The following is a 51608-nucleotide window of genomic DNA, read 5'->3' as shown; positions in this document are numbered from 1 at the left end:
TGCGCCACCGTGTCCAGGGCGGACTCGACGACGCCCTCGATCTGCGGCCGGAGCTCCCGCGCCCGCCTGGTCGTGAACGAGCCGGCCGCAGTGGTCGGACTCGACGTCAGACCTCCTCGGTGCCACCGCTCTCCTCGTCGTCTGCCTTCTCTTCCTTCGCGGCCGCGGGCGTCGCCCCCGGCTGCGGCTCCGCCACGGCCACCCGCGCGGGACGGATGGTGCGCTCCCCGATGCGGTACCCCGGCTGCAGGATCGCCACGCAGGTCGTCTCGGTGACGTCCGGCGCGTACGAGTGCATCAGGGCCTCGTGGATCGTCGGGTCGAAGGGCTCGCCCTCCTTGCCGAACTGCTGGAGGCCCAGCTTGGCGGCCACCGTCTCCAGCGACTCGCCGACCGACTTGAAGCCGCCGACGAGCTCGCCGTGCTCCCGCGCCCGGCCGAGGTCGTCGAGCACCGGCAGCAGGTCGGTCAGGAGTCCCGCGACAGCGAGCTCCTTGACGGTGACCCTGTCCCGCTCCACCCGGCGGCGGTAGTTCTGGTACTCGGCCTGGAGCCGCTGGAGGTCGGCCGTGCGCTCGCTGAGCGCCGTACGGACCTGGTCCAGCTGAGCCGTCAGAGCCGCTGTCTGCTGTACGTCCCCGGCCGGGGCCGCCGCCTCCTCCTCGGAGGCGGCGTCCTTCGGCTCGACTTCGTCGGAGTTGGCGCCGGAGGGGACGTCAGGCTTCTCGTCGAAGCCCGGAGTCTCCTCGGTCACGCCGCACCGCCCTTGGTGTCCTTCTCGTCGTCGACGATCTCGGCGTCGACGACGTCGTCGTCGGCCTTGGCACCGGCGTCACCCGGGGCGTCGGCACCCGGCGTCGCACCGTCGGCCTGGGCGTTGGCGTACATCGCCTGGCCCAGCTTCTGGGAGACGGCCGCGACCTTCTCGGTGGCGGTGCGGATCTCGGCGGTGTCCTCGCCCTTGAGCTTCTCCTTCAGCTCGGTGAGCGCGGTCTCCACCTCCGTCTTCACGTCGCCGGGGACCTTGTCCTCGTTGTCCTTGAGGAACTTCTCCGTCTGGTAGACGAGCTGCTCGCCCTGGTTGCGCGACTCGGCGGCCTCGCGGCGGCGGTGGTCCTCGTCCGCGTACTGCTCGGCCTCTTCACGCATCCGGTTGACCTCGTCCTTCGGCAGCGAGGAGCCACCGGTGACGGTCATCTTCTGCTCCTTGCCGGTGCCGAGGTCCTTGGCGGCGACGTGCATGATGCCGTTGGCGTCGATGTCGAAGGCGACCTCGATCTGCGGCACGCCGCGCGGGGCCGGCGGCAGACCGGTGAGCTCGAACATCCCGAGCTTCTTGTTGTACGCCGCGATCTCGCGCTCGCCCTGGTAGACCTGGATCTGCACGGACGGCTGGTTGTCCTCGGCCGTCGTGAAGATCTCGGAACGCTTGGTCGGGATCGTGGTGTTGCGCTCGATGAGCTTGGTCATGATCCCTCCCTTGGTCTCGATACCGAGGGACAGCGGGGTCACGTCGAGAAGCAGGACGTCCTTGACCTCGCCCTTGAGGACACCGGCCTGGAGCGAGGCGCCGATGGCGACGACCTCGTCCGGGTTCACACCCTTGTTGGCGTCCTGGCCGCCCGTGAGCTCCTTGACGAGCTCGGCGACGGCCGGCATACGGGTCGAGCCACCCACGAGAACGACGTGGTCGATCTCGGAGAGCTGGATGCCCGCGTCCTTGACGACGTTGTGGAACGGCGTCTTGCACCGCTCCAGCAGGTCGGCGGTCAGCTGCTGGAACTGGGAGCGCGTGAGCTTCTCGTCCAGGTGCAGCGGGCCCTCGGCCGACGCCGTGATGTACGGGAGGTTGATCGTGGTCTCGGTCGAGGACGAGAGCTCGATCTTCGCCTTCTCCGCGGCCTCGCGCAGACGCTGCAGAGCCATCTTGTCCTTGGACAGGTCCACGCCGTGCCCGTTGGCGAACTGCTTCACCAGGTAGTCGACGACGCGCTGGTCCCAGTCGTCACCACCGAGGTGGTTGTCGCCGTTGGTGGCCTTCACCTCGACGACGCCGTCACCGATCTCCAGGAGCGACACGTCGAAGGTGCCGCCGCCGAGGTCGAAGACGAGGATCGTCTGGTCGTCCTTGTCGAGCCCGTACGCCAGCGCGGCGGCCGTCGGCTCGTTGACGATGCGCAGGACGTTGAGGCCCGCGATCTCACCGGCCTCCTTCGTCGCCTGACGCTCGGAGTCGTTGAAGTACGCCGGAACGGTGATCACCGCGTCGGCGACCTTCTCGCCCAGGTAGGCCTCGGCGTCGCGCTTCAGCTTCTGCAGGATGAAGGCGCTCATCTGCTGCGGGTTGAAGTTCTTGCCGTCGAGCTCGATCTTCCAGTCGGTGCCCATGTGGCGCTTGACCGAACGGATCGTCCTGTCGACGTTCGTCACTGCCTGGCGCTTGGCGACCTCGCCGACGAGCACCTCGCCGTTCTTGGCGAAGGCGACGACGGACGGCGTGGTCCTGGCGCCTTCGGCGTTGGTGATGACGGTGGGCTCGCCGCCTTCGAGAACGCTGACGACGGAGTTAGTCGTGCCCAGGTCGATGCCGACCGCACGTGCCATTTCGATTCCTCCAACTGACTACTTGAGTGGATCTGACTCAAGGATGCATGACACCGGCCCCGGAGTCAAAGGACCTGAGCCACATCGACTCAACTAAGGTGCTCACACCTACCCCCACCTGGTCTTTTATATGACTCCTACGCGAATGAAGCAGCGCCGTCCGGGCACAGCACCCGCGACACCCCGCACTCCTGTCACGCCATACACCCCCGACCCACCATCGCACCGTGGGATCGTTCTGTCACAAAATGCGGCGAGACGGTCATAAACGGCACGTCACGGATTCCGGGCAGGTGCGATGCAGAACGCGAGGCGGACCGCGGTACGCGGGACGAGGCATCCCGCGGCGGCGCGAGCGGCCGGGCGCGCCGCCGACCTGATCTCGGCGCGCCTGGCCGCCATGACGGTCAAACGGAGCCTGGACCTGGCGCTCGGATCGGTTCTGCTGATCCTGGCCGCACCCCTGCTCACCCTCGCCGCACTCGCCCTCGCGCTCCGGGCGGGCCGCCGCCCCGGAGGGGTGCTGAGCCGGGAGATCCGGACGGGTCTCGGCGGCCGCACCTTCGAACTGCGCTCGCTGCGCACCCGGCGGCTCCGGCTCGACCTGCTGTCCCGGCTGCCCCACGTCGTGCGCGGGGAGCTCTCGCTGGTCGGCCCGGCCCCGCTGGCGCCCGACGATCCGGAGGTCTCCGGGCCCGCCGCCGGCCGCTGGCGGCGGGAGCTCCGCCCGGGCCTGACCGGCCTGGCCCAGGTGCGCGCCCGCTCCGGAATGCCGTGGGACGAACCCGCCCTGCTCGACGCGCACTACGCGGAGCATCATGGAACGGGTCTCGACCTGGCGATCCTGGCGCGGTCCGCACAGATCCAGCTGCGCACGGCGGCGCGTACCCTCGTCCGCCCGGGAAAGGCTCACCTGGGCGACACAGATCACCGCCTGCCCGGCTACAGCGTGGCGGAATAAGTGGATAGTGTCAGCACAGACTGATTAAGTTACTGCTTAGTAGTTCCTTGTACGAGCTGGATCCCACCCTCGCAGGCCCGAGGAGCCCCCAAATGCAACTCGCCGCGATCATCGTGTCGCTGGTGCTGACGGTCGTCGGCGTTGCGCTCATCGCCCGAGCCGTCGCGCAGATCTACCGGTTCGTCCGTATCGGACAGCCGGTACCGGCAGGCAGCCGCACCGACGACCCCAAACAGCGCACGATCACCCTGGCCAAGGAGTTCCTCGGCCACACCCGGATGAACCGGTGGGGAATCGTCGGCTTCGCCCACTGGTTCGTCGCGATCGGCTTCCTGACGCTGCCGCCGACGCTGCTCCAGGCGTACGGACAGCTCTTCCAGGCCGACTGGGTGCTGCCGATCGTCGGCGGCTGGCTGCCGTTCGAGATGTACATCGAGTTCATCGGCATCATGACCGTGCTCGGTATCGTCACCCTGATGGCCATCCGGCTGCTGAACCTGCCCTCGCGGGCCGGCCGCAAGTCGCGCTTCACAGGCTCGATCGCCTGGCAGGCGTACTTCGTCGAGTACATCATCCTGGTCATCGGCCTGGCGATCCTGGTTCTGCGCGGTCTCGAGGGCGCGATCCACCACGTGGACGGCTACGAGGCCTCGTACTTCGTCTCGTACCCCCTGGTGCTCGCCTTCAAGGGACTCGCCCTCGGCTCGCTCCAGAACCTCATCTACTTCACCGCGATGATCAAGATCGGCACCTCGCTGATCTGGATGATCACGGTGTCGCTCAACACCAACATGGGTGTCGCCTGGCACCGTTTCCTCGGCTTCCCGAACATCTGGTTCAAGCGGAACGCCGACGGCGAGGTCGCGCTCGGTGCGCTCCAGCCCATGACCTCGGGCGGCAAGGAGATCGACTTCGAGGACCCGGGCGAGGACGACGTCTTCGGTGTGTCCCAGGTCGAGCAGTTCTCCTGGAAGGGCATCCTCGACTTCTCCACCTGTACCGAGTGCGGTCGCTGCCAGTCGCAGTGCCCGGCGTGGAACACGGGCAAGCCGCTCTCCCCGAAGCTCCTGATCATGTCCCTGCGCGAGCACGCGCACGCCAAGGCCCCGTATCTGCTGGCGGGCGGCGGCAAGGACATGGAGGGCAACGAGCGGGCCACCGAGGAGCAGCTCAAGGACGTTCCCGCGGCCGCCCTCGCGGAGGCCGAGCGCCCCCTCATCGGCACCGCCGAGGAGAACGGCGTCATCGACCCGGACGTGCTGTGGTCCTGCACCACCTGCGGTGCGTGCGTGGAGCAGTGCCCGGTCGACATCGAGCACATCGACCACATCGTCGACATGCGCCGCTACCAGGTGATGATCGAGTCCGCGTTCCCGTCCGAGGCGGGCACGATGCTCAAGAACCTGGAGAAGAAGGGCAACCCCTGGGGGCTCGCCAAGAAGCAGCGCGTCGAGTGGACCAAGGAGGTCGACTTCGAGGTCCCGATCGTCGGCAAGGACGTCGAGGACCTCAGCGAGATCGACTACCTGTACTGGGTCGGCTGCGCCGGCGCCCTCGAGGACCGGGCCAAGAAGACGACGAAGGCCTTCGCGGAGCTCCTCCACATCGCGGGCGTCAAGTTCGCGATCATGGGCGGCGACGAGAAGTGCACCGGTGACTCGGCCCGCCGCCTCGGCAACGAGCCGCTGTTCCAGCAGCTCGGCCAGGAGAACGTCGCGATGCTGAACATGGCGTTCGGCGAGGACGAGGACGAGCCCGGGACGAAGAAGCCGAAGTCGACGAAGAAGATCGTCGCGACCTGCCCCCACTGCTTCAACACGATCGCGAACGAGTACCCGCAGCTCGGCGGCGAGTACGAGGTCATCCACCACACGCAGCTGCTCCAGCACCTGGTGGACGAGGGCAAGCTGATCCCGGTGACGCCGGTCGAGGGTCTGATCACGTACCACGACCCCTGCTACCTGGGCCGTCACAACAAGATCTACACGCCCCCGCGCGAGATCATCGCGAAGGTCCCGGGCCTGCGGAACGAGGAGATGCACCGCCACAAGGAGCGCGGCTTCTGCTGCGGCGCCGGTGGTGCCCGGATGTGGATGGAGGAGCGGATCGGCAAGCGCATCAACAACGAGCGCGTCGACGAAGCCCTCTCCCTCAACCCGGACATCGTCTCCACCGCCTGCCCGTTCTGCCTCGTCATGCTGACCGACTCGGTCAACGGCAAGAAGAACGACGGGCAGGCCAAGGAGTCGATCCAGGTGGTCGACGTCTCGCAGCTGCTCCTGGAGTCCGTCAAGACCCCCGCCGACCCCGCGGACGACGCGGAGACGGCGGGCCGGCCCGAACCCGAGCCCGTGAAGTAACACGCGCTCCCTCAGACGGAAGCGGCCGGACCTGCCTCGGGGGCAGGACCGGCCGCTTCCGTCCGTCCGGGACCCGCGGCGGGCGCGGGCGCGGTACGACGGCGGGGCGCGCCGAGGGGCCGGCAGGTGCGGCGGCCCCCGGCCGGGCCCCGCAGACCCCTCGGGGTTTTCCCCTGGTGGATGTCACAGCTAGGCCGCAAAGGCGCCCGTGTTCCCCGGCCCTCACACCGCACCCACACGGACCAGGTACGTTCGACGCGTGGCTGGATTCAGGATCGGACGCGGCCGGGACAACCGCACACCGCAGCAACACCCGCAGCAACAGCAGCCGTACGGCACGCAGGCACCACCGCCGCCGTACGGCCAGCCGTCGTGGCCGCCCTCGGGTGGCGGCGGCGCGCCGTACGGAGGCCCCCAGGGCGCCCCGTACGGCAGCGGGCAGGGCGGCGGCAACGGACAGGGACCCGGCGGACACGGAGGCGGGCACGGCGAGCCGGAGTACTTCGGCGACCCGTACCACCGGCCCCCGCAACAGGACCCCTATGCCAACGCCCCGGGGCACACCCAGGCGTTCAGCATCGACGAGACCCCGTACGGCGACGGGAGCTACCAGGCCGGCCAGGCACCCGCCGAGCCCTCCGGCCCGCGGCTGCCCTGGAAGCAGCTGCTGAGCGGCGTCGTGCTGCGCCCCGGGCCGACGTTCTGGCAGATGCGTGACCACCCCGTCTGGGGTACCGCGCTCGTCGTCACGTTCGTCTACGGGCTGCTCGCGCTCTTCGGCTTCGACCAGGCCCGCGACGAGGCGATCCACGCGGAGGTCTCCACGGCCGCTCCGTACGTGATCATGACGGGCATCGGCTTCGTCATCGGCGGGCTGGTCCTCGGCGCGGTCACCCATACCCTGGCCCGCCAGCTCGGCGGCACGGGCTCCTGGCAGCCGACCGTGGGCCTGTCCATGCTGATCATGTCGATCACGGATGCGCCCCGTCTGATCTTCGCGCTGTTCCTCGGCGGCGAGAACTCCCTGGTGCAGATCCTCGGCTGGATCACCTGGCTGGCCGCAGGAGCGCTGTTCACGTCCATGGTGAGCAAGTCGCACGACCTGCCGTGGCCGAAGGCGCTGGGCGCCTCAGCGATCCAGCTGATCGCACTGCTCTCGATCATCAAGCTCGGCACGATCTGACCGACCGGACACCAGGAAGGGCCCGGCGCCTCACGGCACCGAGCCCTTTCTTCCGTCTTCGTCGGGGCCAGGGACGGGCCCTACGAGTCGAGAACCTGCCCCGTACGCCGCACGACGGGCTTCTCGACGCTCCACGGGAAGTTGATCCACCGATCGGTCTTCTTCCACACGTACTCGCATTTCACGAGCGACTGCGGCTTCTCGTAGACGACCGCGCTGCGCACCTCGGCGACATGATCGATGCAGAAGTCCCGCACCAGCTTCAGCGTCTTGCCCGTGTCCGCCACGTCGTCGGCGATGAGGACCCTCTTCCGCGTGAAGTCGATCGCGTTCGGCACCGGCGCCAGCATGACGGGCATGTCCAGGGTGGTCCCGACCCCGGTGTAGAACTCGACGTTCACGAGGTGGATGTTCTTGCAGTCCAGCGCGTACGCCAGACCGCCTGCGACGAAGACCCCGCCCCGCGCGATGCTCAGCACGACATCGGGCTCGTACCCGTCGTCGGCGACCGCCTGGGCCAGCTCCCGCACGGCGAGCCCGAAGCCCTCGTACGTCAGGTTCTCCCGCGCCTCACCGGCCATGCCGCATCACACCTGGGTCCGGTGGAAGTTCATGTACGAACGCGAGGCGGTCGGCCCCCGCTGCCCCTGGTACCGCGACCCGTACCGCTCGGAGCCGTAGGGGAACTCCGACGGCGAGGTCAGCCGGAACATGCACAGCTGACCGATCTTCATGCCCGGCCAGAGCTTTATCGGCAGCGTCGCCAGATTCGACAGCTCCAGCGTCACGTGGCCCGAGAACCCGGGGTCGATGAAGCCGGCCGTCGAATGCGTCACCAGCCCGAGCCGCCCCAGCGAGCTCTTCCCCTCCAGCCGCGAGGCGAGGTCGTCGGGGAGCGTGATGACCTCGTACGTCGACGCCAGCACGAACTCACCGGGGTGGAGGATGAACGCCTCGTCGCCCTCGGGTTCGACCGTGCGCGTCAGGTCCACCTGCTCGACCGCGGGATCGATGTGCGGATAGCGGTGGTTCTCGAACACCCGGAAGTAGCGGTCGAGCCGCACGTCGATGCTCGAGGGCTGCACCATCGAAGCGTCGAAGGGGTCAATGCGAACCCGCCCGGCGTCGATCTCGGCCCGGAGGTCCTTATCTGAGAGAAGCACGCACCGAGGATACGCAGAACGCGCGAGCCCGCCCCCACCGGACCGCCCCGCGCGCCTGCCCCTGCCACCTGCTACCGCCGCTCGCTCCCTACCGGAACGGCCTGCCGCAACCGGGCACAGCGCGGACAGCGCAGGAGCCGCCCGGGACCGATCCGGTCGGACCCGAGCTGCTGCATCGGGAACGACGAGGTAGCAAAAACGTGCCCTTCGGCACAGCGGACGACGGTGCGCTCCATCGACTCCATCAAGTCCCTTCCCCAACCAAGCCTTGGACGAGACCGCCACATTAGGGGATGAACAGGACGCCGATCCACGCGGCACTCCGCCCACCCACGCTACGCCCCCAACTCCCCGTCCCCGCACCCGCGTCCATGCCGTCGAACACCACAGGGACCCCGCGGCGAACGCACCGGGGGCCTGCCATGGGGTAGAGTGTGCGGCGATGCACTGCCGATCATCGGCACGCCTCGCGGGTGTAGTTTAATGGTAGAACATGAGCTTCCCAAGCTCAGAGCGCGAGTTCGATTCTCGTCACCCGCTCCATGAAGAAGCCCCAGGCCGGCGGCCGGGGGCTTTCTTGCTGTTCAGACCGGCCTGACCATCCCGTATCACCTCCGCACCTTGCCCCTCTTCCCGCTGTTCAGCGCACTTCCACCCGGCCATCACACCCCGAGCCTGGCTTCAAACAACATCCACAAGGCGAGGCCTGTCCGGCGCGTCGGCATGCGTTGACTGCCGGAGGTGCGCGGACGCAGCCCCGTCACGCACACCTCCCGGCACCCGGCGCCCGCTACTGACGCCGATCACCCCCGGGCGCCGTCGAGTTGGCGTGCCATAACACGGGCCCGCTGCATGCAAGCCGGCCTTGATCTTCTCCCAGTCTCACGGGACGTCGGCAACAACTACGAGAGAGCCTTGCATTTGCGCAACTTTCATTGAGGAAAGTAACCTGCCCTGCAGAGGATGAACGATCGGCGAGGTGGAACCTGTGAACGGATTCGTTGGGCGTCGTACGGAGCTCGGCCTTCTTGATGACCTACTGACCCCTGTACGGACCGGCGGACGCAGCGGGCGGCCCGGGCGCGCCGTACTGATCCGAGGGCGCCGACGCGTCGGCAAGTCCCGGCTCGTGGAGGAGTTCCTGGAACGCTCCGGGCTTCCTCATGTCTTCTTCACCGCAGTAGGCGGCTCGAAGGCCGAGGACCTGGCAGGCTTCGCCGCCGAGCTCGCCGTCTCTCCACTCCCCGACGCCGGCCGCGTCGCGGACTTCGCCACCCCGCAGACCTGGGACGCGGCTTTGAGCCTGCTCGCCAGTGTCCTGCCTCAGGACACGCCCAGCGTGGTCGTGCTCGACGAGATGCCCTACCTCGTACGCGAGGACCCCACTTTCGAGGGCGCGCTGCAGAAGGCATTCGACCGGACGTTGTCCAAGCTCCCCGTACTGCTCGTCCTCATCGGCTCGGACATCGCGATGATGGAGCAGCTGAACACCTACGGTCGCCCCTTCTACCAGCGTGGCACCGAGATGGTCGTACCTCCGCTCAATCCGACCGAGGTCGCCGCCATGCTCGACCTCCCGCCGGCTGAGGCGTTCGACGCCTTCCTGGTCTCTGGCGGCCTCCCGCTCGTCCTTGAGGAATGGCCTCCGGGTGCCACCCTCTGGGACTACCTGGAGCAGGCGCTGGCCCGTCCGACGTCCGCCCTCCTCGTCAGCGGCGAGCGCACTCTGGCCGCCGAGTTCCCCACAGAGGCACAGGCCCGCACCGTGCTGAGTGCCATCGGACACGGGGAACGCACCTTCACCCTGATCGGCCGGGCAGCCGGCGGCCTCAATCCAGGCTCTCTGAAACGTTCCCTGGAGCTCCTCACCAGCCGACGCATGGTGGCGGCCGACCTTCCGCTGTCCACCAGGCCGAGCCGCGAGAGCCGCTACCACGTCGCCGATCCATACCTGCGCTTCTGGCTCTCTTTCCTCGGGCCCGGCATCCCCATGATCGAGCGCGGGCGTGGAGACCGGGTACTCGAATCGATCCGCACCAGTTGGACGTCCTGGCGGGGCCGCGCCGTCGAACCTGTGATCCGCGAGGCCCTGTGGCGCCTGACCGACGACCGGCTGCCCGAGGCCACCAACGTGATCGGCGGCTACTGGACCCGCACCAACGACCCTGAAATCGACCTCGTCGGCGCCGACCGATCTCCTATCGCCAAGAAGATCACCTTCGTCGGATCCATCAAGTGGCTGGAGAACAAACCCTTCGACAACCGCGATCTCGCCCGACTCGTCACCCACCGCTCACAACTGCCCGGCACCGACGACTCCACCCCCCTGCTCGCCGTCACCCGTAGCGGAAGCAGCGCCAACGGCATCCTCAGCCTCACCCCCGACGACCTCATCACCGCTTGGGCGTGACACACCAAGGGCCGTTTCCCCACAGTGACCGCGTTCGTGCCCCATCCGTGCCCTTCGGAGCGGACAACAGCGGTCAAGCACGGCGCCCAGAGACCACACCAACCTCGCCCGACCCGGTCAAACATGCAGGTCAGAGCCGCTTTGGTTGACCAAGAACCGTTGATTCCCAAGCTCAGAGCGCGAGTCCGATTCTCGTCACCCGCTCCACGACTAAGTGGTCGGCGCTTGAGATCCTTCGGGGGTTGCCTGCACTGTTGTGGTGTAGGGGTCAGTTCAGATTCCCACCGGCGTCAACCTGATGGCGAGCTATCTGGCCGCGTCCCCGGCACCTTCCGTGACTACTGGATCGCGACCATGCCAGCGACCTGTCTCCGACGAGGCGGTGACCGCCAGCATCCGCGGAGGTGGCCTGGCTGGGCCCGTGGCAACGCGTGTACCGGGCCGCGGAGCTTCTTTGAGCGGGGCGTCGCCTGTCACCGCAGTTGGTCGAATGCCTGGTCGGCGTCGGCTACGGCCTCGGGGTGGACGTCGTGGGCGGTTCGACCGTCGGCGATCTTCTGCCAGTTGGTCCGGGCGAGCACCCGTCGGACCGCGAGTACCTGGGCGGCTCGCAGGCGTGCTTGGATGCCTTCGCCGAGGGCGTCCGCCAGTGCCTCCTCGTCCTCGAGTTGGTACCGGGTGAGCCGTCCCGCCAGGCTCGGTGTGGTGAACACCAGCTGATGGAACGCCACCACCTCGGGATGATCGTTGAGGCCGGTGACGGGGTCGTACCGGTCGAGGCCGGCCCGGAAGTGCCGGTGCAGCGCCGTCACCGGCTTGAGGCCGGACCTGCGGGCACGTACGACACGGGCCGCCTCGCCCAGGTGGTCCGCGAACCGGTGCAGCACCAGGTCTTCCTTGGTGGGGAAGTACCGGAAGAGGGTCGGCTTGGAGATGTCGGCCGCTGCGGCGATGTCGTTGACTGAGACGCGGTCGAAGCCGTACTCCAGGAACAGTGAGACGGCCGCGTCGCCGATGGCCTCGCGCGTCCGCGCCTTCTTGCGGGCCCGCAGTCCCGTCGGCTCGCTCATCTGACCACCATAACATTCGTGACTGAGTTGCTTTTTTAACCGAGTAACATTTTCATGGCGGCATGAATCAGCCAGACATCCCTCCCGTGCTCGTCACCGGGGCGACGGGCCGAGTCGGCGGCGTCGTCATCGACCAGCTTCTCGACGCCGGCGTGCCGGTCCGCGCCCTCACGCATCGCTCCGAGGCGGCGGCGACGCTGCCGGCGAAGGTCGAGGTCTTCACAGGCGACCTCACCGTGCCCGAATCGCTCGACCCGGCATTGAGTGGCGCCGGTGCGGTCTTCTTCGTCTGGACCGCCCCGCCTCAGACCGCCGCGGCTGTCGTCGAGCGGATGGCAGCCCACGTGCAGCGGGTCGTCTTCCTCTCCTCCCCGCACCAGACACCGCACCCCTTCTTCCAGCAGCCCAATCCCATGGCAGCGATGCACGCCGACATCGAGCGGCTCATCGCGGCCACCGGACTCGAGTCGACGATCATCCGGCCGGGGATGCTCGCGTCGAACTCGCTGGCCTGGTGGGCGCCCGCGATCCGGGCCGGCGAGGCCGTCCGGTGGCCTTACGGCGCTGCCGAGACGGCACCGGTCGACGACCGCGACGTTGCAGCTGTCGCGGCGCGGACGCTCTATCAGGACGGAAACGTCGGAGGCGACTACGTCCTTACCGGTCCCGAGTCGCTGACCCAAGCCGCGCAGGTGAGCGTCATCGGTGACGCCCTGGGGCGCCGCATCGCATTCGAGGAGATGACGCCGGACGAGTTCCGGAGCCTGTCGGAGGGCGCGGCGCCCAGTTCGGTCGTTGGCATGCTGCTCGCCGCGTGGAGCGCGGCGGTCGGACAGCCCGCGTACGTCACCACTGCGGTTGCCGACATCCTCGGAACGGCGCCGCGAACGTTTCGCCAGTGGGCCGCCGACCACGCCACCGCGTTCACGGAGAGTTCGGACGGTTCGTAACCTCACGTCAGGCTGCGGTCCCTTGGATCCGCTCTCCCGATCGGTCTGCCCACTATGCCCGTTGCCCTCGCTCGCCCGATCACCTTGACCAACGCCGAACGCGAGCGGTTGAAGAAGTCGGCCTACGGCCACAAGACCCCCTATCAGACCCGGCAGCGGGCCGCGATCGTGCTGCACGCGGCACGGGGGCGCGCCAACGCGCGCATCGCCCGGGAGACCGGCCTGCACCTGGACACCGTGCGGACCTGGCGGGGCCGGTTCGCCGACGGCGGGCTGCCGGCCCTGGTCGACCGCAAGCGCTCCGGGCACCCGGCCCGTTTCACTCCAGTGCAGGTCGCCGAGGCCAAGGCGCTGGCCTGCCAGTTACCCGCCGAGACCGGCGTGCCGCTGTCGCGCTGGTCCTGCCCGGAGTTGGCCGCCGAGCTGACCGCGCGCGGGATCACCGATACCGTCTCCGCGTCCACGGTGCGCCGCTGGTTGCGCGAGGACGCGCTCAAGCCCTGGCAGTACCGGTCCTGGATCTTCATCCGCGACCTGGACTTCCGCGTCAAGGCCCAGCGTGTCCTGGACCTGTACGCAACGAGTACGGCGCATCGCCGAGGAGATCCGCCCCGGCTCCACAGTCGTCGACGGTGCCGTTTTCGGTCAGCCGCCAGGCGAGGGGCGTGCGACACGGCTTCCCGAAGCGCGGTCGTTCTCTCGGTCTGCCCACCACAGGCGGCGGAGGACATTGCGACGGCGGTGGCTGCACACGGCTTCGCGGGGGTGTACGTCGATGTCAACGCCATCAGCCCTACAGCGCTTCCGCGAGCGAGTCGCACGTGGTGGCACCGGCTTCTCTCCCGCGGAGCCAAGTGTTCTCACTGCGGCCCTTGGTCACCGACAGTGCCTCATGGCCGCCGGCGACGATCTCGGCGGTGATCGCCGCGCCCGTGGTTCCAGGGTGGAGGACGGTCACGGTGATCACTGGCTGCCTCCGGCGGTATGCGACGTGGGGTGTTCCTCATCCCCGTGATCCGCTGTCGCTCGCACGGGCCTGGCTGTGGGACGGGAACCGTGCAAAGGCCCTCACCGAGCTGGAGACGGCTGAGCGGATCGCGCCGCAGCTCGTAAGCCCCCGACCGCTTCTTGCCCGTCCTCGACGCGGCCTTCACTCACCTCCGCACCTGGGAACGGATGCTCTACCTCCACAGCGCCCCCACGTCCTTCCCACCGCGCGTGCCGCAGGGGCTGACCGTCAGGCGTCTCAGCGCGGTCGACGCACCGGCATTGGCGGCGATGGACCCGGCCATGGCTTGGATCCACGGCAGTTGGGGCGGGCCCAGTGCTCTCGCCGCCTCCGGACTTGGCTGGGCCGCGTTCCGCAAGGAGCAGGTGCTTGCCCTCGCCTGCACCCGCTTCCTCGGCAGCCGCTACGAGGACCTGGCCTGCGCCACCGCGCCGGGCGAGCGCCGCCGACACCTCGCACTGGCCTGCGTCACCGGCCTGACCGCCGACGTCACTGCCCGAGGCCACCGAGCCACCTGGACCTGCTCCCGCGACAACCGCCCGAGCCGCCTCCTCGCCTGGACCGCCGGCTTCCGGCTGGCCAGGGAGCACGTCCACCACGTCACGGGACCTGCCGCCGTCAGCAACCCGTCAGGATTCAGGGCGGCAGCGTAGGACTCGCGTTGTTCACGAGCACGTCCAGGTGCGGGTGCTCCGTCAGGACCCGGACGGCGAGCTGCTCGACCTCCTCCAGGCGGGAGAAGTCGGCCCCGACGGCGCACAGGCTGTCGGCGGGCGCGTCGGAGAGCGTGGCGAGCCGGTCCACGGCGGCGTGCGCCTCCTCGGCGGTACGGCCGTGCACGAGGACCATTGCGCCGCGTTCGGCAAGCAGCCGGGCGGTCTGGTAACCGATGCCGGACGTCGCTCCGGTGACAAGCACGGTGCGACCGGACAGGGTGACGACGTTGCGCTGGACGAGGCGGTCCATACCGGCGATGCCGATGGCGGAGAGGAGCGCGCCGATCGTCGTCGGGATGAGGGTGACCAGCAGGGCGACGAGGACGGTGGTGGACTGGGCCGCGCCCGCGTACCCGGCCATGGGCTGGAGTGCGAGCACGACCAGGAGGAAGACGATCGTCAGCGCCGAGAGGAGGATGTTGAGGGCGATCTCGTTCGGCGTCTTCTGCCGCTCGGCGCCCTCGATGAGGGCGATCATCCGGTCCATGAAGGACTCCGGGCCGGATGGGAGGTCGTCCGCGCCCTCGCGGCCCGGGACGGTCAGGCCATTGACGTCCACGGCACTGAGCGGCCGAGAGGGAACCTACGGGCTTCCGTGCGCGCGGTCCGCGTTGCGCGTACGGCTTTGACGGTGCTCTGACGGATCATGCCGAAACGCGTCAAAGTGGCGTCAGAATCGCTCCCGCCGACGGAAGAAGGACGTCAACGCTCCCCCGGAGAGGGTGGCCCGCGTGTTTTCCTGAGCCGGTCGAATTCGGGCGGGGCAGCCCGCAGCACAAGGGAGTTGATCGCTATGAGCGAGGAGAACTGGGTCGGACTCGTGGTGGCCTTGTCACTGGTCGGCTACCTGGTGGCGGTCGTGATGCGTCCGGGGAAGTTCTGAGCACCTCTCGGAGAGGTACCTCGTGCCGTCCGCTGCCTGGTCAGGAGTGTCCGGGTAGGGTGACCGCCGCCGGTTCGTTGACGGGTTCGATACGCCCCCGGCTGTGAAGCGGTGAGGCGAGGGAGGCCGACTGGTGGCTGGGCAGCTGACGAGGGTGCGGCGGTCGCTGTTCGCCGTGCACCCGGCCCGGACCCTGGCCATGGCCTTCGGCGCGGTGATCCTGCTGGGCGCGTTCCTGCTCATGCTGCCGGTTTCCTCGGAGGAGGGCGGGGCGACAGGGTTCGTGACCGCCCTGTTCACCTCCACTTCCGCGGTATGCGTGACCGGCCTGGTCGTGGTCGACACCGGGACGTACTGGAGCGGGTTCGGCGAGGGCGTGATCCTCGCGCTGATCCAGGTCGGCGGCTTCGGCATCATGACGATGGCCTCACTCCTCGCGCTGCTCGTCTCGGGCAAGCTGCGGCTGCGCATGCAGCTGACCGCAGCGGCGGAGACGAAGAGTTTCGGCATCGGCGACGTGCGCCGTGTCCTGATCGGCGTCGCCGGGACCACGCTGGCGGTGGAGCTCGCGGTGGGGGGCTGGCTCGCGCTGCGCTTCCGGTTCGGTTACGACCGGCCCATTGCCGAGTCGGCCTACTCCGGGCTCTTCCACGCGGTCTCGGCGTTCAACAACGCGGGCTTCGGGCTCCACGTCGACAGCCTCACCCCGTACGCGCAGGACCCCTGGGTGACACTGCCCGTCGCCCTGGCGGTCATTCTGGGCGGGCTCGGCTTCCCGGTCCTCCTTGAGCTGCTGCGACACCGGACGCGCAGAAGGCTCACCGGGCGCCGCACATGGACGCTGCACACCCGCATGACCCTGCTGACCACCCTCGTCCTGCTGATGGCCGGCACGATGCTCACCTGCCTCCTGGAATGGACCAACCCCGGTACTTTGGGGCGCTTCGACTGGGACGAGAAGGTCCTCAACGGCTTCTTCCACTCCGCGATGAGCCGCACCGCCGGGTTCAATGCCGTCGACATCGGTGCCATGCATGCCTCCACCCTGCTGATGACCTGCACGCTGATGTTCATCGGCGGCGGCAGCGCGGGCACGGCAGGCGGCATCAAGGTCACCACGTTCGCGGTCCTGGCCGCCGCCATCTGGGCGGAAGTGCGGGGCGAGCCGAACTCCACCGTCATGGGCCGGCGTCTGGCCCCCCACGTGCTGCGCCAGGCCCTGACCGTCGCCCTGCTGGCCGTCGGGCTGGTGATCACGGCCACGCTCGTCCTGCTGAACGTGTCCCCGGCCCCCATGGAAGCCGTCCTGTTCGAGGCGGTGTCCGCGTTCGGCACCGTCGGACTGTCCACCGGCATCACGGCCGACTTCCCGGACAGCGGACAGCTCGTGCTCATCCTGCTCATGTTCGTCGGGCGACTCGGCCCGGTCACTCTGGTCTCCGCGCTCGCCCTGCGCGAGCGGACCCGCCGCTACCAGCTACCCGAGGAGCGACCCGTCATTGGGTAACTACCTGCACAACCTGCGTCGACGCCGCCGCAAGCGGCTCGCCCAGCAGTACCCCGAGATGAGCGACCAGCGGGTCGCGGTCATCGGCCTGGGCCGGTTCGGCAGTTCCCTGGCCCTGGAGCTGACCCGGCGTGGCTGGGACGTGCTCGGGATCGACACCGACCCGCAGCTCGTCCAGCGACACAGCGACACCCTCACGCACTCCGCGGTCGCCGACTGCACGGACCCCGAGGTCCTGCGCCAGCTAGGCGTCCACGAGTTCACCAGCGCGGTGGTCGGCATCGGCACGGACATGGAGGCCAGCATCCTGATCGCCTCCAACCTTCTGGAGGAGAACGTCCCCAACATCTGGGCGAAGGCGATCAGTCGCCAGCACGGTCAGATCCTGGAGCGGCTCGGGGTCCACCACGTCGTGCTGCCGGAGCACGAGATGGGCGAGCGGGTGGCCCACCTCGTGACGGGCCGGATGCTCGACTTCATCGAGTTCGACGACGACTACGCCCTGGTGAAGACCGTCGCGCCCGACAGCATCACGGGCGTCCCGCTGGGCAAAAGCGGAGTGCGATCCAGGCACGGGGTCACGATCGTCGGCATCAAGCGCCCGGGCGAGGGCTTCACCCACGCGACCGCCGAGACCATGATCGCGAAGGGAGACATCATCATCGTCACCGGCAAGATCCAGGCGGTGGAGGCGTTCGCCGAAATAAGCTGACGCCGGGCCGGCAGGGCCCGGCCTGCGGCCACGGCTCAGGTGGTCGCCGCGGCCGGTAGCTCGGGCCGGACCGGCTGGTGGGACGGTGTCGTAGGCAGTGCGATCACCATGGTCAGCCCGCCGCCCGGGGTGTCCTCGGCGGTGACGGTGCCGCCCATGGCCTCGACGAACCCGCGGGCGACCGCGAGTCCGAGCCCGACACCGGCGCCGCGCGGAGCGTCGCCGTGCCTCTGGAAGGGCTCGAAGACGGCGTCCTTGGCCTCGTCGGGGATACCGGGCCCGCGGTCGACGACGCGCAGCTCCACACGGTCGCCGATCGCGCTGGCGGCCACCAGGACCGGTGTGCCGGCGGGGGTGTACTTGACGGCGTTCTCGACAATGTTGGCCACGGCCCGCTCCAGCAGACCCCGGTCCACCGTGACCATGGGCAGGGTCTCCGGGATGTCCAGGACGACGCTGTCCTCGGGTACGCCGCCCAGCGCCATCGGCACGACCTCGTCGACGTCGGTCTCGCGGAACACCGGCATGACGGTCCCTGTCTGCAGCCGGGACATGTCGAGCAGGTTCCCGACCAAGTGATCGAGGCGGTCGGTGCCCTCCTCTATGCCGGCGAGCAGCTCGGCGCGGTCGTCCTCCGACCATTCGACGTCGTCGGCGCGCAGGGAGGTGACAGCGGCCTTGATGGCGGCCAGCGGGGTGCGCAGGTCGTGGCTGACCGCGGCGAGCAGGGCCGTACGGATCTTGTTGCCCTCGGCGAGCTTGCGGGCCCCGGCCGCCTCGCCGACCAGGCGCTGACGGTCCAGGACGACGGCGGCCTGGGAGGCGAAGGCTCCCAGAACACGCCGGTCCTCCGCGGGCAGGACCCGGCCGGTCAGGGCCAGGGCCAGGTGGTCGCCGACGGGCATGTCGACGTCCGCGTCCTCGGGGCGGACGACCGGCTGGGCCTGGCCGACACTGCCCACGCAGGTCCACGGGTCGACGTCGCTGGTCCGCTCCAACAGGGCGACGGACTCCATGGCGAAGGTCTCCCGCACCCGGTCGAGCAGCGCCTCCAGGCTGGTGTCGCCGCGCAGCACACTGCCCGCGAGCAGGGACAGGGTCTCGGACTCCGCCCGCAGCCGGGCGGCCTGCTGGGTGCGGCGCGCAGCGAGGCCGACGACCGACGCCACGGAAGCCGCAACGGCGAAGAAGACGAAGAAGGCGAAGATGTTCTCGGGGTCGGCGATGGTCCACGTGTGGACGGGGGGCGTGAAATACCAGTTCAGGAGCAATGAGCCGACAGTGGCCGAGGCGAGTGCCGGCCACATCCCGCCAAGCAGCGCCGCCCCCACGGTCACGGCCATGAAGAGCTGCATCTCGTTGGCCAGCCCCGTCCCGCCGCCCATCGTCGTCAGCACCAGGGTGAGCAGGAGCGGCCCGGCCACACCGACCAGCCAGCCCGCCACGAGACGCGGACCCCCGAGGCGGCTGCGCTGCCGCTTGGGCAGCCCTCGACCCCGCCCGACCGCGTCGTGCGTGACGATGTGGACGTCCAGGTCGGGACCCGACTCGCGGGCCACGGTGGCGCTGACCCCGGGCCCGAACACGTACTGCCAGGAACGGCGCCGGCTCGCGCCAAGGACGATCTGGGTGGCGTTCACGCCGCGCGAGAACGCGAGCAGCGCGGAGGGGATGTTCTCGCCGATGACGTGGTGGAACGTTCCGCCGAGGTCCTCGACGAGGGTCCGCTGGACGGCCAGCTCCTTGGGTGAGGCGGAGGCGAGGCCGTCGCTGCGGGAGATGTAGACCGCGAGGACCTCGCCGCCTGCGCCCTTCTCGGCGAGCCGGGCAGCCCGCCGGATGAGGGTCCGTCCCTCGGGGCCGCCGGTCAGGCCGACGACGATCCGCTCCCTCGACCCCCAGATCGCGGAGACCTCGTGGTCCGAGCGGTACTGGTTGAGGTACTCGTCGACCCGGTCGGCCACCCACAGCAGGGCCAGCTCGCGCAGGGCGGTGAGGTTGCCGGGCCGGAAGTAGTTGGACAGGGCGGCGTCGATCTTGTCCGGATTGTAGATGTTCCCGTGGGCCATCCGCCGCCGCAGCGCCTCCGGCGACATGTCGACCAGCTCTATCTGGTCGGCGTGGCGGACGACCTCGTCGGGGACGGTCTCCTTCTGCCGTACACCGGTTATGGACTCCACGACATCTCCCAGCGACTCCAGGTGCTGGATGTTCGCCGTCGATATGACGTCGATCCCGGCCGCGAGGAGCTCCTCGACGTCCTGCCAGCGCTTGCTGTTGCGCGAGCCGGGGATGTTGGTGTGCGGGAGCTCGTCCACCAGGGCGACCGCCGGACGACGGGCCAGGACCGCATCGACGTCCATCTCCGTGAAGGTGCTGCCCCGGTACTCGATCTCGCGGCGCGGGATCTGCTCCAGGCCGTGCAGCATGACCTCCGTGCGCGGCCGGTTGTGGTGCTCGACGAAGGCGACCACGCAGTCCGTACCCCGCTCGACACGGCGGTGGGCCTCGGAGAGCATCGCGTACGTCTTGCCGACGCCCGGCGCCGAGCCGAGGTAGATCCGAAGCTTTCCGCGTCCCATGGTGCGATCTTTCGTGTCGAAGCAGATGGTTCCGTGGCCGTCGCGGACGCTGCCACGACCTGCCCTGAGCGAGCGCCACTCAGCCTTCGAAGCGGTAGCCCATTCCCGGTTCGGTGATCAGGTAGCGCGGTTGGGAGGGGTCCTTCTCCAGTTTGCGCCTGAGCTGCGCCATGTAGACGCGGAGGTAGTTCGTCCGGGCGGCGAAGGTGGACCCCCAGACCTCTTCGAGGAGCTGCCGCTGGCTGATCAGCCGCCCCGGGGTGCGGACCAGGATCTCCAGCAGGTGCCATTCGGTCGGGGTGAGACGGACGGGCCGGCCGTCGCGCCGGACCTTCTTGGCGGCGAGGTCGACGGTGAAGTCCTGTGTGGTGACCGTGAGCGACGGCGGCCCGTCGGCAGGCAGCACGCCGCCCGTACCGTCCCTGGTGTTGCGCCGTACCGCGGCCCGCAGCCGGGCCAGCAGTTCGGCCATGTCGAAGGGCTTGGTGATGTAGTCGTCGGCGCCCGCCTCGAATGCCTCGACCTTCTCGTGGGTGGTGCACCGAGCCGAGAGGACGACGAGCGGCACGCGGGTCCAGCCGCGCAGGGCCTTGATCACGTCGATGCCGTCCGTGTCGGGAAGACCGAGGTCGAGGACGACGACGTCCGGTCTGCGCTCGGCGGCCAGCCGCAGCGCGGTGGTGCCGTCGGGGGCCGCGTCCACCTCGTACGCGCGCGCCTGCAGGTTGATCGTCAGGGCCCTGACGAGCGGCGGTTCGTCCTCGACCACCAGCACCCGGGTCATCGGGGGTGCCACCTTTCTTTGTCGTCTCGTCGTTCGCGGAATCCGTCGGCGGGTACGGGAACCGCCGGTACGGGGGAGTCCCGGCCCGACGGTTCCCGTACGGCCTGCCGACGGGATCGTCAGCGTGCGGCCAGGTCCTTCAGTGCGAGGTTGAGCGTGAGGACGTTGACGTGAGGTTCGCCGAGGAAGCCGCCGGTGCGGCCCTCGGTGTGGTCCTCGACCAGCTTCGCGACCTGCTGCTCGGTCAGACCGTTGGCCTGGGCGACCCGCTTGATCTGGATCTCCGCGTACTTCGGGGAGATGTGCGGGTCGATCGCGGAGGCCGAGCCGGTGACCGCGTCCTTGGGGACCTTGGACTCCGGTACGCCGTTGAAGGCGGCCACGGCCTTCTTGGTGTCGCCGACCAGCTTGGTCAGAGTCGGGTCGGACGCACCGAGCTGGTTGGAGCCGGTGGACAGCGGATCGTAGCCGCTGTTGGAGGGGCGCGGCTGGAACCACTTCGGATCCGGCCGGGCGACCTCGTTCTCGTCTTCCGGGTTCTTCTTCGGCAGGTCCCAGGTCTGGCCGATGAGCTCGGAGCCGACCTCTTCGCCTTCGACCTTGACGATCGAGCCGTTGGCCTTGTCGTGGAAGAGGCCCTGGGCGACGCCCGTGACCGCGAGGGGATAGAGGATGCCGGTGACGACCGTGAGGACGAGCAGCATGCGCAGCGCGGCCCAGGCCAGGCGTCCCGTGTTCGCTACGGAGTTGTTCATAGCTGATCAGCCGATTCCGGGGATGAGGGAGATGAGCAGGTCGATGAGCTTGATGCCGACGAACGGGGCGACCAGGCCGCCGAGCCCGTACAGGCCCAGGTTCCGGCGCAGCATCTTGTCGGCGCTGGTCGGCCGGTACCGCACGCCCTTCAGAGAGAGCGGCACCAGCGCGATGATGATCAGCGCGTTGAAGATCACCGCCGAGAGGATCGCGGACTCCGGCGAGGCCAGGCCCATGATGTTCAGCTTGTCGAGCGACGGGTAGGCCACCGCGAACATCGCGGGGATGATCGCGAAGTACTTCGCCACGTCGTTGGCGATCGAGAACGTGGTGAGCGCGCCTCGGGTGATGAGGAGTTGCTTGCCGATCTCGACGATCTCGATGAGCTTGGTCGGGTTGGAGTCCAGATCCACCATGTTCCCGGCCTCCTTCGCGGCCGAGGTACCGGTGTTCATGGCCACGCCCACATCCGCCTGCGCGAGCGCCGGTGCGTCGTTCGTACCGTCGCCGGTCATCGCCACCAGCTTGCCGCCGGCCTGCTCCCGCTTGATGAGGGCCATCTTGTCCTCGGGGGTGGCCTCGGCGAGGAAGTCGTCGACGCCCGCCTCCTCGGCGATGGCCCTGGCCGTCAGCGGGTTGTCACCCGTGATCATGATCGTCTTGATGCCCATGCGGCGCAGCTCGTCGAACCGCTCACGCATGCCGTCCTTGACGACGTCCTTGAGGTGGATGACGCCCAGGACACGGGCACCCTTGTCGTCCTTGGCGGCGACGAGCAGCGGGGTGCCGCCCGCCTGGGAGATGCGGTCGGTCAGCTCGCGGGCATCGGAGGCGACGGTGCCGCCCCGCTCCTCGACCCAGGCGACGACCGAGCCGGTCGCTCCCTTGCGGACCTGACGGCCGTCGACGTCCACGCCCGACATACGGGTCTGGGCCGTGAAGGCGATCCACTCGGCGTGGGCGAGTTCGCCCTGGTGGCGCTCGCGCAGGCCGTACTTCTCCTTGGCGAGGACCACGATGGAGCGGCCCTCGGGGGTCTCGTCGGCCAGCGAGGAGAGCTGGGCGGCGTCCGCGACCTCGGCGTCGGTCGTCCCGCGTACGGGCACGAACTCAGCCGCCTGCCGGTTGCCCAGGGTGATGGTGCCGGTCTTGTCGAGCAGCAGCGTGGACACGTCCCCGGCTGCCTCGACCGCACGCCCGGACATCGCGAGGACGTTGCGCTGGACGAGCCGGTCCATGCCGGCGATGCCGATCGCGGAGAGCAGCGCGCCGATGGTCGTCGGGATCAGGCAGACCAGCAGAGCGGTCAGGACGATCATCGAGGTCTGCTGGTCGGCGCCCGCGTAGATCGCGAAGGGCTTCAGGGTGACGACGGCCAGCAGGAAGACGATGGTGAGGGACGCCAGGAGGATGTTGAGGGCGATCTCGTTGGGGGTCTTCTGCCGGGCGGCACCCTCGACAAGGTTGATCATCCGGTCGATGAAGGTCTCACCGGGCTTGGTCGTGATCTTGATGACGATCCGGTCGGAGAGGACCTTCGTACCGCCGGTGACGGCCGAGCGGTCGCCGCCGGACTCGCGGATGACTGGGGCCGATTCGCCGGTGATGGCGGACTCGTCCACGGACGCGACGCCTTCGACGACGTCACCGTCGCCGGGGATGATGTCGCCGGCCTCGCAGGCGACGAGGTCACCGATCCTCAGCTCCGCCCCCGGAACCCGCTCCTCGTTCTTGCCGATGATCCGGCGGGCGACGGTCTCGGTCTTGGCCTTGCGCAGGGTGTCGGCCTGGGCCTTGCCGCGGCCCTCGGCAACGGCCTCCGCCAGATTGGCGAAGATCGTGGTCAGCCACAGCCAGGCGGTGATAGCCCAGCCGAACCAGTCGCCCGGGTCCCTGATCGCGAGGACGGTGGTGACCACCGATCCGATCAGCACCACGAACATGACCGGCGACTTGACCATGACCCGCGGGTCGAGCTTGCGCAGCGCGTCCGGGAAGGACTTCAGGAGCTGCTTCGGGTCGAACAGACCCCCGCCGACCCGCCCGCCCTCGGGCTTGCGCCCGGTGGGCACGTCCGAGTGCGGCGCTGGGCTCGTCGTCGTGGTGGACATGGCGTCCTCGTACTTCTTTACGTCGATGGTCATGCCGCGAGCCCTTCGGCGAGCGGGCCCAGCGCGAGGGCCGGGAAGAAGGTCAGACCAGTGATGATCATGATGGTGCCGACCAGGAGGCCGGTGAACAGCGGCTTCTCGGTCCGCAGGGTGCCCGCGGTCGCGGGGACGGGCTTCTGCTCCGCCAGCGAGCCTGCGAGCGCGAGGACGAACACCATCGGCAGGAACCGGCCGAGCAGCATGCACAGTCCCAGTGCCGTGTTGTGGAACCCGGTGTTCGCGCCGAAGCCGGCGAAGGCCGAGCCGTTGTTGTTCGAGGCGGAGGTGTAGGCGTACAGCACCTCGGAGAAACCGTGCGCTCCGACATTGGTCATCGACGACTCACCGTTGCCGGTGGCCATCGCGATCGCCGTGCCGACCAGGACGAGGGCAGGGGTGATCAGGATGTAGCAGGCCGCGTACTTGATCTGGCGGGTGCCGATCTTCTTGCCCAGGTACTCGGGAGTACGGCCGACCATCAGACCGGCGATGAACACCGCGATGATCGCCATGATCAGCATGCCGTAGAGGCCGGAGCCGACACCGCCGGGCGCAATCTCGCCCAGCATCATGCCGAGCAGCAGCACACCGCCGGACAGACCGCTGTACGAGTCGTGGAACGAGTTGACCGAACCGGTCGACGTCATCGTCGTGGAAACCGCGAACAGGGAGGAGGCCCCCTCGCCGAACCGCTGCTCCTTGCCCTCCATAGCGCCACCCGCGAGTTGCGAGGCCGTGCCGGGGTGGGCGAACTCGGTCCAGGTCACCAGGACCACACCGACGAACCAGATGGTGGCCATCGCCGCGACGATCGCGTAGCCCTGCTTCACGCTGCCGACCATCTTGCCGAAGGTGCGCGGCAGCGAGAACGGGATGACGAGCAGCAGGAAGATCGTCAGGAGGTTCGAGAAGCCGTTGGGGTTCTCGAAGGGGTGCGAGGAGTTGGCGTTGAAGTAACCGCCACCGTTCGTCCCCAGGTCCTTGATGGCCTCCTGGGAGGCGACCGCGCCGGGGCTGATCGACTGCGTCTGACCGGTGACCGTGGTGATCTCGTTGATACCCGCGAAGTTCTGCACGGCACCGGTCGCGACCAGCACGATCGCCGCGACCACCGAGATCGGGATCAGGATACGGACGACGCCGCGGACCAGGTCGGCCCAGAAGTTGCCCAGCTCACCGGTGCGGGAGCGGGCGAAGCCGCGGACCAGTGCCACGGCGACCGCGATGCCGACGGCGGCCGACACGAAGTTCTGCACGGCAAGGCCGGCGGTCTGGGCGACATGCCCCATGGACGACTCGCCCGAGTACGACTGCCAGTTCGTGTTCGACGTGAACGAGGCCGCCGTATTGAACGCCTGGTCCGGCGTGATCGCCGCGAATCCGAGCGACCCAGGAAGGTCGTCCTGTATGCGCAGGATCAGGTAGAGGAACAGCACGCTCACGGCGGAGAACGCCAGGACACCGCGCAGGTACGCGGGCCAGCGCATCTCGGTGTCGGGGTTCGCTCCGACGGCTCGGTAGATCCACTTCTCCACCCGGAGGTGCTTGCCGGAGGAGAAGACGGCGGCCATGTAGTCGCCGAGGGGGCGGTGCACAAGGGCGAGCGCGACGATCAGTGCGGTCACCTGGAGCACGTCAGCAAGAACGGGGCTCATATCCGTACTCAGAACCTCTCCGGCTTGACGAGGGCGAGGACGAGGTAGCCCAGCAGGGCGGCGGCCACGACGAGGCCGACGATGTTCTCGGCGGTCACAGCTTCGCCACCCCCTTGGCGATGAGGACCACCAGCGCGAACACCGCGATCGTGGTGACGACGAAGGCCACGTCGGCCATCGCATGCTCCTTGAAGAGGTTCGGGGAGGAACGGACACCACGAGAGAAGCGCACCCTTGGCGCGAAAGCGCCCCTCGTTGACGACCTCGATACGCCGCTGACTGCCTTCCTAGCGGCATCCATACGGCGCAGTGCTCTGGGTCACTCCCATGGCGGACGTCATCGGCCCCGCCGCAGCAGCAACCGCACGAGAACGACGGCGGCGAGAACGAGTACGGGCAGCAACGAGACGGCCACCCCGACGGCATCCATGCCCACGGCAACACGCCCTGAGATCAGTGGGCCCCGACGTTTCGTCGGCAGTGCCGCGAACAGGCCCGTTCACCCCAGCCTGGTCCCTAACGGCCCGAGCGCTAGAAGGGCTGACGCGACTCTGATGCCTGCGACGGCCGGCTTGATGAGCTCCTTACGGCAGAGCCCGCACCACAGCGCTATGCGACTACGTCCGGCGCACCGGGCACGCTCGAGAGGCCGTGCGCCACAACGTGCCAGTAGGGGCGGTCAACAAGGGGGCGCACGGAGCAGCCAGGACGGGAACCCGGCCGGACGTTCACACAGCTCAGAGGCCATAACCAGGCGAAAGTGCCGGGTGATTCCCAAGCTCAGAGCGCGAGTTCGATTCTCGTCACCCGCTCCATGAAGAAGCCCCAGGCCAGTGGCCGGGGGCTTCTTTGTCGTCTGGACCTCCTACGGCCCGCGCGCCATTCACGTGCCATAAGGACCCTCGGGCGTGCCAGGTTGGACCTCGGGTGCCTCATGGGTAGCCGACCGAGGACGGGGACAGGAAACATCCCCTCCTGCTCACCCGCACGAGTCCTGCGATCACCGATGAGCAGCTTCCAGTCCGGGGAAGACAGGGGCGACCCGATGGACATCACGGAGAGTGGCGATTGACAGCAAGACGCAAGCCTTTGCACGCATACTCCAGTATGCTTGCCACATGTCCTCGACGACTCGCATCACCGTCACGCTCCCCATCGATCAGGTGGCGGAGCTCCGCAAGCTGACGGACAACGTCTCCGGCTATGTAGCGGAAGCCGTCGCCCGCCAGATTCGGCACCAGCTCCTGGGCGACGACCTTCGTCGGCACGAGGAAGAGCACGGTGGCTTCAGCACCGAGGAGCTCGCCGAGGCCCACGCGAAGATCTTCGGCGGCGCCGGCTCCTCCAAGGGCGCGGACGCCGCGTGAGCGAGCGCATCGAGACCGTTGTCCTGGACTCGGAAGGGCTCTCCGCCTGGATCGCGCAGGATCGCAAGTTGCTCGCGATGTTGCAGGTCTTCCACGACATGGGAGCCGACATCGTGATCGGGGCGAACACCATCGTGGAAGTCAGCCACTCCCGTACGAACATCCCCCGCCTGAACTGGGCGCTGTCCCGCATCAAGGTAGAACCGGTCACCGAGCAAGCAGCCAAAGGGGCAGCGGAGCTCCTCAAAGGCGCCGGGCTGCACGGACACGAGTACGCCATCGACGCCACGGTCGCCGAGGTCGCGCTCCGCCAGCCGAAACCCGCCGCCCTGCTGACCTCCGACAGCGACGACATGGCCAAGCTCTGCGGCAGCCAGGTCCGCATCATCCCTCTCTGACCCTCCAGCCCACCCGGAGCATGAACCTCAACAGGTTCTGGTGCACTGCCGCCACCCGTGCCCAGCGGAGCGGACAACAGCGGTCAAGGCCGGTGCCCAGAGGCCACGCCAGCCTTGTCCACCCCGGCCAAACGTGCAGGCCAGAGCTTCTTCGCCTTCTCAAGGACCGCTGATTCCCAAGCTCAGAGCGCGAGTTCGCTTCCCGTCACCCGCTCCATGAAAAAGTCCCAGGCCAACGGCCGGGGGCTTATTCGTATGCAGCCTCGTCACCGTCCGGTCGGCCCCCGGCGGCCTCTCCCTGGATAATCGGGGTATGGCATCACAGCCCAGCCTTTCCGATCTCCGCCGTGCCAAGTTCGCCCGGCGCGCGCCCGCAGCGCTCTCCGAGCTCGTCGGCCCCGAGCACGGCACAGTGAGCCTGCCACTCCACCTGGCGTGGTCGGGGCTGACCACTTTCGACCTCGACCAGCCCTGATTGCGGATGAGCTACTACCGCATCGTCCTGGCCGAGGGCCAGCATGACGATCTGATCCGGTACCTCAATCGCGGGCTTCTCATCAGCCTGTGGCCCACCCTGCGCACGCTGATCAGCCGTGATGTCCGTGAAGTCTGGGAACGTTCCTTCGACGAGTTGGCTCACAGCGCCCAGGCCGTACGACCGTCCTCATCGGCCTCGACCGGGCGGACGCCGTCCGGCTGGCCGCGGACGGCGACCCGAACACCGCCGCGGACCTCCTGACGGGTGCGGCCGCCCGCTTCGCGGGGGCGGACCTGCCGCTGGAAACAGGGCCGCACCCTGGTTCACCTCGCCCGGGTGGGGCGCCGGCTGCGCCGCAGGGCCCCCGCCCAGGCCGCCCTGCGTCCGGCCGGGGAGATCTTCGCCCGGTTCGGGAGCCAGGCCCTGGCTCGACCTCACCGCCGCCGAACCCGCCGTCCCGCGCGACGAACGCCGTACCGCGGCGGGCAAGTCACCGGCAGCGCCGCCCCTCACCGAGGCGGAGCTGCGCCTGGCCCGGCTCGTCTGCGAAGGCGCCGGCAACCAGGAGGCCGCGGCCCGCCTGTTCCTCAGCGTCAAGACCGTCGAGGCCCGCCTGACCCGGATCCACCAGAAGCTCGGCGTCCGCTCCCGTGCCCGGCTCGCCGCAGCTCTGCGGCACTCGTAGGCCGACTGCGGCGCGACGCTCTCCGCGCGCCTGTCACGTGTCCCCGGAGCCGCGGGTCGGGTCTCTGGCCTGCGTTTCGTGAAACCCTAACTGTCGGCGCCTTGAGTCGTGGACACCTCTGCCCGTCACGGCGAACTCCAGGCCCATCCCTTCCCGCGGCCAGGACGGTCCGGACCGTCACCGCGGAATCCAACGCCCGCCCACGCAGAACGCTCGGCTGGGAGACTCCGGCCGAGCGTCTGACTGGACTGCTGAGCGACTGCCGCTTGATCAGCGGGCTGCCACGTTCTCTTGAATTCGCCACCGGGAGGGGGCTTGCGCCTCCGGCGTTGCCTCTAGGCTGCCATCAGGTCAGATCGTCGGTGTGTCATCGACGATCTCCTTGTGCGGTTCGACGATGAACTTCCAGCCCTCGCTGGGCTCCAGGAACCGCACGCGGGTCGGGTAGATGTCCAGGGCGCGGCGGTCGCGATTCTGACTGCTCGTGTTCTTCCGCCCCCGAACCGGCTCCTCGTACAGATCGACCTTGACGTCCGGCACCGCGGCGATTTCCTCGCTCCAGCGCTGAACGACTCCCGCGCCGAACGCGTCCCGCGCGGCGGCGTAGAGCGACTCCAGGGACTCCTTGTTCCCGTTGGGCACGAAGAGGGCGAGGTTCAGGAGGACGCCGGCACTCTGGAGAACCTCGATTTCCTCCCCCGCCTGGTCGGCAATCCAGATACCGCCCTCTTCAGCGTTGCCCGGAAGGACGTGAATTTCCTCACCGAAGATCGTCCTCGCGGTGAAGGAACCTCCCTCGAAATTCTTACCCGGCTCCGTGAGGAAAGCCGGGGCATAGCAGTCGAGAGGAAGGCCGTCCATCCCTGCCGAGACGAAGATGCCGTCCTGGAGACCCAGGCCTGCAATCTCCTCGACCGCAAGACGTCGAGCCGTAACCTTCTCAGTGTTCACGCCATTCCCCTTTTAATCGTGGCGCCCTGTGAATTCATTATGACTCTACCATGAAAATGATCATCCACTTCCCATTGCACCGGCCCTCGCGCCCACGATGGCACCGGCCGACCCTCCGAGCAATTCCTTCCGGGAGGGCAGCGGACGACCCCTCCGCCATCACAGGAGAAACGCAGCACTCGTACAGAAATGCGGCGATACCCAAAAGATGACATCTCGCATCGACGGTGTTTCCACCCACCCCTTCGGTCATCGAAGTCGGCCCGACTTCCGACGTGAGGACCGCGCATAGAGACGCACCGCGGATAAAGGCAGCACAGCGAACCGTGCATAACCGGGCGACAACCCCCATCGAACCGAATCGGGTGGGTTTTCCGTTTTCAGCCACATGCCGACAATGATGAATCACTATGCAGATTTCTGCGATTACGGAGGGTGCGCAGCAGTCTCTGCCGGTTTCGAGATCATATCTCCGCCCCGGCCTGTCAGTGGCAGTCGAAGCGCCAGTCCCACGGAAGGCCGGGGCACTGGCGGCAATGAAAGAAGTAGACGCCGCCGCAGTCGCCCAGCTGTATGTCGCCGGTGATGGTCAGGAGGTGTTCCATGCGGTGTCCGCTCTCGCAGCTCGGCCAGTCGGCAGGCTGCGTCCAGGCGGGCCAGCCGCCTACCTTCGTCCCGATGATGTTGGAGTCGGGTGGCCACATGGAGCCGCCCGTCGGCAGGCGGAGACGAGGCTCCCAGGTCTCCCACATGTCCTTGGGCAGATCGCGCCACGCCGGACAGTCCTCCGCGACGGTCGGGGACAGCGTGGACGGTGCCGGCATGTGGTCCTCGTCGTACTCCCCCTCGCTCACCCTGGGGATCTCGGACAGCAGCCCTGCAGCCACCACCTCCCCCTCGTTGCGCCAGTACAGCCGGGGCATCACGGGCCCGGGATCCTGCTCATGTGTCAGCGCGCACCACACGAGCTGCAGCAGATCCTTCCCGTCCGGGAACTTCAGCCCCGGCACATCCCGCGCGAACAGCTGGAGGATCGGCACCATCGGCACCGCTCCCGGGACGATCTCGGTGCGGTTGCGCCAGTCGGGCCCGTACGTCCAGTGGTCTTCCTGCGCGCAGTACGGCCACGGCTCGTCCGCGGGCCACAGCGGCTGGCCTCCCAGCGAGCTCTCCCGCACGCCGGGGTCGCCGGGCTCCGGGTTGAGGAGGGTGGTTTCCCGGGCAAGGCCCGCGTACTCCGGTATCAGGGTGCGCAGATCCTTCGCGGGCGGCTCGGGGGTGTCTCCGGGCATCGTGGCTCCTCACGCGTACAAGATCGACGAAACGCTGCGGGCACGCTAGTACGTGCCACCGACAACCCGGGACGGCGACGACCGCCATCGGGAGCGGTCGGAGAGTGACGAGGTGTGCGGCCGGGGGGGGGGGGGGGGGGGCCCCCCCCCCCCCCCCGGGGGGGGGGGCGGGGGGGGTGTGGGGGGGGGGGGGGCGGGGGCGCGCCCGGCGGGCCCCCCCGGCCGCGCCCCCGCCCCGGGGCCGGCGCGCCCCCCCTGGGGGGGGGTGGGTTGTGGCGGGGGGGGGGGGGGGGGGGGGGGGGGGCCCGCCCCCCCCCCCGCCGGCCTGGTCGCTGTCCCTCAGTTCTGGTTCAGGGGGAGCGCGACGTCGACGACCTGGCGTCCCACCGGGAACGAGCCCAGGAGGTCGGTCTCGCCGTCGAGGACGTTCACCTGGAAGAACCGCTGCTCGCCTCCGATGGACAGAGCCGCATATCCGCGGTTGGAGCCGTCGGAGGTCCGGTAGTAGATGTCGAACCCGGCGGACGGGCCCACGTTCACACCGAGGGTGCCCGTGGGCGCGAGGGTGCCGGAGTTCGCCGGGGACTGGAGCGAGACGCGGTCGTTCACGGTGTCGATGTCGAACAGGGTGGTGGCCGTCCTCGCGTCGAGGTCGTTGTTGGTGTAGGCGGCGCCGGTGACGCCGAGGGCGGTCGACGGGGGCATGGTCGGGTTGGTGAGCGTGCCGTCGACGGTCGTGGTGCGCGGGGCGGCCGGGTCGTCGATGTTGTGGCGCAGGTTCTGGCCGGTGTCGCTGATGACGCGCAAGCGGTTGGCGGCGGGGTTGAAGTCGACGCCGAAGTGCGCACCGGCGAGGGCGACGGTGAGCTGCGACACCTTGGCCGCCTCGGCGTCGCTGTTCACGGTGTAGACGCCGCCCTTGTCACCGACGCCGTACAGCTTGCCGTTCTGGACGCGGAAGTCGATCCCGACGAGCTTCTTGTCGCCCTTCAGTCCAGCGATCCGGCCGAACGACCAGGTGTCGCCCGGATTCGTGACGTGGAAGCCGACCAGGCGCTGGGTCGAGGTCAGCCCGACACCGACCAGCCCGTTGCCGGCCACACGGCCACGGGGCGAGAACGGCTCGGGTTCACCGGCGTCGGCCGCCGCGAAGGCAGGAGCGATCAGGGACGCAGCGACCACCGCGACGGCGATGGCTGCAACACGAGTACGCATGAGAGGAACTCCGCTCGGTCAACGGCCCGCACCCAGGAGGGGAGCGGGTCCTCAGATGCTTCGACACAGCCCCCGGCACGGACGGGTCCTCCAGCCAGAACACCCTGGACGGCCCATATAAGTCGTACCGACACGCTCACGCAGGGAGCAGCCCACGACGCCGGTCGCACGCGGGCCTGCCCAGCACCTCTCCGGCCGCTGCGGCCCGGCTTCGCGTGCGTCCGCAGGCGGACGGACCACCGAGGTCCACGGTGGATCCGCGCAGCACCTGACGTGGCGGACTCCGGACTGATCGTGGCCGTCCGAGTCGAGTGCTCACTGATCGCACCGGCAGCGCGGGCGCCGAGCGGCCGCTCCAGGGGCATTAGACCAGTTCAGAGCGTTCTCGACTGCCGGAGGAGCCGTTCGTTCCCGAGATCTCCTGCCTCCGGAACGGACAGCGAATCACAGCACTGAGTGCGCGTCCGTAGAAGATCATCAGGGCGGTGAGCCGCCCCGCTGTGCCGTCGCTTCGAGGAGCTCCGGCAGGTCCTCGAGCCGGTCGAGGCCCTGCACGGCGCGGGCGGTCCGGTGGTTGGCGGCGAGGCGGGCGCGGTGGCGGTGGAGGAAGGCCCAGTAGCCGGCGGTGTAGGGGCAGGCGCCCTCACCGGTGCGGTGGCTGGGGCGGTAGGCGCAGGGGCCGCACAGGTCGCTCATCTTGTTGATGTAGGCGCCGCCGGAGGTGTAGGGCTTGGTCGTCATCATGCCGCCGTCGGCGTACTGGGACATTCCGACGACATTGGGGAGCATGACCCAGTCGTAACCGTCCACGAAGCAGCGGTGGAACCAGTCGGTGACGGCCGCCGGGTCCCAGCCGTCCTGGAGGGCGCGGCTGCCGAGCACCATCAGGCGGGGGATGTGGTGGGTCCAGCCGGTGTTCCGTACCTGGGCGAGAACCGTGGACAGGCAGTTGGCGGTGACCGCGTCGGCGTCCAGGTCGAGGAACCAGTCCGGCAGGGGGGTGGTGTGGTGCAGTGCGTTGCGGTGTCGGTAGTCCTCGCCGAAGTGCCAGTACAGATGCCAGACGTACTCGCGCCAGCCGGCGATCTGCCGGACGAAGCCCTCGACGCTGTTGAGGGGCGCGTCGCCGGCCCGGTACGCCCGCTCGGCGCGCTCCACACATTCGGCCGGGTCCAGGAGACCGAGGTTCAGTGGTGCGGAGAGGAGGCTGTGACTCATCACCGGGTCGGCCGCGAGCATGGCGTCCTCGTAGCGGCCGAAGTCCGGAAGGCGGTGGGAGACGAAGTGCCGCAGCGCGGACAGCGCCTCGCGCCGGGTGGCGGGGAAGCGCCTGGGCCCGTCGACGCCGACGAAGGAGACGTCGCCGTCGCGCTCCCAGCGGTCGAGGTCGCGGCGGACCTCCTCGTCGATCTCGTCCTCGCTCGGCTGCCACGGGGCCCGGACGCCGAGGGTGTCCTGCCCGCGCGGCGGGCGTTCGCGGTTCTCGTGATCGAGGTTCCACTGACCACCGGCCGGGTCGTCGCCGTTCATGAGCAGGTCGTGCCGCCCTCGCACCCAGCGGTAGAAGCCCTCCAGCCGCAGGGCCTGTCCCTTGCTTCGGCCCGCCCACTCGGCGAAGTCGTCGTGGCTCACCATGAAGCCCTTCGCCGGCAGGATCTCCACGTCCTCCAGCCCACCGACGAAGTCCAGCGCCCGGCGCGAGGTGGGGTGGCGGACCGTCAGCCGGCCACCGGCGCCGCCGCGCTCCCGTGAGGGGCTCGCTCCCCGCTCATGGGTGTCCGGCCGACGCACTGCCCGTGACCCGAGGGCCCGCTCCAGGCCTTCCGCGTAGGTCTCGGCCCGGACATAGGTGACCCGGTCGCCGAGTTCGGCGGCACGGTGCCGCATCGCCGAAAGGATCAGATGGGCCTTGGCACGGTGGAAACGGCGTCGGCGCAGGACCGAGCGCGCCTCGATCATGACCACCGGCGCCTGTGCGTCGGGGCCATCGCGGCGCGGATCGAGGAAGTGCGGACCGAGCTGGTCCCCGAACAGCCAGTGGGGGCGTGGCGCCATGGAGTACCGCCTCTCACGTCCGGTTCGCGGGTGCGGCACCGAGGCGGCGCCGTGACCGGGCGGGGCACGTCGAAGACCGGTCGCCGGGAAGTGGCCGGCGCGTCGCGCGGTGCCACGCGGTGACGGGCCGGACGACCGCTCGGCCGATGCTGCCAGCCTTCACCGGTCTCCGCCCGCCGACACTCCGCCCGGCCGGCGCGACGGAGTACCGTTGCCGACGACGGCTCCCGACGCGCGGCACCCGCAGCACCGGGTGTCGTGCGACCGGCCGGGGGTCCGCCCCCGCCTTCTGCCACGACCTCGCCGCCTCCCCCGCAGGGCCGGGTCCGTCCCCGGCGGACCGGCCGGGCCACCGGTACCCACGTGCCCGGGCGTCCGGATCGTCACAGGACCAGGAGCAGTGCCGTGAACCAGCTTCCGGGCGGATCCGCCCCCGAGGGGCCCGAGCAGCAGGCTCTCTTCGGCTGGGAGGACACCGCGCCCGCCGCTCCGCGGGACGGTGGCGGCTTCCGGGACGGTCCACGGGCCAGGCGGATGCTGAACGTACGGGAGGTGTACGCGGAACCGGCCGCGCTCGCTTCCCCGCGTGGCCGACAGATCCTGGCGAGGCTGCCCGGAGTGCCCGTCACCGAGGTGGCCGGCCACTGGCGCATTCCGTCCCTCCACGGCAACGACGGCAACATCGCCCGCTGGACCCGTATCAAGACCGAGACCCTGGTCCTGGGTGTCAGGAAGAGCCTCGTCACGCGCCCCAACGGCAGGTCGGCCGACTGGATCGCCCCCGGCGCCTCCAACGGCTGCGCCATGGCCTGCGCCTACTGCTACGTCCCACGCCGCAAGGGCTACGCCAACCCGATCACGCTGTTCACCAACATCGAGGCGATCATCGCCCACGTACGGCGCCACGTCCGGGCGCAGGGCCCCAAACCGGAGCCCAACCAGTGCGACCCGCGGTCCTGGGTGTACGACGTGGGCGAGAACGGCGACTGCTCCGTCGACGCCCTGATCTGCGACAACACGGCAGACCTCATCGCCGCGTTCCGCGGACTGCCCACCGCAAAGGCGTCGTTCGCCACCAAGTTCGTCAACCCTGACCTGCTCACGCTGGACCCGCGGGGCCGCACCCGGGTGCGCTTCTCGGTGATGCCCGCGGACGACTCACGCCTGCTGGACCTCCGCACCAGCCCGGTCGCGGAGCGCATCGCCGCGGCGGCCGACTTCCTCGACGCGGGGTACGAGGTCCACTTCAACCTCTCCCCCGTCGTGCTGCGCCCCGGATGGCAGCGGGACTGGGCCGACCTGCTCGTCCAGCTCGACGACGTCCTCCCCGACCGGGTGAAGGAGCAGGCGGCCGCCGAGATCATCATGCTGACCCACAACCAGCGGCTCCACGAGGTCAACCTGGGCTGGCACCCCCGGGCCGAGGAGGTCCTGTGGCAGCCGGCCGCGCAGGAGACGAAACGATCGGAGAACGGCGCCCGCAACATCCGCTACGCCCGCGAGGTCAAGCACCAGGCCCTCGTCCGCCTGCGGGAGCTGATCACGACCCACGCACCGTGGCTGCGCATCCGGTACGCCTTCTGAGTACCCGGAACCCAGGGCTCCCCCCGCGCACCGGAGGCCCTTCGGAGCGGATGCGGTGCGCCTGATGAACCCGTGCACCGAGATCGGCCACCACCGCGGGTCCCCACGGACATCACCTCCTGCCGGGCAGGGGAGGAGGTGATCCGGCAAAGGGCTCGTTCCGCTCGCTCACACCGGTGGCGGGGAAGCCGTCGACTGCGGTGCCAGAAGTGGCCGGGACGCTCTCAGCGCGGGTCGGGCGCCAACCGGTCACTGCACGCGTCGGCAGGCTGCCCGGCGCCGGGCAGGCCACCCCTGAGCTGGGGAGGAACCGACCGCACCCCTGCCCCTCCCGGGGGAGCCGGCCGTCGCAGACCCGTTCGTCCGGCCATTCTCCGGACCGTACGGGCCAGGAATTCGTAGAAGCGGTCAGGGAGGAACGCGGCGTCCGCAATGATCATGGCCCCGGAGAAGAGGGGGAGCCCCATGAGCACCGCGATGCCGATGTGCATGCCCAGCAGCATCCCCAGAACCGGGTACTTCAGCCTGCCGAACAGCACGAACGGGAACGCGACCTGCAGCAGCACCGTGAGGTAGCTGGCGATCGCGATCACGGTCGGGTACTGGTCCACCAGATGCGAAAGCGCCGGCCAGGGCTGGAAGAGATCGAGGTTCAGCACGTAGTGGAGAGCGGTGCCCCCGCCCCAGGAAGCGCCCTGCACCTTGTACAGGCCGGCTGCTCCGTAGAGCAGACAGACCTGCGCCGCGATGACGAAGAGGGCGCAGTTGTGCGTCACCGTCGTCAACGTGACTCGTGCGTCTCCCCACGGTCGTGGCCCCCGGCTTCTCACGCGTGCCGACGCGCCCGGTCGCGCGGCGGCTCGTCGGGTTCTGCGCGCGTCCAGCGACCAGCGTCGACCGCAGGCGGTGAAGACGAGGTAGACGGCCATCAGCAGGATGAGGTTGTCTCCCCCGTCCGTCATGAAGATCGCTCTCGCGTGGAACGAGATCACCACCACGGCGAAGAGGACGGACAGGACGCGGGTCCGCCAGCCCAGCATGAAGAGTGCCGACGTCAGGAGGGCGGCCCCGTAGCAGAGTTCGAAGTAGAGACGGCTGTCGGACAGGGTCAGGACGCTGTTCCAGCCCGACTGGTCGAAGAGCTGTCCCGCCAGCTCGGGTGTCCACGGCGAGCCGGGTCCCCAGATCTCGTCACGGTGCGGGAACTCGCGCACGAGGAAGGCGAGGTACAGCAGTCCGTACCCGATGCGCAGAACCGCGGCCGCGTACAAGGACACCGGCCGTTCCGTCACACGTGCCCAGAGCGCGCCGGCTCGGCAGGACAGCCACCGGCCCGGCCCGGCATCCACGGTCTTCTGTCCCGCCGGCCGTTCCTGGTCCACGGCCGGGGACGGGAGCGGGGGGATCTGCTCAGTTCCCATGGGGGGTCACCTTCCACCAGGGCAGGAGCCGGTTCTCGACCGGGACGGGCGGACGGTCGGCAGCCGCTGTGCCGGGCGCGGCGATCGGCAGCGTTTCGACACGAAGCTGTACGAACTCGAACGTGCCGCCGTTGTGGTCGGCGAAGCGGTCGGAGGCGATGTTGCGCAGGTACTGCTGCATCATCACGGCGCGTTCCGAGCGCGCCTCGTCGTCTCCGCCGTGCAGTTCGACGTAGGTGGTCCAGGCACGACGCAACAGGTTCTGCGTCGTGTGGCTCGGAAATGCGTTGTGCTCGACTGCCGAGGAATCCACGGCCGCCAGGTCGAACCAGCCACTCACCCGGACCGATCCGTCGGGGGCCGTATGTGAGGTTCTTGCCAGAATGCGCCGGTTGGCGGAGTCAGGATCCGGGGCGAACAAACGCCAGTTCTGCTCGAACAGGGGGTACACCCACGCATTCACCTGAGGGCTGTACCGCTTCGAGATGGGGTTCGCGGGTGCCACGTGGAGGAAGACCATGGCGACATGCGTCAGGGCTGTCGCCATACACATGAGCACGATGAGGGACAGACCCGCGTGCAGGACCCGCGCTCCCCCGGAACGGTCGCGGAGCACGGCCTCTCCCTCATGGACGTCGCCGGGCGGGCCGATATCGGACCGTTGCACCTGTTCCGTGTCCACCGTCTGCATTCCGCCCGACACCGCCCACCCAGTTCTTCTCATGTCAACTCTCGCGTCCATGCCATTGCCGGGAATGGCACTGACGGCATGCGGCAGAATTCGGATTCCGCCGCATGCCGTCAGGCTTTCATTCCACCATCACGTCATTCCGTGAGCAGCCTCGGTGCGTTTCCGAGACCTAGCCCGCGTGGGCTTCGGGGTTGCCCTGCTCGTCAGGCTTGTCCCCGTAGCCGTGGTGCTCGCCGGGCTTGTCGCCGTGCTCCGGCTTGCCCTCGGGACCGTGGCCCGGCTTGCCCTCGGGACCGTGGCCCGGCTTGCCCTCGGGACCGTGCCCGGGCTTGCCCTCGGGACCGTGGCCCGGCTTGCCCTCGTGCCCATGGTCAGGACCGCCTCCGTGGCCCGGTCCTTCGCCATGTCCCGGTCCACCGTGGCCCGGTCCGCCGTGGCCGGGCCCTTCGCCAGGTCCTTCGCCGTGGCCGGGTCCGCCGTGGCCGGGTCCGCCGCCGGGTCCGCCGGGCTGGCCACCATTACCACCAGTGACATTCCCCGCGGTCACGGCTCCGGTCGTGTTGCCCGCGACGTTCCCGGACGTGTTGCCGGAGATGTTGCCGGACGTACCGCCGGTCACCGTGCCCGCGATCGACCCGCCGAGGAGGCCGCCCCCGGTCGAGACCCCGCCGAGGACACCGCCCAGCACACCCGTGGTGGTGCCCGTGGTGGTACCGGTCGTGGTTCCGGTCGTGGTTCCGGTCGTGGTTCCGCCGGTGGTCGTGGGCGCGCACGTACCGGGGAAGATCCGGTTGGTGTCGAGGGTCACGGCACCGTTACGGGCCAGCGCACGGCCCTGGATGTTCGTCCCCGTCGTCACGCTGATCGAGGTCAGAGCCATGATCGTGCCGACGAAGGTGGAGGTCGTGCCGAGCGTGGCCGAGCTACCGATCTGCCAGTACACGTTGCAGGCGGAGGCGCCGTTCGTGAGGAGCACCCGGCTGGACGATGCCGTGGTGAGGGCTTCGGGGATCTGGAACACCCAGACCGCGTTGGGGTCTCCCCCGGCGTCCAGGACCAGGTCGCCTGTCAGGCCCACGCCCGAGACGGCGGTGTGAACGCCCGGCAGCAGCGTGTCACCGTTGCCGATGCCCGCCGGAAGCGCGAAATCCGTGGCCTGGCTCGCCGCGTTGTTGTACGCCACGACCAAGTCGCTCTTCGCCTGCAGTGCCACGGCGTCCGCGGAGTGCACGGCGCCGAGCACCTGCCCGGGCGGGAAGCCCGTGATGGCCGTCCCCGGGCTCACACCGAGGTCCTGGCTGATGACCGAGGGCCCGGTATTGGTGATCTCCGAACCTGCCAGCACGGAGAAGGAGGCGGCCGTACCCAGCGGCACGGGGGTTGCGATGGCAAGGGCCTGGGTCGGCGTCACCGCGACCATGACGCCGGCAATGGTTGCGGCGAGGCCCGAGGCGAGCCAGCCGGACAAAGCACGACGGCGAGCCAGTTGGGGAATCTTCAGCTTCATCGAGAGGCCATTTCCTATGGGAGGGATCCACGGCATACCGGGGCCTACCAAATCGCCCGGGAAGCCTTCACGTTTGTCGCTACAGGTTATTCAGAATCCGCCACGCCTCGGAGGAAGCCGTTCACCGTCACCGCGAATCCGTCAGGCTGACACAGAAAATAATCTTCATTGCACACAATTGACTATATGAACATTCACTCGAATGCGGCGCTCAAGCGACCCGGGGAAGCTGTCCCTCGCCACGAATGGGGTACCCGGATGACGGACCCCACCACCGTCCAGGTGACATCACGGAACCGCCGCGGTATCGGCGTGGCGGGGCCGTTGGTCCGGTGGTCTCGACGAGGCGATTGTCCAGCCGCGCCGGCCGGGTGCGAAGCGCGCGCAGGATCGGACTGCCCCCTCATCCGGTCCTGCCCGAACAGGAGCTGACAGCAGGTCAGCACCCCGGACACCGGCTTCTGCGGCGCACGCGTACCGAACGAGGGACAGGCGACGGTCGGCCGCGGTGACGGGGGCGAGACTCCGCGTATGCGCAACCCGAGCGGCTCCCTGAGCGGGAACGAAGCATCCGTGTGACGCTGGATGACGGGCCTGCGGGATACGCACGGCGTGTGCTCGCGGGGCCTGCGGTACCGGTCGGACCGACCCTTCACCGAACGGGTACCGGACCAGTCCAGGCAGAGCCCTCCCCGGAGGAGACGAAGCATGAACATCACTCGAATCCGCCGCTCAGTCCTCGCCGCCTCAGCGGCAGTGGTCTTTCCCGTAGCACTGGGAATCGCCGCGCCGACCGCGTCCGCCGACAGCGGCTCGCAACCGTTCGGCCCGGGCTGCTCGTCCGTACCGAAGGAAGGCACAGGCGGCCTCGACGACATGTCCGACGACCCGGTGGCAACCGCGGCCTCCAAGAACCCCGAACTGTCGACGCTCGCCGCCGCGGTGAAGGCTGCCGATCTGGTTGACACCCTGAACAACTCCAAGGACATCACGGTGTTCGCCCCGACCAACGCCGCGTTCGAGAAGATCCCGAAGGCGGACCTCGACTCCCTGCTGGCCGACAAGGCCCAGCTGACCAAGGTCCTCACGTACCACGTGGTCGGCCAGAAGATCACCCAGAACGAGCTCGCGGACGGCGACTTCAAGACCTTGGAGGGGAGCAACCTCACCACCTCGGGGTCGGGTGACTCCTTCAAGGTGAACGATTCCGCGAAGATCGTCTGCGGCAACATCCCGACGGCGAACGCGACGGTGGAGCTCATCGACACCGTCCTGATGCCCAAGTAGCGGGCAGGGGCAGCGGGTATCGCCGCCCTGGCACCACGAGGAGCAGGGCCCGGTCGCCGGTTTCGGCATCGCGAGCACCGAAACCGGCACCGGAGCCCACCCCGGCCGGGGTCGGCGTCGACCACGCAGGAACACCCGTGATTCGCCCGCTGGAGCGTGAGTTGCTCGATCCTCCGCACCGGCTCGACAGCTCCAGCGCAGAGCCCCAGGCCGGTGGCCTGGGGCTCTGTCGGATCGAGGCTTCGGATCGAGCTGGGGTGAGGCGCGGCCGGCTGCCGGGACGGCGGCTACTTCGGGTCGCCGCCGAACTTCGAGGTCGACCAGAAGTACCCGAGCACCGCGAGCCCGAGGCACCAGGCGACCGCCAGCCAGCCGTTGTGGCCGATCTCGCTGCCGAGCAGCAGCCCGCGCAGCGTCTCGATGGCCGGGGTGAAGGGCTGGTACTCGGCGATCGGCTGGAACCAGCCCGGCATCGTGTCGACCGGGATGAAGGCGCTGGAGAGGAGGGGCAGCATGATCATCGGCAGAGCGTTGTTGCTGGCGGCCTCGGCGTTGGGGCTGATCAGGCCCATGCCGACCGCGATCCAGGTGAGCGCCATGGCGAAGAGCACGAGCAGCCCGAACGCCGCCAGCCACTCCGGAGCGGTCGCGTCCGTGGACCTGAAGCCGATGGCCACGGCGACGGCTCCGACGAAGATCACGCTCATCACGCACTGCAGCACGCTGCCCACGACGTGCCCGATGAGTACCGAGCCGCGATGGATCGCCATCGTGCGGAAGCGGGCGATGATGCCCTCGGTCATGTCGCTGGAGACGGACACCGCGGTGCCGATCGCGGTACTGCCGATGGTCATCAGCAGGATGCCCGGGACGATATAGGCGATGTACTCGGAGCGGTCCGCGCCGCCGCCGCCGATACCGGCGCTCATCACGTCGCCGAAGACGTAGACGAAGAGCAGCAGCAGCATGACCGGGGTGAGCAGCAGGTTCAGGGTGAGCGACGGGTAGCGCCGCGCGTGCAGGAGGTTGCGGCGCAGCATCGTGGTCGAGTCGCGGACGGCAAGGGAAAGGGCGCTCATCGGACGGTCTCCTCGGGCTGGTCGGGGCGGTCGGTTCCGCCGGTCAGGGCGAAGAACACGTCGTCGAGGTCGGGGGTGTGCACGGTGAGTTCGTCCGCCTCGATGCCGGCCGAGTCCAGCCAGTCGAGGATGGAGCGCAGCTCGCGCTGGCTGCCGTCGCTGAGGATCTGCAGGGACAGCGCCTCGTCGTCCCGGGTCACCTCGCGCAGGGCGTCGGCGGCGGACCGGTACGCGGCCGGGTCGGAGAAGCGGAGTCGCACGTGTCCGCCGGGGATGAGCCGCTTCAGCTCGTCGGCGCTCCCCTCGGCGGCGATCCTGCCGTCGTTGAGCACCGCGATGCGGTCCGCGAGCTCGTCGGCCTCCTCCAGGTACTGCGTGGTGAGGAAGACCGTGACGCCGTCGGAGACGAGCTCGCGGATGATCCCCCACATGGTGTGGCGGCTGCGCGGGTCGAGGCCCGTGGTCGGCTCGTCGAGAAAGATGATCCGCGGGTTCCCGACGAGGGTCATGGCGATGTCCAGGCGTCGCTTCATGCCGCCGGAGTAGGTGGAGGCGGGCTTCTTCGCAGCGTCCACCAGGTCGAACCGCTCCAGCAGCTCGGCGGTGACCCGCCGCCCCTCGCCGCGGGAGAGATGGTGCAGGTCCGCCATGAGGAGCATGTTCTCCTCACCGGTGATCAGCCCGTCGACGGCGGAGAACTGCCCGGTGACGCCGATCGCGGCGCGCACGGCCTGCGGGTCGGCGGCCAGGTCGTGGCCGTTGACGCGGATGTCGCCGGAGCCGGCGTCGGCGGTGATGAGGGTGGAGAGGATCTTCACCACGGTGGTCTTGCCGGCGCCGTTGGGGCCGAGCAGGGCAAAGACGGTGCCTGCCGGGATGCGCAGGTCGATCCCGTCGAGGACGAGCTTGTCGCCGTAGGACTTGCGCAGACCGACGGCGGAGACGGCGGCGGGCGGCTCCTGGGCGCCGCTTCTGGGTGTGGGCATGACAGTTGAAGGCACGGGACTCTCCCGATCGAAGGCTGGAACGGAGTGGACGGTGGAATCTCAGGCGGGGGCTGACGGATGCCGATGTTTCCGTGGAGCGTGCGGGCGCGGACCTCGACGGCGCCCTCGGACTTCTCCGGGCCCCCGAATCCGGTCAGCGCATTGCGCACGGCCCCGGAGCCCGGACGCGGACGATGCCGCCCGCATCCGCATCGGCGCGGATCGGGGCTCGCACGGGCGCCGGTGCGCCGAGCCGTTCGCTCCGGCCCTCGCGCCGCGGCATCACCACCACGAAGTCGGGTTCGAGACCGCGCGGCCGTACGCCGGCCGAGCCATGGGCGAGTTCACGGGTGATCTCGCCCATGGCGGCGGACAGCACATCGAGCGGGGTCGGGCGGGTGGCCGGCTCCAGCGGCGCGGTCAGCCGCTCGACGGACCGGCGGGCCTCGTCACCCACGCCTTCGGCAGCCGCGGCCGACCCCCCGCGAAGTGTTTCGACGTACGACGTCAGATCCATGGCGCAATGATGGCACCATTATGGCGCCATCCGCAACCCGCGAGGCGCAATACATGGCACATGACTGGGCTGACCGATAGCGAGCAGGTTGATATATCCAGCTCAGAGGCCTGATGACCATGACGCCAAGCTGTCGCCGGATGGCGCCTTACGGGCAGCAGAGCGTGTCGTGCACGCGCCCCTGGTCGGCGGAGCACTGAGACGTCCGGGACCGTGGCGCCGCGCCCGCGGCTGCCTGTTCCGGGGCTCGTCGGGATGGGGGCACCGGCCGTCCCCGCCCTCAGGCGTGCGGCCGGCCACGCCCGCCCCGACAAGCGGTCCCTCTACACGGACGACCTCGGAGAGATCACGGCCGGCCGGGGATGACCGCCGGGAGCGGCGCCGCGGTGACGGGCGTGCGCCCGTCCGCCTCCTGGTACGTCTCCCACCACGCCGTGTCCGGACGGACTCAGGTGGACCGTCGGAGGGGGCCGCCGGGGAAGCGCTCACCCGCCGTGTTCCGCAGGGAATGCACCCGGACGGACATCTCCGGCGTCATGCCCGGACCCTCGGGACCGGGGTGTGACGCCGAGGACGGCCGGGACCTGGGCCGTCCCGCACCGGAGGGTGGCCGCCCGGAGAGACCTTGACCACAGCGCGTCCAGCTCGGGGATGCCGTGGGATCGCTCGGATGTTGGCAGCGATGGACATCCCGAGCCAACGAACAGGACATGCCGTGACAGATGTGAACGCCGGCCGCGCAGCAACCCTCTCGCGCACGTTCTCGGTACGCGGACTCACCTCGCGCAACCGGATCGCCATGGCGCCCATGACCCGGCGGTTCTCCCCCGGTGGCGTCCCGGGTCAGGACGTGGCGGACTACTACACGCGACGGGCCGCCGGCGGCGTGGGGCTGATCATCACCGAGGGCACCTACATCGACCACGAGTCCGCGGGGACCAGCGGCCGGGTCCCGCGGTTCCACGGCGAGGACGCGCTCGCGGGCTGGGCGGACGTCGTCGACTCCGTGCACCGGGCGGGCGGCGCGATCATCCCCCAGCTGTGGCACGTGGGCGTCACCCGGGCCGAAGGCGCACCGCCCGTGGTGGACGCGGAGCCCGTCGGCCCGTCCGGCGTGTCCCTGGCGGGCGAGCCCAAGGGGCGCGCCATGACGCAGAAGGACCTCGACGATGTCATCGGCGCGTTCGCCGACGGGGCGGCGGCCGCCGAGCGTCTCGGCTTCGACGGTGTCGAACTGCACGGTGCCCACGGCTACTTGATCGACCAGTTCCTGTGGGCCGGCAGCAACCGCCGTACCGACGCCTACGGCGGCGACCTCGTCGCACGCACCCGTTTCGCGGCCGAGATCGTGGCGGCCTGCCGCGCGGCCGTGTCCGACGCGTTCCCCCTGTTCTTCCGCATGTCCCAGTGGAAGCAGGACGCCTACGAGGCGAAGCTCGCGCGGACCCCCGGGGAACTGGACTCCCTGCTCACACCGCTGGCCGAGGCCGGAGTCGATGTGTTCCACGCGTCCACCCGCCGCTACTGGCTGCCGGAGTTCGAGGGCTCGGACCTGAACCTCGCCGGATGGGTGAAGAAGATCAGCGGCAGGCCGACGGTCACCGTCGGCTCCGTCGGCCTGGACGGCGACTTCTTCGGCGCCTTCCAGGGCAACAGCTCGGCGGTCACCGGCATCGACCAGCTGCTGGACCGGATCGAGAAGGACGAGTTCGACATGGTCGCCGTCGGCCGTGCGCTGATCGCCGACCCCGAGTGGGCGGCGAAGACCCTGCGCGGCGACACCAGGAGCATCACGCCGTTCGGCGCGGAGATGCTGAAGACCCTGCACTGACCGGTGATCGCGGGGGAGCCCGGGCGAGGACCGGCCTCCGGGCCGACCACACCGTGAACCCGGGAAGTGATCCCTCCGGGCTCGACGGGTCCGCACCACCGTCCGACAGCCGGCTCTCCCGTCCCGGCAGGGCCACCGCCCGCCGGGACCGGAAGGTACGCGGACCGGCCAGGAGCCGCTCGTAAATCCCCGGAACCGAGCGACCCTCCGCTGTAGAGTTTTTGAGTCCTGTCGTCTCCGATAGAGGTGGACGTTGCGCATCTGAGGTCCGCGATCATCGCGCGGTACGGCTCCCGCCGTAGCCCGTCACGCCCCGTCGGCTTTCCTGCCGCCCCGTGACCCCGCGTGGATGCGACCTCGGCGCATGAGCCGTCCCCCGCCCCCGGAGGACCGCGTCCCTTTCTCCCCCGGCCCGGGTCGCCGCGTGGTGCTCGCATACGAAGCCCCTGTTCACACGCTTGCGACTGCGAGGATCACCCATGTCACACCCCCTCACGCCCCCGGCCTCCCTGACCTGCTCCGCCCTGTCCTTCCGGTGGCCGGACGGCACCGGGGTCTTCGACGGGCTCTCGCTCGGCATCGGCCGGGGCCGCACCGGCCTCGTCGGCACCAACGGATCCGGCAAGTCCACCCTGCTGCGCCTCCTCGCCGGCCGGCTGCGGCCCTCCCACGGGTCGGTGACCGTCGGCGGCAGCCTCGCCTACCTCCCGCAGAACCTCACCCTCGACACGGGACTCCGCGTCGAGGCGGCGCTCGGCATCGCCGGGCGGCGCGCGGCGCTGCGCGCCATCGAGGCGGGGGACGTCGCCGAGGAGCACTTCGAGACGATCGGCGACGACTGGGACGTCGAGGAGCGGGCCCTGGCGACCCTGGGGTCGCTCGGCCTCGGCGGCATCGGCCTGGACCGCACCGTCGGACAGCTGTCCGGCGGTGAGACCGTCCTGCTGCGCCTGGCCGCACTGCTGCTGGAGCGCCCGGACGTGCTGCTGCTCGACGAGCCGACCAACAACCTCGACGTGTGCGCGCGCCGCCGGCTGTACGAGGCCGTCGAGTCCTGGCGCTCCGGTGTGCTCGTCGTGGTCAGCCACGACCGTGACCTGCTGGAACGGGTCGACCGCATCGCCGAGCTGCGCTCCGGATCGGTGAGCTGGTACGGCGGCGGCTGGTCGGCGTACGAGGAGGCGCTGGCCACCCGGCAGGAGGCGGCGGGGCGCGTGCTGCGGGCCGCCGGGTCCGACGTACGGCGTCAGAAGCGCGAGCTGGAGGAGACCCAGATCAAGGTGGACCGCCGGCAGCGGCACAACAAGAAGATGGACGCCCAGCGGCGTGCCCCGAGGATCGTGGCCGGCGCGCACAAGAGGTCGTCACAGGAGTCGGCGGGCAAGCTGCGCGGGCTGCACGAGGAGCGGCTCCAGGAGGCACGGGAGCGGCTCGACGAGGCCTCGGACGCGATCCGCGACGACGCCGAGATCCGGGTGGACCTCCCCCGCACCGCCGTGCCCGCGGGCCGCACCGTCCTGAGCCTGCGCGGGCTGCGCCCCCGCTTCGGCGCGCTCCGCGACGGGGAGCTCGACGTCCGGGGGCCCGAACGCATCGCGCTGGTGGGACGCAACGGCGCCGGCAAGACGACGCTGCTGCGCACCCTCACCGGGGAGCTCGCGCCGCTGTCCGGCGAGGCCAGGACCTTCGTACCGCTGCGCTTCCTGCCGCAGCGGCTGGATGTGCTGGACGAGGGTCTGAGCGTCGCGGCGAACGTGGCCCGCACGGCGCCGGGGGTCACCGACAACCACATCCGCTCCCAGCTCGCCCGGTTCCTGTTCAAGGGGGCGCGTGCCGAACAGCTCGCGGGCACCCTCTCGGGCGGTGAGCGCTTCCGGGCGGCCCTCGCGGCGACGATGCTCGCCGCACCGGCCCCGCAGCTCCTGATGATGGACGAGCCGACCAACAACCTGGACCTGGCGAGTGTCCGGCAGCTGGCGGGCGCACTCGACGCCTACGAGGGTGCGCTCGTCATCGCCGGCCACGACCTTGCCTTCCTGGAGTCGGTCGGCATCACCCGCTGGCTGCTCGTCGGGGAGGAGCTGCGGGAGACCACCGCCGAGGAGGTGCGCGAGCTGCTCCACGCACCGGACCCGGGCGTGTGAGGACGGCCGGTGTTGTACTGGAAGGAGGCGGGCCCGCACCTGCGGGCACGCTCCCCCGCCCACACCGGCTACCGAATCCGGGTCCCCCATGCATCCTCTCCACGGACTCCGAAGAGCCCCCCGGGCGGTCGCGGTCGCGGCAGCCGTCGTCCTCGCCGCCGGCTGCGCGGCGGTGGCGGCCGAGTCACGCCCGGCCGAAGCCCCCGTCGCCGGCGGGGCGGCGGCCCCCGGACCCGCCGCCCCGCCCGCGCAGCCACCCGCCGACCGGACCGACCCGCGCACCGTGACAGCGAGGCTCACCATCGCGTCGATCGGCCTCACGGACCTGCGCGTGGTCCCGTACGAGGGGACGACGGACGACCGGGCGGGGACCCGCGTCCAGGACCGCGGTGTCGCCGCGAGTCCGTACGGCGAGGAGGGCGGCGTCGGTCCCGGCGAGATCGGGAACTACCTGGTGACGGCCCACCGGCTCTCCGCGGGCGGGCCGCTGCGCGACCTCCCGTCCCTGGACAGGGGGGACGTGGTGCTCGTCACGGCGGACGGCACGATGTACGAGTACCGGATCACCGGGACCCGGGAGACCTCGTTCCGGTCCGAGCGCTCCCTCGCCGAGCAGCGGGCCGAGGTCCCGGGCGAGCCGGGTGAGAAGCCGTCCCGGGCGATGATCACCCTCTCCACCTGTGCCACGCCGGAGGACGACGCGGCGGGTAACCACTGGCGCGACGCCAACAACAATCCGGAGCACCGCATCGACAAGATCGGCGTGCTGGTGTCCTCGCGGCCGTCCTGACGCGGGCAGTCCCCCGGGGTCACCCTTCGGGAAGGTCGAGCCACCGCGCCGTGCCGGGGGCGATCACGTGGGTGTGCCCGCCCAGGACGACCCGCACCCCCGGCGGGCCGTCGTCGGGCACGGCGATCCCGAGGCGCTCGGCGCCGATGCGCAGGTCCACGTCCCAGTGCCGGCGGAAGCGCAGGCGTACACGGAACTTCGAGAGCTGGGGGAGCGTGGCCGGGCTCAGCCACAGCGCGTCCTCCCGGGTCTCCAGACCCGTCATGCCGCGCTGGACGAAGTCGAGGGTGCCGGCCATCGCCCCCAGGTGGATGCCCTCCTCCGTCGTGCCGTCCTGGATGTCGGCCACGTCGCCGGTGAGCGCCTCCTCGCAGTGCGCCCACGCGTCCTCGCGGTGCACCCTGGCGAGCACCCAGGCGTGGACGAGGGAGCTGAGGGTGGAGCCGTGGCTGGTGCGAGCCACGTAGTAGTCGACCGTGGTCCGCCAGGTGTCGTCGTCGAGTTCGTGACCGAGCCGCCGGAACAGGGTGGCGAGCTCCTGGGGGGAGAAGAGGTAGCCGAGCATCAGGACGTCGGCCTGCTTGGACGCCTGGTAGCGGTTGACGGTGTCGTCCTCCGCCTCCATGATCCGGTCGAGCCGCCGGATGTCCCCGTACCGCTTCCGGTAGCCGTCCCAGTCAAGTTCGGCCAGGTCGCCGTACCCGGCGAACTGGCTGATGACGCCCCGGTGGTACGGCACGTACAGCCGGCGGGAGATGTCGTCCCAGCGCGCCGGCTCGGCGGGGTCGAGCCCGATGCGGTCGAGGAGCTGCCGGCATCTGATGTCGGGCAGGTCGCGGCAGAGTTCGCCCGCCCGGGTCAGGACCCAGGCCGCCGTCACGTTCGTGTAGGTGTTGTCGTCGAGCCCCGCCGTCATCGCATCGGGGTAGGCGTCGTGGTACTCGTCGGGTCCGACGACGCCTCGGATCCGGTACCGCCGCAGGCCGTCGTCCCATGTGGCGCTGTCGGCCCAGAAGCGGGCGATCTGCAGGATCATCTCCGCGCCCTTGGAGTACAGGTACTCCGTGTCACCGGTGGCCTGGCAGTACTGCCACACGTTGTACGCGACCGCCGAGCCGACGTGGTGCTGCAGCCGCGAACGGTCGGGCAGCCACCGGCCCGAGCGCGGGTTGAGGTGCAGCTCCTGGGTCTCCTCGCGCCCCTCGTCGGCGCTCTGCCACGGGTACATCGCACCTGCCCTGCCCGCCCCGCGCGCCGCACGGCAGGCCGCGGGCAGCCGCCGGTAGCGGTAGTCGAGCAACCCCCGGGAGATCTCCGGGAGATGGAGGTTCAGGAACGGGAGGACGAAGAGCTCGTCCCAGAAGACATGGCCCCGGTACGCCTCGCCGTGCAGTCCTCTGGCCGGTACCCCGACGTCGAGTTCGGCGGTGTGCGGGGAAAGGGTCTGCAGCACGTGGAAGAGGTGCAGCCGCAGGATGCGGCCCGGCTCGCCCGGTACCTCCAGCCTGACCTGCTGCCACAGGTCGGCCCAGGCCCGGCGGTGCGAGGCGAGCAGTCCAGGGTAGGCCGGGGCGCGACGGACCGCGGACACGGCGGCCTGCCGGGGGCTGCCGATCGCCGGGTCGCGGGAGGTGTACAGGGCGACCGTCTTGTCCACGGCGGCACCGGCGTCCGGGCGGTCCAGCGGGAGCACGAGGTTCTGCTGGACGGAGCGCGGCGTCTGCCGGGGCGTGACCCGGTGGTTCCTCCCCGCCGCCGCCTCGCCGCCCGCCCCGGGGCCGCTCGCGACCACGACGCGGGCGGCGAGGGCGACCGTGATGTCCGATTCCACCGTGCGGCAACGCAGCCAGACCGTGGAGCCCGGTTCCGTACCGGTCTCCCAACCGGTCAGATGGCGGTCCGCGAGGTCCCGGTAGCGCGCCACCCCGGCGTTGCGTACGTCCCCGTCGATCGCGGACTCCACCTCCACCTCGCCCGCCCAGCCGTCGGCGGTGAACACCGTGTGCAGCGCGGCGAGATGGGGATCGCCCATGTGCACAAGTCGCTCCTGCTCCACGGTCAGCCGGCGGCCCGCCCCGTCCTCGTAGACGGACCGGCGGGTCAGGGTCCCGCCGCGCAGGTCGAGCGACTGCCGGTGGTCCACGAGGTACGGATGGTCGGGGGACAGCCACGGGCCGGGAGGCGCTCCCGCCGGTCGGATGCGGTAGCGCAGCGGCAGCCAGTCCGGGAGGTTGACCATGTCCTCGTTCTCGACCTGCCGGTCCTGGACCGCCGAGGTCAGGCGGTTGTAGCAGCCCGCCACATAGGTGCCCGGGTAGTGCGGCCCGCCCGCGCGGGTCTCGGACGCGGCTCCCCGGGTGGCGAAGTAGCCGTTGCCCAGGGTGCACAGCGCCTCGCGCAGACGTTCCTTCGACGGCTCGTACCCCTCGTACGACCAGGTCCAGGCCGTCGCCATCAGCCGTCCCCGCCGATCAGCAGGTCCCCGGGATCGGGAACCACGATGTCGGCGCCGTGACGGCGCAGGTCGGCAGCTCCCGCGGGGGTGTCCGTACGGTCGACGCCGACAACCAGTCCGAAGCCGCCGCGGCGGCCCGCCGCCACCCCCGCCAGGGCGTCCTCCACGACGGCGGTGTCCTCCACGGGGGTCCGCAGCCGCCGGGCCGCCTCCACGAACAGGGCGGGATCCGGCTTGCCGGGCAGTCCCAGCCGGTGCGCCTCGTTGCCGTCGACCACGGCTTCGAACAGGTCCAGGAGTCCGGCTCCGGACAGCAGCTCCGTCGCGTGCCGGGAAGCGGAGGCGGCGGCGCACGGCACCCGTTCCTCGCACAGCACGTGCAGGAGGCGGACCGTACCCGGCCAGACGGCGACCGGGGTGGCGCGCAGGCTTTTTGTGAACACCTCGTCCTTGCGTGCCGCGACCGCCCACACCGTCGTCGTGCCCGGTGGGTCGTCGGGGCCGCCCTCGGGGAGGTCCAGCCCGCGCGACGCGAGGAAGGCCGCCGCGCCGTCCTTCCGCGACCGGCCGTCGACATGGCGCCGGTAGTCGTCCTCCTCGTCGAAGGGGCGCTGGCCCCCGTGGGACGACAGGCAGGCGTCGAAGGCCTCCTTCCAGGCCGCGGCGTGCAACGGGGCGGAGTCGGTGATCACCCCGTCCGTGTCGAAGACCACGGCGCGCACGGAGCGCAGGCACGCGGCCGGGGACGGTGCGGCTGCCATGACCGGGTGGTCCCTTCGTCAGGTGTCCCCCGTTCCATGGCACCAGGTTCCGGCTGCGGGCGCCCTTCCTGGGGCCCGGGCAAAGAATCGAAAAAGTCTCATTTTGCACCATTTTGAGCTACCGTACATACATGTCCAGTACCGAGCGTCAGACCGATCGGCAGGCCGAGTACGCGTGTCCGGCCTGCAAGCACGCCGTCGCGACCGTGTTGGCGCGGCACAAGACCCTCGGAATCTTCGTCCCGGTGTGGGGCCCCGGCCCGTGTCGGAACCCCGACTGCAGCAGGTGCGTGACCGCCGACGAGCCCGAGCCCGCGGAGCGTGCGGGCCGCTGAGCCCCCGCTCCACCGTCCGGGGCCCCGGCCTCGGGCCCCTGGCCAGGCATGCCGTGGACGCCGGCTTTCCGCACCACCCTCCCCCGGTGTCGACGCCCCGCGTCTGCCGCTTCCGGGGGACGTACCGGCCCGGCCGGCACGTGCAGTGGGTTCAGGCGGCCAGCCGGAGACGCTGACCGGGGTAGATGAGGTCCGGTCCCTCGTCCAGCAGCTCGCGGTTCAGCTCGAACAGGGCGTCGGTACCGCCGGGTACGTCCGCCCGCTCGGCGATCACGGAGAGGCAGTCGCCCGGCTCGACGACGTAGGTCTCGGCACCGGCGAGCT

At 69.7% G+C, this 51608-nt stretch carries 42 protein-coding genes, 1 tRNA gene and 5 pseudogenes (1 of these 48 running past the window's edge); 22 read left to right on the top strand and 26 right to left on the bottom strand.

From position 1 onward, the window contains the following. Positions 1–106 precede the first annotated feature (106 nt). Together grpE and dnaK are read right to left on the bottom strand one after the other, a co-directional pair. Positions 107–754, bottom strand: a complete 648-nt coding sequence (gene grpE, locus AB0F38_RS23900) for a nucleotide exchange factor GrpE (RefSeq protein WP_361896875.1) — start codon at positions 752–754, stop codon at positions 107–109. Then, a complete protein-coding gene (dnaK, locus tag AB0F38_RS23895) occupies positions 751–2604 on the bottom strand; it encodes a molecular chaperone DnaK (protein WP_361896872.1) in 1854 nt (617 codons plus the stop codon). Before dnaK ends, grpE begins: the two co-directional genes overlap by 4 nt. Positions 2605–2902: 298 nt before the next feature. Between dnaK and AB0F38_RS23890 the strand changes: the two genes are divergently transcribed. The 3 genes from AB0F38_RS23890 to AB0F38_RS23880 all read left to right on the top strand — a co-directional run bounded on the left by AB0F38_RS23890 (position 2903) and on the right by AB0F38_RS23880 (position 7108). Next, entirely contained in the window at positions 2903–3565 is a 663-nt protein-coding gene (locus AB0F38_RS23890) for a sugar transferase (protein ID WP_361896869.1), read from the top strand. A gap of 92 nt (positions 3566–3657) precedes the next feature. After that, entirely contained in the window at positions 3658–5925 is a 2268-nt protein-coding gene (locus AB0F38_RS23885; RefSeq protein ID WP_361896866.1) for a (Fe-S)-binding protein, read from the top strand. A gap of 259 nt (positions 5926–6184) precedes the next feature. Beyond that, positions 6185–7108 carry a Yip1 family protein gene (locus AB0F38_RS23880; RefSeq protein WP_361896863.1) on the top strand — a complete coding sequence of 308 codons (924 nt, stop codon included), beginning with the start codon at positions 6185–6187 and terminating at the stop codon, positions 7106–7108. An 80-nt stretch (positions 7109–7188) separates the two neighbouring features. Here the strand turns inward: AB0F38_RS23880 and AB0F38_RS23875 are convergent, their stop codons facing one another. Together AB0F38_RS23875 and dcd are read right to left on the bottom strand one after the other, a co-directional pair. Next, the gene (locus AB0F38_RS23875; RefSeq protein WP_361896860.1) at positions 7189–7689 is read right to left on the bottom strand and encodes a phosphoribosyltransferase; all 501 of its coding nucleotides are present in this window, start codon (positions 7687–7689) and stop codon (positions 7189–7191) included. Positions 7690–7695: 6 nt separating this feature from the next. Continuing rightward, the gene (gene dcd / locus AB0F38_RS23870; RefSeq protein ID WP_361896857.1) at positions 7696–8271 is read right to left on the bottom strand and encodes a dCTP deaminase; all 576 of its coding nucleotides are present in this window, start codon (positions 8269–8271) and stop codon (positions 7696–7698) included. A gap of 469 nt (positions 8272–8740) precedes the next feature. Between dcd and AB0F38_RS23865 the strand changes: the two genes are divergently transcribed. After that, positions 8741–8814 (top strand) — tRNA-Gly (locus AB0F38_RS23865). Between the two features lie 445 nt (positions 8815–9259). After that, positions 9260–10681, top strand: coding sequence for an ATP-binding protein (locus AB0F38_RS23860; RefSeq protein ID WP_361896854.1), 1422 nt, complete (start codon positions 9260–9262; stop codon positions 10679–10681). 473 nt (positions 10682–11154) lie between these two features. Here the strand turns inward: AB0F38_RS23860 and AB0F38_RS23855 are convergent, their stop codons facing one another. Then, positions 11155–11751: a TetR family transcriptional regulator gene (locus AB0F38_RS23855; protein ID WP_361896851.1), complete on the bottom strand. Its 597-nt coding sequence runs from the start codon at positions 11749–11751 to the stop codon at positions 11155–11157. A gap of 86 nt (positions 11752–11837) precedes the next feature. Between AB0F38_RS23855 and AB0F38_RS23850 the strand changes: the two genes are divergently transcribed. From AB0F38_RS23850 to AB0F38_RS23835, 4 genes and pseudogenes are all read left to right on the top strand, one after another. Continuing rightward, positions 11838–12701, top strand: a complete 864-nt coding sequence (locus AB0F38_RS23850; RefSeq protein WP_361896848.1) for an NAD(P)H-binding protein — start codon at positions 11838–11840, stop codon at positions 12699–12701. Between the two features lie 54 nt (positions 12702–12755). Continuing rightward, a pseudogene (locus tag AB0F38_RS23845) lies at positions 12756–13169 on the top strand (helix-turn-helix domain-containing protein); the annotation flags it as partial. A gap of 210 nt (positions 13170–13379) precedes the next feature. Next, positions 13380–13496, top strand: a pseudogene (locus AB0F38_RS23840) (phosphogluconate dehydrogenase); the annotation flags it as partial. A gap of 333 nt (positions 13497–13829) precedes the next feature. Beyond that, positions 13830–14363, top strand: coding sequence for a GNAT family N-acetyltransferase (locus tag AB0F38_RS23835; protein ID WP_361896845.1), 534 nt, complete (start codon positions 13830–13832; stop codon positions 14361–14363). Here AB0F38_RS23835 and AB0F38_RS23830 read toward each other — a convergent pair. After that, positions 14347–14922, bottom strand: a pseudogene (locus AB0F38_RS23830) (SDR family NAD(P)-dependent oxidoreductase); the annotation flags it as partial. The gene AB0F38_RS23835 and the pseudogene AB0F38_RS23830 overlap by 17 nt on opposite strands. 297 nt (positions 14923–15219) lie before the next feature. On the opposite strand from AB0F38_RS23830, the gene AB0F38_RS23825 reads away from it, so the two are divergent. From AB0F38_RS23825 to AB0F38_RS23815, 3 genes are all read left to right on the top strand, one after another. After that, positions 15220–15309 (top strand): potassium-transporting ATPase subunit F, encoded by a 90-nt coding sequence (locus AB0F38_RS23825; protein WP_361896842.1) that lies wholly within the window; start codon positions 15220–15222, stop codon positions 15307–15309. Between the two features lie 133 nt (positions 15310–15442). Beyond that, positions 15443–16816 (top strand): potassium transporter TrkG, encoded by a 1374-nt coding sequence (locus AB0F38_RS23820; protein ID WP_361896839.1) that lies wholly within the window; start codon positions 15443–15445, stop codon positions 16814–16816. Continuing rightward, positions 16809–17528: a TrkA family potassium uptake protein gene (locus AB0F38_RS23815; RefSeq protein WP_361896836.1), complete on the top strand. Its 720-nt coding sequence runs from the start codon at positions 16809–16811 to the stop codon at positions 17526–17528. Before AB0F38_RS23820 ends, AB0F38_RS23815 begins: the two co-directional genes overlap by 8 nt. Positions 17529–17563: 35 nt before the next feature. Here AB0F38_RS23815 and AB0F38_RS23810 read toward each other — a convergent pair whose 3' ends face one another. The 7 genes from AB0F38_RS23810 to AB0F38_RS23780 form a co-directional block, all read right to left on the bottom strand. Beyond that, on the bottom strand, positions 17564–20110 hold the full coding sequence (locus AB0F38_RS23810; protein ID WP_361896833.1) for a sensor histidine kinase KdpD: 2547 nt from the start codon (positions 20108–20110) through the stop codon (positions 17564–17566). A gap of 79 nt (positions 20111–20189) precedes the next feature. Next, a complete protein-coding gene (locus AB0F38_RS23805; protein ID WP_361896830.1) occupies positions 20190–20894 on the bottom strand; it encodes a response regulator transcription factor in 705 nt (234 codons plus the stop codon). Positions 20895–21013: 119 nt separating this feature from the next. Further along, on the bottom strand, positions 21014–21649 hold the full coding sequence (kdpC, locus tag AB0F38_RS23800) for a potassium-transporting ATPase subunit KdpC (protein WP_361896828.1): 636 nt from the start codon (positions 21647–21649) through the stop codon (positions 21014–21016). A gap of 6 nt (positions 21650–21655) precedes the next feature. Beyond that, complete coding sequence (gene kdpB, locus AB0F38_RS23795; protein ID WP_361896825.1) at positions 21656–23794, bottom strand: potassium-transporting ATPase subunit KdpB; 2139 nt, start codon at positions 23792–23794, stop codon at positions 21656–21658. Further along, positions 23791–25455: a potassium-transporting ATPase subunit KdpA gene (gene kdpA / locus AB0F38_RS23790; RefSeq protein ID WP_361896822.1), complete on the bottom strand. Its 1665-nt coding sequence runs from the start codon at positions 25453–25455 to the stop codon at positions 23791–23793. The genes kdpB and kdpA overlap by 4 nt, the downstream gene beginning before the upstream one ends. An 8-nt stretch (positions 25456–25463) precedes the next feature. Then, complete coding sequence (gene kdpF, locus AB0F38_RS23785) at positions 25464–25553, bottom strand: K(+)-transporting ATPase subunit F (protein ID WP_361896819.1); 90 nt, start codon at positions 25551–25553, stop codon at positions 25464–25466. Beyond that, positions 25550–25687, bottom strand: a complete 138-nt coding sequence (locus tag AB0F38_RS23780) for a hypothetical protein (protein ID WP_181010736.1) — start codon at positions 25685–25687, stop codon at positions 25550–25552. The genes kdpF and AB0F38_RS23780 overlap by 4 nt, the downstream gene beginning before the upstream one ends. Positions 25688–26573: 886 nt before the next feature. On the opposite strand from AB0F38_RS23780, the gene AB0F38_RS23775 reads away from it, so the two are divergent. The 4 genes and pseudogenes from AB0F38_RS23775 (at position 26574) to AB0F38_RS23760 (ending at position 28383) form a co-directional block, all read left to right on the top strand. Further along, positions 26574–26822 carry a hypothetical protein gene (locus tag AB0F38_RS23775; protein ID WP_361896816.1) on the top strand — a complete coding sequence of 83 codons (249 nt, stop codon included), beginning with the start codon at positions 26574–26576 and terminating at the stop codon, positions 26820–26822. Further along, complete coding sequence (locus AB0F38_RS23770) at positions 26819–27220, top strand: DNA-binding protein (protein ID WP_361896813.1); 402 nt, start codon at positions 26819–26821, stop codon at positions 27218–27220. Before AB0F38_RS23775 ends, AB0F38_RS23770 begins: the two co-directional genes overlap by 4 nt. A 313-nt stretch (positions 27221–27533) precedes the next feature. Continuing rightward, positions 27534–27959 (top strand): annotated as a pseudogene (locus AB0F38_RS23765) (transcriptional regulator). 262 nt (positions 27960–28221) lie between these two features. Beyond that, the gene (locus tag AB0F38_RS23760) at positions 28222–28383 is read left to right on the top strand and encodes a LuxR C-terminal-related transcriptional regulator (RefSeq protein WP_361896890.1); all 162 of its coding nucleotides are present in this window, start codon (positions 28222–28224) and stop codon (positions 28381–28383) included. Between the two features lie 351 nt (positions 28384–28734). Here AB0F38_RS23760 and AB0F38_RS23755 read toward each other — a convergent pair whose 3' ends face one another. The 4 genes from AB0F38_RS23755 to AB0F38_RS23740 form a co-directional block, all read right to left on the bottom strand. Further along, a complete protein-coding gene (locus tag AB0F38_RS23755; RefSeq protein WP_361896810.1) occupies positions 28735–29334 on the bottom strand; it encodes a hypothetical protein in 600 nt (199 codons plus the stop codon). Positions 29335–29819: 485 nt separating this feature from the next. Continuing rightward, on the bottom strand, positions 29820–30626 hold the full coding sequence (locus tag AB0F38_RS23750; RefSeq protein WP_361896807.1) for a DUF1963 domain-containing protein: 807 nt from the start codon (positions 30624–30626) through the stop codon (positions 29820–29822). 339 nt (positions 30627–30965) lie between these two features. Continuing rightward, positions 30966–31841, bottom strand: a complete 876-nt coding sequence (locus AB0F38_RS23745) for a DUF4394 domain-containing protein (protein ID WP_361896804.1) — start codon at positions 31839–31841, stop codon at positions 30966–30968. Between the two features lie 477 nt (positions 31842–32318). Next, complete coding sequence (locus AB0F38_RS23740; RefSeq protein WP_361896801.1) at positions 32319–33896, bottom strand: cryptochrome/photolyase family protein; 1578 nt, start codon at positions 33894–33896, stop codon at positions 32319–32321. A gap of 405 nt (positions 33897–34301) precedes the next feature. Here AB0F38_RS23740 and AB0F38_RS23735 point away from each other — a divergent pair, with 405 nt between their 5' ends. Beyond that, positions 34302–35480, top strand: coding sequence for a spore photoproduct lyase family protein (locus AB0F38_RS23735; RefSeq protein WP_361896798.1), 1179 nt, complete (start codon positions 34302–34304; stop codon positions 35478–35480). Between the two features lie 224 nt (positions 35481–35704). Here AB0F38_RS23735 and AB0F38_RS23730 read toward each other — a convergent pair whose 3' ends face one another. From AB0F38_RS23730 to AB0F38_RS23720, 3 genes are all read right to left on the bottom strand, one after another. Next, positions 35705–36901, bottom strand: coding sequence for an HTTM domain-containing protein (locus tag AB0F38_RS23730; protein ID WP_361896795.1), 1197 nt, complete (start codon positions 36899–36901; stop codon positions 35705–35707). Then, entirely contained in the window at positions 36891–37448 is a 558-nt protein-coding gene (locus AB0F38_RS23725) for a DUF5819 family protein (RefSeq protein ID WP_361896793.1), read from the bottom strand. The genes AB0F38_RS23730 and AB0F38_RS23725 overlap by 11 nt, the downstream gene beginning before the upstream one ends. Before the next feature lie 313 nt (positions 37449–37761). Next, the gene (locus tag AB0F38_RS23720) at positions 37762–39099 is read right to left on the bottom strand and encodes an ice-binding family protein (RefSeq protein ID WP_361896790.1); all 1338 of its coding nucleotides are present in this window, start codon (positions 39097–39099) and stop codon (positions 37762–37764) included. 708 nt (positions 39100–39807) lie between these two features. Here AB0F38_RS23720 and AB0F38_RS23715 point away from each other — a divergent pair. Further along, complete coding sequence (locus AB0F38_RS23715; RefSeq protein WP_361896788.1) at positions 39808–40386, top strand: fasciclin domain-containing protein; 579 nt, start codon at positions 39808–39810, stop codon at positions 40384–40386. A gap of 287 nt (positions 40387–40673) precedes the next feature. Here AB0F38_RS23715 and AB0F38_RS23710 read toward each other — a convergent pair whose 3' ends face one another. The 3 genes and pseudogenes from AB0F38_RS23710 to AB0F38_RS23700 all read right to left on the bottom strand — a co-directional run. Next, complete coding sequence (locus AB0F38_RS23710; RefSeq protein WP_361896785.1) at positions 40674–41465, bottom strand: ABC transporter permease; 792 nt, start codon at positions 41463–41465, stop codon at positions 40674–40676. Beyond that, a complete protein-coding gene (locus AB0F38_RS23705; protein ID WP_361896782.1) occupies positions 41462–42451 on the bottom strand; it encodes an ATP-binding cassette domain-containing protein in 990 nt (329 codons plus the stop codon). The genes AB0F38_RS23710 and AB0F38_RS23705 overlap by 4 nt, the downstream gene beginning before the upstream one ends. Positions 42452–42635: 184 nt before the next feature. Continuing rightward, positions 42636–42968: pseudogene (locus tag AB0F38_RS23700) on the bottom strand (hypothetical protein); the annotation flags it as partial. A gap of 715 nt (positions 42969–43683) precedes the next feature. On the opposite strand from AB0F38_RS23700, the gene AB0F38_RS23695 reads away from it, so the two are divergent. The 3 genes from AB0F38_RS23695 (at position 43684) to AB0F38_RS23685 (ending at position 47733) form a co-directional block, all read left to right on the top strand. Continuing rightward, a complete protein-coding gene (locus AB0F38_RS23695) occupies positions 43684–44799 on the top strand; it encodes an NADH:flavin oxidoreductase (RefSeq protein WP_361896779.1) in 1116 nt (371 codons plus the stop codon). Positions 44800–45278: 479 nt separating this feature from the next. After that, positions 45279–46943 (top strand): ATP-binding cassette domain-containing protein, encoded by a 1665-nt coding sequence (locus AB0F38_RS23690; protein WP_361896776.1) that lies wholly within the window; start codon positions 45279–45281, stop codon positions 46941–46943. Between the two features lie 88 nt (positions 46944–47031). Further along, the gene (locus tag AB0F38_RS23685; protein WP_361896773.1) at positions 47032–47733 is read left to right on the top strand and encodes a sortase; all 702 of its coding nucleotides are present in this window, start codon (positions 47032–47034) and stop codon (positions 47731–47733) included. A 19-nt stretch (positions 47734–47752) separates the two neighbouring features. On the opposite strand, the gene AB0F38_RS23680 is transcribed toward AB0F38_RS23685, so the two are convergent. Then, positions 47753–50188 carry a glycosyl hydrolase family 65 protein gene (locus AB0F38_RS23680; RefSeq protein WP_361896770.1) on the bottom strand — a complete coding sequence of 812 codons (2436 nt, stop codon included), beginning with the start codon at positions 50186–50188 and terminating at the stop codon, positions 47753–47755. Continuing rightward, positions 50188–50949: an HAD-IA family hydrolase gene (locus tag AB0F38_RS23675; protein ID WP_361896767.1), complete on the bottom strand. Its 762-nt coding sequence runs from the start codon at positions 50947–50949 to the stop codon at positions 50188–50190. Before AB0F38_RS23675 ends, AB0F38_RS23680 begins: the two co-directional genes overlap by 1 nt. A 131-nt stretch (positions 50950–51080) precedes the next feature. On the opposite strand from AB0F38_RS23675, the gene AB0F38_RS23670 reads away from it, so the two are divergent. Next, the gene (locus tag AB0F38_RS23670; protein WP_361896764.1) at positions 51081–51284 is read left to right on the top strand and encodes a hypothetical protein; all 204 of its coding nucleotides are present in this window, start codon (positions 51081–51083) and stop codon (positions 51282–51284) included. 151 nt (positions 51285–51435) lie between these two features. Here the strand turns inward: AB0F38_RS23670 and AB0F38_RS23665 are convergent, their stop codons facing one another. Then, a protein-coding gene (locus tag AB0F38_RS23665; RefSeq protein WP_361896761.1) for a transglycosylase family protein crosses the window boundary here: on the bottom strand, positions 51436–51608 show its final stretch. Its footprint extends 574 nt past the window's final position; 173 of the gene's 747 nt are visible here — the last part of the coding sequence; the start codon falls outside the window, past its right edge; its stop codon occupies positions 51436–51438.

The organism is Streptomyces sp. NPDC025273 (assembly GCF_040638585.1).
Classification (GTDB): Bacteria; Actinomycetota; Actinomycetes; order Streptomycetales; family Streptomycetaceae; genus Streptomyces; species Streptomyces cinereorectus.
This window is presented reverse-complemented; position numbering and strand designations above follow the sequence as displayed.

What these genes read in the sequence shown, in the direction of transcription:
- dnaK (WP_361896872.1), bottom strand. Translation starts at nt 2,604, where the DNA reads ATGGCACGTGCGGTCGGCATCGACCTGGGCACGACTAACTCCGTCGTC.
- AB0F38_RS23890 (WP_361896869.1), top strand. Translation starts at nt 2,903, where the DNA reads ATGCAGAACGCGAGGCGGACCGCGGTACGCGGGACGAGGCATCCCGCG.
- AB0F38_RS23885 (WP_361896866.1), top strand. Translation starts at nt 3,658, where the DNA reads ATGCAACTCGCCGCGATCATCGTGTCGCTGGTGCTGACGGTCGTCGGC.
- AB0F38_RS23875 (WP_361896860.1), bottom strand. Translation starts at nt 7,689, where the DNA reads ATGGCCGGTGAGGCGCGGGAGAACCTGACGTACGAGGGCTTCGGGCTC.
- AB0F38_RS23855 (WP_361896851.1), bottom strand. Translation starts at nt 11,751, where the DNA reads ATGAGCGAGCCGACGGGACTGCGGGCCCGCAAGAAGGCGCGGACGCGC.
- AB0F38_RS23825 (WP_361896842.1), top strand. Translation starts at nt 15,220, where the DNA reads ATGAGCGAGGAGAACTGGGTCGGACTCGTGGTGGCCTTGTCACTGGTC.
- AB0F38_RS23810 (WP_361896833.1), bottom strand. Translation starts at nt 20,110, where the DNA reads ATGGGACGCGGAAAGCTTCGGATCTACCTCGGCTCGGCGCCGGGCGTC.
- AB0F38_RS23805 (WP_361896830.1), bottom strand. Translation starts at nt 20,894, where the DNA reads ATGACCCGGGTGCTGGTGGTCGAGGACGAACCGCCGCTCGTCAGGGCC.
- kdpC (WP_361896828.1), bottom strand. Translation starts at nt 21,649, where the DNA reads ATGAACAACTCCGTAGCGAACACGGGACGCCTGGCCTGGGCCGCGCTG.
- kdpB (WP_361896825.1), bottom strand. Translation starts at nt 23,794, where the DNA reads ATGACCATCGACGTAAAGAAGTACGAGGACGCCATGTCCACCACGACG.
- kdpA (WP_361896822.1), bottom strand. Translation starts at nt 25,455, where the DNA reads ATGAGCCCCGTTCTTGCTGACGTGCTCCAGGTGACCGCACTGATCGTC.
- AB0F38_RS23775 (WP_361896816.1), top strand. Translation starts at nt 26,574, where the DNA reads ATGTCCTCGACGACTCGCATCACCGTCACGCTCCCCATCGATCAGGTG.
- AB0F38_RS23750 (WP_361896807.1), bottom strand. Translation starts at nt 30,626, where the DNA reads ATGCCCGGAGACACCCCCGAGCCGCCCGCGAAGGATCTGCGCACCCTG.
- AB0F38_RS23745 (WP_361896804.1), bottom strand. Translation starts at nt 31,841, where the DNA reads ATGCGTACTCGTGTTGCAGCCATCGCCGTCGCGGTGGTCGCTGCGTCC.
- AB0F38_RS23740 (WP_361896801.1), bottom strand. Translation starts at nt 33,896, where the DNA reads ATGGCGCCACGCCCCCACTGGCTGTTCGGGGACCAGCTCGGTCCGCAC.
- AB0F38_RS23730 (WP_361896795.1), bottom strand. Translation starts at nt 36,901, where the DNA reads ATGGGAACTGAGCAGATCCCCCCGCTCCCGTCCCCGGCCGTGGACCAG.
- AB0F38_RS23725 (WP_361896793.1), bottom strand. Translation starts at nt 37,448, where the DNA reads ATGGCGACAGCCCTGACGCATGTCGCCATGGTCTTCCTCCACGTGGCA.
- AB0F38_RS23720 (WP_361896790.1), bottom strand. Translation starts at nt 39,099, where the DNA reads ATGAAGCTGAAGATTCCCCAACTGGCTCGCCGTCGTGCTTTGTCCGGC.
- AB0F38_RS23715 (WP_361896788.1), top strand. Translation starts at nt 39,808, where the DNA reads ATGAACATCACTCGAATCCGCCGCTCAGTCCTCGCCGCCTCAGCGGCA.
- AB0F38_RS23710 (WP_361896785.1), bottom strand. Translation starts at nt 41,465, where the DNA reads ATGAGCGCCCTTTCCCTTGCCGTCCGCGACTCGACCACGATGCTGCGC.
- AB0F38_RS23705 (WP_361896782.1), bottom strand. Translation starts at nt 42,451, where the DNA reads ATGCCCACACCCAGAAGCGGCGCCCAGGAGCCGCCCGCCGCCGTCTCC.
- AB0F38_RS23690 (WP_361896776.1), top strand. Translation starts at nt 45,279, where the DNA reads ATGTCACACCCCCTCACGCCCCCGGCCTCCCTGACCTGCTCCGCCCTG.
- AB0F38_RS23685 (WP_361896773.1), top strand. Translation starts at nt 47,032, where the DNA reads ATGCATCCTCTCCACGGACTCCGAAGAGCCCCCCGGGCGGTCGCGGTC.
- AB0F38_RS23680 (WP_361896770.1), bottom strand. Translation starts at nt 50,188, where the DNA reads ATGGCGACGGCCTGGACCTGGTCGTACGAGGGGTACGAGCCGTCGAAG.
- AB0F38_RS23675 (WP_361896767.1), bottom strand. Translation starts at nt 50,949, where the DNA reads ATGGCAGCCGCACCGTCCCCGGCCGCGTGCCTGCGCTCCGTGCGCGCC.
- AB0F38_RS23670 (WP_361896764.1), top strand. Translation starts at nt 51,081, where the DNA reads ATGTCCAGTACCGAGCGTCAGACCGATCGGCAGGCCGAGTACGCGTGT.